The 52,685-nt window shown below is 69.9% G+C and carries 66 protein-coding genes and 1 pseudogene (1 of these 67 running past the window's edge); 10 read left to right on the top strand and 57 right to left on the bottom strand.

Going from position 1 to position 52,685, the window contains the following annotated elements; translation table 11 throughout:
* Nucleotides 1–906, top strand: partial view of a nucleotide sugar dehydrogenase gene (locus CCS38_RS23825; protein WP_223735333.1) — the 3' portion only. Its footprint begins 342 nt before the window's first position; the window shows 906 of its 1,248 coding nt (coding positions 343–1,248); its start codon lies off the left edge, out of view; it ends in the stop codon at nt 904–906.
* A gap of 53 nt (nt 907–959) precedes the next feature.
* Here CCS38_RS23825 and CCS38_RS23820 read toward each other — a convergent pair whose 3' ends face one another.
* The 4 genes from CCS38_RS23820 to CCS38_RS23805 all read right to left on the bottom strand — a co-directional run bounded on the left by CCS38_RS23820 (nt 960) and on the right by CCS38_RS23805 (nt 5,406).
* Nucleotides 960–2,069 carry a GuaB3 family IMP dehydrogenase-related protein gene (locus CCS38_RS23820; protein WP_030262970.1) on the bottom strand — a complete coding sequence of 370 codons (1,110 nt, stop codon included), beginning with the start codon at nt 2,067–2,069 and terminating at the stop codon, nt 960–962.
* A gap of 114 nt (nt 2,070–2,183) precedes the next feature.
* Entirely contained in the window at nt 2,184–3,683 is a 1,500-nt protein-coding gene (guaB, locus tag CCS38_RS23815) for an IMP dehydrogenase (RefSeq protein ID WP_223735332.1), read from the bottom strand.
* Between the two features lie 163 nt (nt 3,684–3,846).
* A complete protein-coding gene (locus tag CCS38_RS23810) occupies nt 3,847–4,422 on the bottom strand; it encodes a sigma-70 family RNA polymerase sigma factor (RefSeq protein WP_030262963.1) in 576 nt (191 codons plus the stop codon).
* 372 nt (nt 4,423–4,794) lie between these two features.
* Complete coding sequence (locus CCS38_RS23805; protein WP_003948568.1) at nt 4,795–5,406, bottom strand: response regulator transcription factor; 612 nt, start codon at nt 5,404–5,406, stop codon at nt 4,795–4,797.
* Nucleotides 5,407–5,794: 388 nt separating this feature from the next.
* Between CCS38_RS23805 and CCS38_RS23800 the strand changes: the two genes are divergently transcribed.
* Nucleotides 5,795–6,124 carry a WhiB family transcriptional regulator gene (locus CCS38_RS23800; protein WP_223735331.1) on the top strand — a complete coding sequence of 110 codons (330 nt, stop codon included), beginning with the start codon at nt 5,795–5,797 and terminating at the stop codon, nt 6,122–6,124.
* 107 nt (nt 6,125–6,231) lie between these two features.
* Here the strand turns inward: CCS38_RS23800 and CCS38_RS23795 are convergent, their stop codons facing one another.
* On the bottom strand, nt 6,232–7,143 hold the full coding sequence (locus CCS38_RS23795; protein WP_223735330.1) for a LysR family transcriptional regulator: 912 nt from the start codon (nt 7,141–7,143) through the stop codon (nt 6,232–6,234).
* A gap of 196 nt (nt 7,144–7,339) precedes the next feature.
* Here CCS38_RS23795 and CCS38_RS23790 point away from each other — a divergent pair, with 196 nt between their 5' ends.
* Nucleotides 7,340–8,113 carry an SDR family NAD(P)-dependent oxidoreductase gene (locus CCS38_RS23790; protein ID WP_223735329.1) on the top strand — a complete coding sequence of 258 codons (774 nt, stop codon included), beginning with the start codon at nt 7,340–7,342 and terminating at the stop codon, nt 8,111–8,113.
* A gap of 136 nt (nt 8,114–8,249) precedes the next feature.
* Here CCS38_RS23790 and groL read toward each other — a convergent pair whose 3' ends face one another.
* Complete coding sequence (gene groL / locus CCS38_RS23785) at nt 8,250–9,878, bottom strand: chaperonin GroEL (protein ID WP_223735328.1); 1,629 nt, start codon at nt 9,876–9,878, stop codon at nt 8,250–8,252.
* A gap of 130 nt (nt 9,879–10,008) precedes the next feature.
* Nucleotides 10,009–10,317: a co-chaperone GroES gene (gene groES / locus CCS38_RS23780; RefSeq protein ID WP_019329594.1), complete on the bottom strand. Its 309-nt coding sequence runs from the start codon at nt 10,315–10,317 to the stop codon at nt 10,009–10,011.
* Nucleotides 10,318–10,591: 274 nt separating this feature from the next.
* On the opposite strand from groES, the gene CCS38_RS23775 reads away from it, so the two are divergent.
* Complete coding sequence (locus tag CCS38_RS23775; RefSeq protein ID WP_372457138.1) at nt 10,592–11,791, top strand: THUMP-like domain-containing protein; 1,200 nt, start codon at nt 10,592–10,594, stop codon at nt 11,789–11,791.
* Here CCS38_RS23775 and tsaD read toward each other — a convergent pair whose 3' ends face one another.
* The 3 genes from tsaD to tsaB form a co-directional block, all read right to left on the bottom strand.
* Nucleotides 11,792–12,925: a tRNA (adenosine(37)-N6)-threonylcarbamoyltransferase complex transferase subunit TsaD gene (tsaD, locus tag CCS38_RS23770; RefSeq protein WP_223735326.1), complete on the bottom strand. Its 1,134-nt coding sequence runs from the start codon at nt 12,923–12,925 to the stop codon at nt 11,792–11,794.
* Nucleotides 12,918–13,388, bottom strand: a complete 471-nt coding sequence (gene rimI, locus CCS38_RS23765; RefSeq protein ID WP_037799185.1) for a ribosomal protein S18-alanine N-acetyltransferase — start codon at nt 13,386–13,388, stop codon at nt 12,918–12,920. Before rimI ends, tsaD begins: the two co-directional genes overlap by 8 nt.
* Before the next feature lie 74 nt (nt 13,389–13,462).
* Nucleotides 13,463–14,152, bottom strand: coding sequence for a tRNA (adenosine(37)-N6)-threonylcarbamoyltransferase complex dimerization subunit type 1 TsaB (tsaB, locus tag CCS38_RS23760; protein WP_223735325.1), 690 nt, complete (start codon nt 14,150–14,152; stop codon nt 13,463–13,465).
* A gap of 119 nt (nt 14,153–14,271) precedes the next feature.
* On the opposite strand from tsaB, the gene CCS38_RS23755 reads away from it, so the two are divergent.
* Entirely contained in the window at nt 14,272–14,862 is a 591-nt protein-coding gene (locus CCS38_RS23755) for a hypothetical protein (RefSeq protein ID WP_223735324.1), read from the top strand.
* A 195-nt stretch (nt 14,863–15,057) separates the two neighbouring features.
* Here the strand turns inward: CCS38_RS23755 and CCS38_RS23750 are convergent, their stop codons facing one another.
* The 5 genes from CCS38_RS23750 to CCS38_RS23730 form a co-directional block, all read right to left on the bottom strand.
* The gene (locus CCS38_RS23750; protein ID WP_223735323.1) at nt 15,058–15,300 is read right to left on the bottom strand and encodes a hypothetical protein; all 243 of its coding nucleotides are present in this window, start codon (nt 15,298–15,300) and stop codon (nt 15,058–15,060) included.
* A gap of 178 nt (nt 15,301–15,478) precedes the next feature.
* On the bottom strand, nt 15,479–15,997 hold the full coding sequence (gene tsaE, locus CCS38_RS23745) for a tRNA (adenosine(37)-N6)-threonylcarbamoyltransferase complex ATPase subunit type 1 TsaE (RefSeq protein ID WP_223735322.1): 519 nt from the start codon (nt 15,995–15,997) through the stop codon (nt 15,479–15,481).
* Nucleotides 15,998–16,053: 56 nt separating this feature from the next.
* Nucleotides 16,054–17,295 carry an alpha/beta fold hydrolase gene (locus CCS38_RS23740; RefSeq protein ID WP_223735321.1) on the bottom strand — a complete coding sequence of 414 codons (1,242 nt, stop codon included), beginning with the start codon at nt 17,293–17,295 and terminating at the stop codon, nt 16,054–16,056.
* Nucleotides 17,292–18,470 carry an alanine racemase gene (gene alr, locus CCS38_RS23735; protein ID WP_223735320.1) on the bottom strand — a complete coding sequence of 393 codons (1,179 nt, stop codon included), beginning with the start codon at nt 18,468–18,470 and terminating at the stop codon, nt 17,292–17,294. The genes CCS38_RS23740 and alr overlap by 4 nt, the downstream gene beginning before the upstream one ends.
* A gap of 57 nt (nt 18,471–18,527) precedes the next feature.
* Nucleotides 18,528–19,505 carry a L,D-transpeptidase family protein gene (locus CCS38_RS23730; RefSeq protein ID WP_223735319.1) on the bottom strand — a complete coding sequence of 326 codons (978 nt, stop codon included), beginning with the start codon at nt 19,503–19,505 and terminating at the stop codon, nt 18,528–18,530.
* A 179-nt stretch (nt 19,506–19,684) separates the two neighbouring features.
* Between CCS38_RS23730 and CCS38_RS23725 the strand changes: the two genes are divergently transcribed.
* Nucleotides 19,685–21,106: an NAD(P)H-hydrate dehydratase gene (locus CCS38_RS23725; RefSeq protein WP_223735318.1), complete on the top strand. Its 1,422-nt coding sequence runs from the start codon at nt 19,685–19,687 to the stop codon at nt 21,104–21,106.
* A gap of 124 nt (nt 21,107–21,230) precedes the next feature.
* Here CCS38_RS23725 and CCS38_RS23720 read toward each other — a convergent pair whose 3' ends face one another.
* The 3 genes from CCS38_RS23720 to CCS38_RS23710 are packed head-to-tail and all read right to left on the bottom strand — an operon-like array spanning nt 21,231 to nt 23,710.
* Nucleotides 21,231–21,599 (bottom strand): holo-ACP synthase, encoded by a 369-nt coding sequence (locus CCS38_RS23720; protein WP_030262910.1) that lies wholly within the window; start codon nt 21,597–21,599, stop codon nt 21,231–21,233.
* The gene (glmS, locus tag CCS38_RS23715) at nt 21,596–23,443 is read right to left on the bottom strand and encodes a glutamine--fructose-6-phosphate transaminase (isomerizing) (protein ID WP_223735317.1); all 1,848 of its coding nucleotides are present in this window, start codon (nt 23,441–23,443) and stop codon (nt 21,596–21,598) included. The genes CCS38_RS23720 and glmS overlap by 4 nt, the downstream gene beginning before the upstream one ends.
* Nucleotides 23,444–23,491: 48 nt before the next feature.
* Entirely contained in the window at nt 23,492–23,710 is a 219-nt protein-coding gene (locus CCS38_RS23710; protein ID WP_223735338.1) for a hypothetical protein, read from the bottom strand.
* A 228-nt stretch (nt 23,711–23,938) separates the two neighbouring features.
* On the opposite strand from CCS38_RS23710, the gene coaA reads away from it, so the two are divergent.
* On the top strand, nt 23,939–24,928 hold the full coding sequence (gene coaA, locus CCS38_RS23705) for a type I pantothenate kinase (protein WP_030262900.1): 990 nt from the start codon (nt 23,939–23,941) through the stop codon (nt 24,926–24,928).
* A 23-nt stretch (nt 24,929–24,951) separates the two neighbouring features.
* Nucleotides 24,952–25,902, top strand: coding sequence for a DUF389 domain-containing protein (locus CCS38_RS23700; protein ID WP_223735316.1), 951 nt, complete (start codon nt 24,952–24,954; stop codon nt 25,900–25,902).
* A 3-nt stretch (nt 25,903–25,905) separates the two neighbouring features.
* Here CCS38_RS23700 and glmM read toward each other — a convergent pair whose 3' ends face one another.
* From glmM to CCS38_RS23675, 5 genes are all read right to left on the bottom strand, one after another.
* Nucleotides 25,906–27,264, bottom strand: a complete 1,359-nt coding sequence (gene glmM, locus CCS38_RS23695) for a phosphoglucosamine mutase (protein WP_223735315.1) — start codon at nt 27,262–27,264, stop codon at nt 25,906–25,908.
* A gap of 172 nt (nt 27,265–27,436) precedes the next feature.
* The gene (gene rpsI, locus CCS38_RS23690; protein WP_030262889.1) at nt 27,437–27,940 is read right to left on the bottom strand and encodes a 30S ribosomal protein S9; all 504 of its coding nucleotides are present in this window, start codon (nt 27,938–27,940) and stop codon (nt 27,437–27,439) included.
* Nucleotides 27,941–27,983: 43 nt separating this feature from the next.
* On the bottom strand, nt 27,984–28,427 hold the full coding sequence (rplM, locus tag CCS38_RS23685; RefSeq protein ID WP_030262884.1) for a 50S ribosomal protein L13: 444 nt from the start codon (nt 28,425–28,427) through the stop codon (nt 27,984–27,986).
* A gap of 202 nt (nt 28,428–28,629) precedes the next feature.
* On the bottom strand, nt 28,630–29,853 hold the full coding sequence (locus tag CCS38_RS23680) for a glycosyltransferase family 87 protein (RefSeq protein WP_223735314.1): 1,224 nt from the start codon (nt 29,851–29,853) through the stop codon (nt 28,630–28,632).
* A 24-nt stretch (nt 29,854–29,877) separates the two neighbouring features.
* Nucleotides 29,878–31,497 carry an ABC-F family ATP-binding cassette domain-containing protein gene (locus CCS38_RS23675; RefSeq protein WP_223735313.1) on the bottom strand — a complete coding sequence of 540 codons (1,620 nt, stop codon included), beginning with the start codon at nt 31,495–31,497 and terminating at the stop codon, nt 29,878–29,880.
* Between the two features lie 102 nt (nt 31,498–31,599).
* On the opposite strand from CCS38_RS23675, the gene CCS38_RS23670 reads away from it, so the two are divergent.
* Nucleotides 31,600–32,433, top strand: a complete 834-nt coding sequence (locus tag CCS38_RS23670) for a hypothetical protein (protein WP_223735312.1) — start codon at nt 31,600–31,602, stop codon at nt 32,431–32,433.
* Nucleotides 32,434–32,505: 72 nt separating this feature from the next.
* Here the strand turns inward: CCS38_RS23670 and truA are convergent, their stop codons facing one another.
* From truA to CCS38_RS23500, 34 genes are all read right to left on the bottom strand, one after another.
* Nucleotides 32,506–33,366 (bottom strand): tRNA pseudouridine(38-40) synthase TruA, encoded by an 861-nt coding sequence (gene truA, locus CCS38_RS23665; protein ID WP_223735311.1) that lies wholly within the window; start codon nt 33,364–33,366, stop codon nt 32,506–32,508.
* A 74-nt stretch (nt 33,367–33,440) separates the two neighbouring features.
* Nucleotides 33,441–33,908, bottom strand: coding sequence for a 50S ribosomal protein L17 (gene rplQ / locus CCS38_RS23660; protein WP_030262863.1), 468 nt, complete (start codon nt 33,906–33,908; stop codon nt 33,441–33,443).
* Nucleotides 33,909–34,069: 161 nt separating this feature from the next.
* On the bottom strand, nt 34,070–35,092 hold the full coding sequence (locus tag CCS38_RS23655; protein ID WP_003956430.1) for a DNA-directed RNA polymerase subunit alpha: 1,023 nt from the start codon (nt 35,090–35,092) through the stop codon (nt 34,070–34,072).
* A gap of 110 nt (nt 35,093–35,202) precedes the next feature.
* A complete protein-coding gene (rpsD, locus tag CCS38_RS23650; RefSeq protein ID WP_030262860.1) occupies nt 35,203–35,829 on the bottom strand; it encodes a 30S ribosomal protein S4 in 627 nt (208 codons plus the stop codon).
* A gap of 26 nt (nt 35,830–35,855) precedes the next feature.
* A complete protein-coding gene (rpsK, locus tag CCS38_RS23645) occupies nt 35,856–36,260 on the bottom strand; it encodes a 30S ribosomal protein S11 (protein WP_004571845.1) in 405 nt (134 codons plus the stop codon).
* A 63-nt stretch (nt 36,261–36,323) separates the two neighbouring features.
* A complete protein-coding gene (rpsM, locus tag CCS38_RS23640; RefSeq protein WP_030262856.1) occupies nt 36,324–36,704 on the bottom strand; it encodes a 30S ribosomal protein S13 in 381 nt (126 codons plus the stop codon).
* A 199-nt stretch (nt 36,705–36,903) separates the two neighbouring features.
* Nucleotides 36,904–37,017, bottom strand: coding sequence for a 50S ribosomal protein L36 (rpmJ, locus tag CCS38_RS23635; protein WP_003956441.1), 114 nt, complete (start codon nt 37,015–37,017; stop codon nt 36,904–36,906).
* Between the two features lie 57 nt (nt 37,018–37,074).
* Complete coding sequence (gene infA, locus CCS38_RS23630) at nt 37,075–37,296, bottom strand: translation initiation factor IF-1 (RefSeq protein ID WP_030262853.1); 222 nt, start codon at nt 37,294–37,296, stop codon at nt 37,075–37,077.
* A 162-nt stretch (nt 37,297–37,458) separates the two neighbouring features.
* The gene (gene map / locus CCS38_RS23625) at nt 37,459–38,295 is read right to left on the bottom strand and encodes a type I methionyl aminopeptidase (RefSeq protein WP_223735310.1); all 837 of its coding nucleotides are present in this window, start codon (nt 38,293–38,295) and stop codon (nt 37,459–37,461) included.
* A gap of 158 nt (nt 38,296–38,453) precedes the next feature.
* Nucleotides 38,454–39,110, bottom strand: a complete 657-nt coding sequence (locus tag CCS38_RS23620) for an adenylate kinase (RefSeq protein ID WP_223735309.1) — start codon at nt 39,108–39,110, stop codon at nt 38,454–38,456.
* The gene (gene secY, locus CCS38_RS23615) at nt 39,110–40,423 is read right to left on the bottom strand and encodes a preprotein translocase subunit SecY (RefSeq protein WP_223735308.1); all 1,314 of its coding nucleotides are present in this window, start codon (nt 40,421–40,423) and stop codon (nt 39,110–39,112) included. Before secY ends, CCS38_RS23620 begins: the two co-directional genes overlap by 1 nt.
* A 283-nt stretch (nt 40,424–40,706) precedes the next feature.
* Nucleotides 40,707–41,162 (bottom strand): 50S ribosomal protein L15, encoded by a 456-nt coding sequence (gene rplO / locus CCS38_RS23610; protein ID WP_030262840.1) that lies wholly within the window; start codon nt 41,160–41,162, stop codon nt 40,707–40,709.
* 1 nt (nt 41,163) lies between these two features.
* Complete coding sequence (rpmD, locus tag CCS38_RS23605) at nt 41,164–41,346, bottom strand: 50S ribosomal protein L30 (RefSeq protein ID WP_031050958.1); 183 nt, start codon at nt 41,344–41,346, stop codon at nt 41,164–41,166.
* Entirely contained in the window at nt 41,343–41,948 is a 606-nt protein-coding gene (gene rpsE / locus CCS38_RS23600; RefSeq protein ID WP_030262835.1) for a 30S ribosomal protein S5, read from the bottom strand. Before rpsE ends, rpmD begins: the two co-directional genes overlap by 4 nt.
* A 46-nt stretch (nt 41,949–41,994) precedes the next feature.
* Nucleotides 41,995–42,378, bottom strand: coding sequence for a 50S ribosomal protein L18 (gene rplR / locus CCS38_RS23595; protein ID WP_030262832.1), 384 nt, complete (start codon nt 42,376–42,378; stop codon nt 41,995–41,997).
* A 3-nt stretch (nt 42,379–42,381) separates the two neighbouring features.
* Nucleotides 42,382–42,921 (bottom strand): 50S ribosomal protein L6, encoded by a 540-nt coding sequence (gene rplF / locus CCS38_RS23590; RefSeq protein ID WP_223735307.1) that lies wholly within the window; start codon nt 42,919–42,921, stop codon nt 42,382–42,384.
* A gap of 22 nt (nt 42,922–42,943) precedes the next feature.
* The gene (gene rpsH / locus CCS38_RS23585; RefSeq protein WP_030262826.1) at nt 42,944–43,342 is read right to left on the bottom strand and encodes a 30S ribosomal protein S8; all 399 of its coding nucleotides are present in this window, start codon (nt 43,340–43,342) and stop codon (nt 42,944–42,946) included.
* A gap of 242 nt (nt 43,343–43,584) precedes the next feature.
* On the bottom strand, nt 43,585–43,770 hold the full coding sequence (locus tag CCS38_RS23580) for a type Z 30S ribosomal protein S14 (RefSeq protein WP_003956452.1): 186 nt from the start codon (nt 43,768–43,770) through the stop codon (nt 43,585–43,587).
* Nucleotides 43,771–43,775: 5 nt separating this feature from the next.
* The gene (gene rplE, locus CCS38_RS23575; protein WP_030262823.1) at nt 43,776–44,336 is read right to left on the bottom strand and encodes a 50S ribosomal protein L5; all 561 of its coding nucleotides are present in this window, start codon (nt 44,334–44,336) and stop codon (nt 43,776–43,778) included.
* Nucleotides 44,336–44,659, bottom strand: a complete 324-nt coding sequence (gene rplX / locus CCS38_RS23570; RefSeq protein ID WP_019888758.1) for a 50S ribosomal protein L24 — start codon at nt 44,657–44,659, stop codon at nt 44,336–44,338. The genes rplE and rplX overlap by 1 nt, the downstream gene beginning before the upstream one ends.
* A 3-nt stretch (nt 44,660–44,662) precedes the next feature.
* The gene (gene rplN / locus CCS38_RS23565) at nt 44,663–45,031 is read right to left on the bottom strand and encodes a 50S ribosomal protein L14 (RefSeq protein ID WP_003974257.1); all 369 of its coding nucleotides are present in this window, start codon (nt 45,029–45,031) and stop codon (nt 44,663–44,665) included.
* Between the two features lie 127 nt (nt 45,032–45,158).
* Nucleotides 45,159–45,440, bottom strand: coding sequence for a 30S ribosomal protein S17 (gene rpsQ, locus CCS38_RS23560; RefSeq protein WP_030262818.1), 282 nt, complete (start codon nt 45,438–45,440; stop codon nt 45,159–45,161).
* Complete coding sequence (gene rpmC, locus CCS38_RS23555; RefSeq protein ID WP_004950453.1) at nt 45,440–45,664, bottom strand: 50S ribosomal protein L29; 225 nt, start codon at nt 45,662–45,664, stop codon at nt 45,440–45,442. Before rpmC ends, rpsQ begins: the two co-directional genes overlap by 1 nt.
* Nucleotides 45,664–46,083 carry a 50S ribosomal protein L16 gene (rplP, locus tag CCS38_RS23550; protein ID WP_004571829.1) on the bottom strand — a complete coding sequence of 140 codons (420 nt, stop codon included), beginning with the start codon at nt 46,081–46,083 and terminating at the stop codon, nt 45,664–45,666. The genes rpmC and rplP overlap by 1 nt, the downstream gene beginning before the upstream one ends.
* A gap of 5 nt (nt 46,084–46,088) precedes the next feature.
* Nucleotides 46,089–46,910, bottom strand: coding sequence for a 30S ribosomal protein S3 (gene rpsC / locus CCS38_RS23545; protein ID WP_223735306.1), 822 nt, complete (start codon nt 46,908–46,910; stop codon nt 46,089–46,091).
* On the bottom strand, nt 46,910–47,257 hold the full coding sequence (rplV, locus tag CCS38_RS23540) for a 50S ribosomal protein L22 (RefSeq protein ID WP_037772835.1): 348 nt from the start codon (nt 47,255–47,257) through the stop codon (nt 46,910–46,912). Before rplV ends, rpsC begins: the two co-directional genes overlap by 1 nt.
* Before the next feature lie 44 nt (nt 47,258–47,301).
* Nucleotides 47,302–47,583, bottom strand: a complete 282-nt coding sequence (gene rpsS, locus CCS38_RS23535) for a 30S ribosomal protein S19 (protein WP_030262810.1) — start codon at nt 47,581–47,583, stop codon at nt 47,302–47,304.
* 12 nt (nt 47,584–47,595) lie between these two features.
* Nucleotides 47,596–48,432 (bottom strand): 50S ribosomal protein L2, encoded by an 837-nt coding sequence (gene rplB, locus CCS38_RS23530; RefSeq protein WP_030262808.1) that lies wholly within the window; start codon nt 48,430–48,432, stop codon nt 47,596–47,598.
* 40 nt (nt 48,433–48,472) lie between these two features.
* A complete protein-coding gene (rplW, locus tag CCS38_RS23525) occupies nt 48,473–48,796 on the bottom strand; it encodes a 50S ribosomal protein L23 (RefSeq protein WP_030262807.1) in 324 nt (107 codons plus the stop codon).
* Nucleotides 48,796–49,446: a 50S ribosomal protein L4 gene (gene rplD, locus CCS38_RS23520; RefSeq protein ID WP_030262805.1), complete on the bottom strand. Its 651-nt coding sequence runs from the start codon at nt 49,444–49,446 to the stop codon at nt 48,796–48,798. Before rplD ends, rplW begins: the two co-directional genes overlap by 1 nt.
* Nucleotides 49,447–49,454: 8 nt before the next feature.
* Nucleotides 49,455–50,099 (bottom strand): 50S ribosomal protein L3, encoded by a 645-nt coding sequence (rplC, locus tag CCS38_RS23515; protein WP_223735305.1) that lies wholly within the window; start codon nt 50,097–50,099, stop codon nt 49,455–49,457.
* 16 nt (nt 50,100–50,115) lie between these two features.
* Entirely contained in the window at nt 50,116–50,424 is a 309-nt protein-coding gene (gene rpsJ / locus CCS38_RS23510; protein ID WP_014054162.1) for a 30S ribosomal protein S10, read from the bottom strand.
* A gap of 478 nt (nt 50,425–50,902) precedes the next feature.
* Complete coding sequence (gene panD / locus CCS38_RS23505; protein ID WP_223735304.1) at nt 50,903–51,328, bottom strand: aspartate 1-decarboxylase; 426 nt, start codon at nt 51,326–51,328, stop codon at nt 50,903–50,905.
* Between the two features lie 104 nt (nt 51,329–51,432).
* Nucleotides 51,433–52,029, bottom strand: a complete 597-nt coding sequence (locus CCS38_RS23500; RefSeq protein WP_223735303.1) for a Uma2 family endonuclease — start codon at nt 52,027–52,029, stop codon at nt 51,433–51,435.
* Between the two features lie 125 nt (nt 52,030–52,154).
* On the opposite strand from CCS38_RS23500, the pseudogene CCS38_RS23495 reads away from it, so the two are divergent.
* Nucleotides 52,155–52,685: pseudogene (locus tag CCS38_RS23495) on the top strand (hypothetical protein); the annotation flags it as partial.

The raw sequence follows: 52,685 nt of genomic DNA, 5'->3' as shown, positions 1-52,685 counted from the left end.
TCCACGGGGTACCCCGGTACCACCGAGGAATTCCTCCGTCCGCTCCTGGAAGCGGGTTCGGGGCTCACCGCGGGACGCGACTTCCACCTCGCCTGCTCCCCCGCCCGGTACGACCCCGGCAACCGCCGCTACGGCCACGCCAACACCCCGAAGGTCATCGGCGGCCTCACCCCCGCCTGCACCGAAGCGGCCGCCGCCTTCTACGGCCGGCTCACCGACAAGGTCGTCCGCGCCCGCGGCCCCAAGGAGGCGGAGACCTCCGGACTTCTGGAGACCAACTACCGGCACGTCAATATCGCCCTGATGAACGAGATGGCCGTCCTCTGCCACGACATCGGCGTGGACCTCTGGGACGTCATCCGCTGCTCCGAGACCAAGCCCTTCGGCTTCCAGGCGTTCCGCCCCGGCCCCGGCGTCGGCGGCCACGCCGCCCCCATCGACCCCAACTGCCTCGCCCACAAGGGCCGCTCCCCCGGCTACCCGCTCCGCATGGTCGAACTCGCCCAGGAGGTCAACGGCCGGATGCCCCGGTACGTCATCCAGCGCTGCGCCACCCTCCTGAACGAGCACGGCAAATCGGCGCGCGGCGCGCGCGTGCTGCTGCTGGGGGTGACGTACAAGCCGGACATCGGCGACGAGGAGGGCTCACCGGCCCGCGAGATCGCCTCCCGCCTCCTGGAGCTGGGCGCCCATCTGACGTACCACGACCCGTACGTCTCCCAGTGGCAGGTACTGGGCCGCCCGGTCCCGCGCGCGGACTCGCTGTACGAGGCCGCCTCTGCCGCGGACCTCACGCTGCTGCTCCAGCACCACCGCACGTACGACCTCCAGGGCCTGGCCGTGAAGGCCCAGCTGCTGCTGGACACGCGCGGCGCGACCCCGACGGGCGCGGCCCACCGCCTGTAACGCGAAGGGGCCCCGCCGCGCCGGCAGGGCCCCTTGCACACGAAGTACCGGGACTACGCGCGGACGGTCACCTCGACCCGCTGGAACTCCTTCAGGTCGGAGTAGCCGGTCGTGGCCATCGCCCGGCGCAGCGCGCCGAAGAAGTTCATCGAGCCGTCCGTGGTGTGCGACGGGCCGTGCAGCACCTCCTCGGTCGTGCCGACCGTGCCGAGGTCCATGCGCTTGCCACGCGGCACGTCCTCGTGGACGGCCTCCATGCCCCAGTGGTGGCCGCGGCCGGGCGCGTCGGTGGCGCGGGCCAGCGGGGAGCCCATCATCACGGCGTCGGCACCGCAGGCGATGGCCTTGGGCAGGTCACCGGACCAGCCCACGCCGCCGTCGGCGATGACGTGCACGTACCGGCCGCCGGACTCGTCCATGTAGTCACGGCGCGCGGCCGCGACGTCCGCGACGGCGGTGGCCATCGGGACCTGGATGCCCAGGACGTTACGGGTGGTGTGCGCGGCGCCGCCGCCGAAGCCCACCAGCACACCGGCCGCGCCGGTGCGCATCAGGTGCAGGGCCGCGGTGTAGGTCGCGCAGCCGCCGACGATGACCGGGACGTCGAGCTCGTAGATGAACTGCTTGAGGTTCAGCGGCTCGGCGGCGGAGGAGACGTGCTCGGCGGAGACGGTGGTGCCGCGGATCACGAAGATGTCCACGCCCGCGTCCACGACGGCCTTGGAGAACTGGGCGGTGCGCTGCGGGGAGAGCGCGGCGGCGGTGACCACGCCGGAGTCGCGCACCTCCTTGATGCGCTGGCCGATCAGCTCTTCCTTGATCGGGGCCGCGTAGATCTCCTGCAGGCGGCGGGTCGCGGTGGCCTCGTCCAGCTCGGCGATCTCCGCGAGCAGCGGCTCCGGGTCCTCGTACCGGGTCCACAGGCCCTCGAGGTTGAGCACGCCCAGGCCGCCCAGCTCACCGATGCGGATGGCGGTCTGCGGCGAGACGACGGAGTCCATCGGGGCGGCCAGGAACGGCAGCTCGAAACGGTAGGCGTCGATCTGCCAGGCGATCGAGACCTCCTTCGGGTCGCGGGTCCGCCGACTCGGTACGACGGCGATGTCGTCGAAGGCGTACGCCCGGCGGCCGCGCTTGCCGCGCCCGATTTCGATCTCAGTCACTATGTGGCCTTTCGCTTACTTCGCGGCTTCGTCTGCCGATTCCAGTATCCCCGACGTGCCGGAGCCCGCGGACGGGTGTCCGCGGGCTCTCCCAGCGCTTCGTATCGCCGCTGGTCAGCGGGCGTTGTAGTTCGGCGCCTCGACCGTCATCTGGATGTCGTGCGGGTGGCTCTCCTTCAGGCCCGCCGAGGTGATCCGGACGAACCGGCCCTTCTCCTGGAGCTCCGGGACGGTCCGGCCGCCGACGTAGAACATCGACTGGCGCAGGCCGCCGGCGAGCTGGTGGACGACCGAGGAGAGCGGGCCGCGGTACGGGACCTGGCCCTCGATGCCCTCGGGCACCAGCTTCTCGTCGGAGGCGACGCCCTCCTGGAAGTACCGGTCCTTGGAGAAGGACTTGCGGTCGCCGCGGGTCTGCATCGCGCCGAGCGAACCCATGCCGCGGTACGACTTGAACTGCTTGCCGTTGATGAACATCAGCTCGCCCGGGGACTCCTCGCAGCCGGCGAGGAGGGAGCCGAGCATGACCGTGTCGGCGCCCGCGACCAGCGCCTTCGCGATGTCACCGGAGTACTGGAGGCCACCGTCGCCGATGACCGGGACGCCCGCCGCCTTGGCCGCGAGCGACGCCTCGTAGATCGCGGTGACCTGCGGGACGCCGATGCCGGCGACGACGCGGGTGGTGCAGATGGAGCCGGGGCCGACGCCGACCTTGATGCCGTCCACGCCGGCGTCGATGAGCGCCTGGGCGCCGTCGCGGGTGGCGACGTTGCCGCCGACGACGTCGACGGAGGAGTTCGACTTGATCTTGGCGACCATCTCGCCGACCAGCCGGGAGTGGCCGTGCGCGGTGTCCACGACGATGAAGTCCACACCGGACTCGATCAGCGCCTGGGCCCGCTCGTACGCGTCGCCCGCGACGCCCACGGCCGCGCCGACCAGCAGCCGGCCCTCGGAGTCCTTGGCCGCGTTCGGGTACTGCTCGGCCTTCACGAAGTCCTTGACCGTGATCAGGCCCTTGAGGACGCCCGAGTCGTCGACCAGCGGCAGCTTCTCGATCTTGTGGCGGCGCAGCAGCTCCATGGCGTCCACGCCGGAGATCCCGACCTTGCCCGTGACCAGCGGCATCGGCGTCATGACGTCACGCACCTGGCGGCCGCGGTCGGTCTCGAAGGCCATGTCGCGGTTGGTGACGATGCCGAGCAGCTTGCCCGCCGCGTCGGTCACCGGGACACCGCTGATACGGAAGCGCGCGCACAGCTCATCGGCCTCGGCCAGGGTCGCGTCCGGGTTGACCGTGATCGGGTCCGTGACCATGCCGGACTCGGAGCGCTTGACGAGGTCGACCTGGTTGGCCTGGTCCTCGATGGAGAGATTGCGGTGCAGCACGCCGACGCCGCCCTGACGGGCCATGGCGATGGCCATCCGGGCCTCGGTGACCTTGTCCATCGCCGCGGACAGCAGCGGGACGTTCACCCGGACGTTCTTCGAGATGTACGAGGAGGTGTCGATCTGGTCGGGCGCCATGTCCGAGGCGCCCGGCAGGAGGAGCACATCGTCGTAGGTCAGCCCGAGTGTCGCGAATTTTCCGGGGACTCCGTCGACGTTGGTCATGACACCTTCCCAATGGCCTTGATCAGTGCGGATGTCCATGCTAACGGGAATGGCCGGTGTCCCATTCCACGAGCAAGATCACCCGCGTTCTTTGTGCGTTCACACGGACGGAGCAGGGCGTGCGGCGGCCCGCCCCGCTCCGCTGTACGAGAGGAGGCGGCGGCTACTGCTCGGCGAGCGCCCGCAGCCGGCTGAGCGCGCGGTGCTGTGCGACCCGCACGGCCCCCGGCGACATCCCCAGCATCTGCCCGGTCTCCTCCGCCGTCAGCCCGACCGCGACCCGCAGCAGCACCAGCTCCCGTTGGTTCTCCGGCAGGCTGGCCAGCAGCTTCTTGGCCCACTCCGCGTCACTGCTGAGCAGCGCCCGCTCCTCGGGCCCGAGCGAATCGTCCGGCTGCTCCGGCATCTCGTCCGAGGGCACGGCCGTGCTGCCGGGGCCGCGCATGGCGGCCCGCTGCAGGTCGGCGACTTTGTGCCCGGCGATGGCGAAGACGAACGCCTCGAACGGCTTGCCGGTGTCCCGGTACCGCGGCAGCGCGCAGAGCACCGCCACGCAGACCTCCTGCGCGAGGTCCTCGACGAAGTGGCGAGCGTCACCCGGCAACCGCGACAGCCGCGTACGGCAGTAGCGCAGTGCAAGCGGGTGCACGTGCGCGAGGAGGTCGTGCGTGGCCTGCCGGTCCCCCTCGACGGCACGTGCGACGAGCCCGCCGATCTCCTGGGTCCCGTCCTCGCGCATCGGTCCATGGTGCCTTGGTGCCGCGCGGTTCGCGGCATCGCCCCCGTAGTTGTGCACCGAAGTGTTATGCGTCGGTGTGCCAGCACTCACGTCCCACGCCTCCCCCTTTCGGGTGTTGCCCATGCCGGACCCGAGACGTCGCCCATGGCGTTCTTCGGCACCGTGGGGCACCGGGCAGGGCATGTCCGTCATGAGGTCTCTTCTGGCCGAGTGAGAAGCCCCGGCCCTTGGAGCCGGGGAGGAGTCACACCTCAAGCATGCGGCATCGCGTGAGGTTTCGGCGCCGGACGTCGGCACAACGGGGCCGTGGCACGCGCCACCCCGACGGGAGGGCGCACGCCGCGGCCCCGCTGTGCCCTCGCGGCCAACTGCTCAGCGGACCAGGCCCCAGCGGAAGCCGAGCGCCACCGCGTGTGCGCGGTCGGAGGCGCCGAGCTTCTTGAAGAGACGCCGGGCGTGCGTCTTGACCGTGTCCTCGGATAGGAAGAGCTCGCGCCCGATCTCGGCGTTGGAGCGGCCGTGGCTCATGCCCTCCAGCACCTGGATCTCCCGCGCGGTGAGCGTCGGCGCGGCGCCCATCTCGGCGGACCGCAGCCGGCGCGGGGCGAGGCGCCAGGTCGGGTCGGCGAGCGCCTGGGTGACCGTCGCGCGCAGCTCGGCGCGCGAGGCGTCCTTGTGCAGATAGCCGCGGGCGCCGGCGGCGACGGCGAGCGCCACCCCGTCGAGATCCTCGGCGACGGTGAGCATGATGATCCGGGCGCCCGGGTCGGCGGACAGCAGCCGGCGCACGGTCTCGACGCCGCCGAGGCCGGGCATCCGTACGTCCATCAGAATCAGGTCCGAGCGATCGGCACCCCAGCGGCGGAGGACTTCCTCGCCGTTGGCCGCGGTCGTCACGCGCTCGACGCCGGGGACGGTCGCAACCGCCCGACGGAGCGCCTCTCGGGCAAGCGGGGAGTCGTCGCAGACGAGGACGGAAGTCATGGCCGTCCTCCGCAGCTGATGCGCGTCACGTTGTGCCTCCAGGCTGGTACGTATCGTCACCTGTGCGATTGACGGCCTCGGACACCTGCCCGGGGAGTCCCTCTGTCAACCGCTTCCGCACTCTCAACGACGGTCACCCGAAAGAGTTACGGGCTGAGGAGCCGTTTTCGACACTCTATGTGAGGGGCCGGACACGCAGCAGCAAGACCCGCGCCCCCTGCCGCTCCACTTCCTCTCGCGAGGGCGCTATGCCCTGTTTGGTGGCTTTTCTTCCGTTTGCTAGTTATCTGGGGCAAGATTCGAGATGAGTCATATTTACATCTGCTTAGACGGTAGATGTACGGTCTTGAACAGGAGCCCGTACCGCCACGCTTCGAGGGGACTAGCAATGGCAGATTTCTCCCGCCTTCCGGGCCCGAACGCGGACCTCTGGGACTGGCAGCTGCTCGCCGCCTGCCGCGGCGTGGACAGTTCGCTCTTCTTTCACCCCGAGGGCGAACGCGGCGCGGCCCGCAGCGCGCGCGAGACGTCCGCGAAAGAGGTCTGCATGCGCTGCCCTGTACGCGCCGAATGCGCGGCCCACGCCCTTGCCGTCCGTGAGCCGTACGGCGTGTGGGGAGGACTGACCGAGGACGAACGGGAAGAGCTGATGGGCCGGGCCCGGCACCGTCTGGTACCGGCCGGCGGCTCGAATCCCGCGACACTGACCAGAGGTTGAATGCCGTACACCCGAACAGGCGTAACGTTTCTGCGCCGCTACGGCAGCGGGCCGTGGCGCGGCGTCCGGTACGGCCGGTACCGCCGGGAGAGCGGTGCCGGTGAGGTTCAGCGGCGGCCCGCGGCCGCCAGCTGATCGAGCATGGCCGCCACCGCCGGTACCTGTGCCAGGTCCGGCAGCGTGAGCGCCACGATCTCGCGCTGCACCACCGGCTCCAGCCGGATCGTGCGCGCCCCCTTGGGCCGTACCGAGGCGAGCGCCAGCTCCGGGAGCGCGGCGACGCCCAGACCCGCGCCCACCAGCCCGATCACCGCCGGGTAGTCATCGGTGGCGAAGTCGATGCGCGGCGTGAAACCGGCGCGCTCGCACACCGTGACCAGGTGGCGGCGACAGCGCGGGCAGCCCGCGATCCACGGCTCCTCCGCCAGCTCGGCGAAGCCCGCCTTCGCTTCGTCGGCGAGCCGGTGCTCCTCGGGCACCAGCCCCACCAGCCGGTCGCTCAGTACGGGGCGTACGACCAGGTCGTCCCACTCGGACTCGGCGGCCGGGTCGGCGCCCGGCACCTCCGGGTACCGGAAGGCCAGCGCGATCTCGCAGTCGCCGCCGCGCAGCATCTCGATGGAGCGCGGCGGCTCCGCCTCGTCCAGCGAGACCGCCGTACCGGGGTGCGCGGCCCGCATCGCGGCCAGCGCGGTCGGCACCAGCGTGGAGCTGCCCGAGGGGAAGGACACCAGCCGGACCCGTCCGGCGCGCAGTCCGGCGATCGCCGCGACCTCCTCCTCGGCGGCGGTCAGCCCGGCGAGGATGCCGGCGGCGTGCCGCACGAGGGCCTGACCTGCCTCGGTGAGCCGCATCTCGCGGCCGGCACGGATGATCAGCGGCGTGCCCGCCGACTGTTCGAGCGCCTTCATCTGCTGGGAGACGGCGGGCTGGGTGCAGCCGAGCTCGCGGGCGGCGGCGGAGAACGAACCGGTCCGCGCGACGGCGCGCAGCACGCGGAGATGACGGGCCTCGATCATGTCTTAAGCATAAGCACCACTTGGGGCGAGCTCGGATAATTCACTCGCTGCTTTGCCGCGCCACGCGCCGTCACCGTCCGCCTCACCGCCCGCCTCACCGCCTCCGTACGACGGTCCCGACCGCGGAACATTCGGCGCGAACCCCACCATGAGTGGGCCGGATGTGAGCGGTTCCCCGTGCCGATAGCGTTCTCTTATGACGACTGCATTGGTCACGGGAGCTACAGCGGGGATCGGGGCGGCGTTCGCGCGCCGGCTGGCGGCCGACGGACACAACCTGGTGCTGGTGGCCCGTAACGAGGAAAAGCTGCGCGAACACGCGGCCGAGCTGCACGACCGGCACGGCATCGAGGCCGGTGTGCTGGTCGCCGATCTGGCGACGGAGGAGGGCATCGCGGCCGTCGAGGAACGGCTCTCGGACAGCAGGAACCCGGTGGACCTGCTGGTCAACAACGCGGGCTTCGGCAACAAGGGCGAGTTCCTCGAAGTACCCATGGCCGACGAGCTGACCATGCTGAAGGTGCACTGCGAGGCGGTGCTGCGGCTGACCTCGGCGGCGGTCAAGGGGATGCGCGAGCGGCGGCGCGGCGGCGTGGTCAACGTCGCCTCGGTCGCGGCCTTCGTGCCGCGCGGCACGTACGGCGCGAGCAAGGCGTGGGTCGTGCAGTTCACCCAGGGCGCGGCGCGTGACCTGGCGGGGAGCGGGGTGCGGCTGATGGCCCTGTGCCCGGGATTCGTCCGTACCGAGTTCCACGAGCGGGCCGGGATGGGCACGGACAACATCCCCGGCTGGATGTGGCTGGACGCGGACAACCTGGTGGACGCCGCGATGAAGGACCTGGCCCGCGGCCGCTCCCTCTCCATCCCCGACCCGCGCTACAAGGCCCTGATGGGCGTCGTGAAGCTCGCCCCGCGCAACCTCCTGGGCGGCGTCACGTCCCGGACGGGACGGAAGTACGGGCCGCAGTAGCCCGCGCGCGATCGAAAAGCGACGGGCCCGGTATCTCCTGAGAGACACCGGGCCCATTCGTACCGCAACCACCGCTTGAGTTACCCCCGCGGCGCGCAACCAGGTCCGCGAGAGCGGCGGCGGTTTAGCCGCAAAATCAGTGCGCGTGGCCGTGGCCGTGGCCGTGGCCGGCCTCGGCCTCTTCCTCGGCCGGCTTCTCGACGACCAGGGTTTCGGTCGTGAGGAGCAGGGAGGCGATGGAGGCGGCGTTCTCCAGGGCGGAGCGGGTGACCTTGACCGGGTCGATGACGCCGGCCTTCACCAGGTCGCCGTACTCGCCGGTCGCGGCGTTGAAGCCCTGGCCCTTGTCGAGCTCGGCGACCTTGGAGGTGATGACGTAGCCCTCGAGACCGGCGTTCTCGGCGATCCAGCGCAGCGGCTCGACCGCGGCGCGGCGGACGACGGCGACACCGGTGGCCTCGTCGCCCTCCTTGCCGAGGTTGCCCTCGAGCACCTTGACGGCGTGGACCAGAGCGGAGCCACCACCGGAGACGATGCCCTCCTCGACCGCGGCGCGGGTCGCGGAGATGGCGTCCTCCAGACGGTGCTTCTTCTCCTTGAGCTCGACCTCGGTGGCCGCACCCACGCGGATGACGCAGACGCCACCGGCGAGCTTGGCGAGGCGCTCCTGGAGCTTCTCGCGGTCCCAGTCCGAGTCGGTGGACTCGATCTCGGCCTTGATCTGGTTGACGCGGCCCTGCACGTCCTCGGAGTTGCCGCCACCGTCGACGATGGTGGTGTCGTCCTTGGTGACGGTCACGCGGCGGGCGGTGCCCAGCACGTCCAGACCGGCCTGGTCGAGCTTGAGGCCGACCTCCTCGGCGATGACGGTCGCACCGGTGAGGGTGGCCATGTCGCCGAGCATCGCCTTGCGGCGGTCACCGAAGCCGGGGGCCTTCACGGCGACGGCGTTGAAGGTGCCGCGGATCTTGTTCACGACCAGGGTCGACAGGGCCTCGCCCTCGACGTCCTCGGCGATGATCAGCAGCGGCTTGGAGCCACCGGCCTGGATGACCTTCTCCAGCAGCGGCAGCAGGTCCTGGATCGAGCCGATCTTGCCCTGGTGGATCAGGATGTACGGGTCCTCGAGGACGGCCTCCATCCGCTCCTGGTCGGTGACCATGTACGGGGAGAGGTAGCCCTTGTCGAAGGCCATGCCCTCGGTGAAGTCGAGCTCCAGGCCGAAGGTGTTGGACTCCTCGACGGTGATGACACCGTCCTTGCCGACCTTGTCCATCGCCTCGGCGATGAGCTCACCGACCTGCTTGTCCTGGGCGGACAGGCCGGCCACGGCGGCGATGTCCTCCTTGGAGTCGATCGGGCTGGCGATCGCGAGGAGGTCGTCGGACACGGCCTTGACGGCGGCGTCGATGCCCTTCTTCAGGGCGGCCGGGGAGGCGCCGGCGGCGACGTTGCGCAGGCCCTCGCGGACCAGCGCCTGGGCCAGGACGGTGGCGGTGGTGGTGCCGTCACCAGCGATGTCGTTGGTCTTGGTCGCCACCTCCTTCACCAGCTGGGCGCCGAGGTTCTCGTACGGGTCGTCGACCTCGACCTCGCGCGCGATGGTGACACCGTCGTTGGTGATGGTCGGGGCGCCGAACTTCTTGTCGATGACGACGTTGCGGCCCTTGGGGCCGATCGTCACCTTGACCGTGTCGGCAAGCTTGTTGACGCCGCGCTCGAGGGCGCGACGGGCGTCCTCGTCGAACTTCAGAATCTTCGCCATGAGTTACGTGTCCTTAGTCGTACTCTCAACGAAATGCGCCCCTGCCCCGGGTGGTGAGACGCGGGAACCAGGGGCGCAGATCAGAACAGCTGGGGTGAAGCGTCGGCCTGGGAAATCCCAGGTCCCCGGCTTACTTCTCGACGATCGCGAGAACGTCGCGGGCCGAGAGGACGAGGTACTCCTCGCCGTTGTACTTCACCTCGGTGCCGCCGTACTTGCTGTAGAGCACGACGTCGCCGACGGAAACGTCGAGCGGAAGACGGTTACCGTCCTCGAAGCGGCCCGGGCCCACGGCCAGGACAACGCCCTCCTGGGGCTTCTCCTTGGCGGTGTCCGGAATGACCAGGCCCGAAGCCGTGGTCTGCTCGGCGTCGAGCGGCTGGACCACAATGCGGTCCTCGAGCGGCTTGATGGCAACCTTGGAGCTGGCGGTCGTCACGATCCGACCTCCCCCTTCGGAGATCTCACGGGGTTAACTGTCTGAGGTGGCGACCAGGTGGATCCGTCGTCGCGGGTGCCGGACCTGCCCGTCGCGCGTAGCTTTCGCTCGCTCCCCGGGCATGCGCCCGGTCGGCTCGCTGGTTGGCACTCTCCAACGGGGAGTGCCAGCGCCGAGACTATGACGCGGTTAGCACTCGGTCAAGCGGAGTGCCAACGTGGCTTCGAAAGAGATCCGTGACCTGTCGGTCAGCAGTTCCGTGACCTGCCCCAGAATGGGCCGGGTGAACCCTCTCGACTCCTTCTCCGCGCTGCTCACCGACGAGGGCCGGGCGCTGCTGGCCGGTCTGCGCGACCACGACCCCGCCCAGGAACTCGCCACCGCCACCCGGCTGCGCCGCGAGCACCCGGCCGAGCTGGTCTCCGCGGCCCTCGGGCAGGCCCGGCTGCGGCAGCGGGCGGTCGCGAAGTTCGGCGCCGAGGACGCGTACCGGATGTTCTTCACCCCGAACGGCGTCGAGCAGTCCACCCGCCGCACCGTCGCCGTCCACCGCGCCGCCCGCCTCGCGGAACTGGGCGTACGCAGCGTCGCCGACCTGTGCTGCGGCATCGGCGGCGACGCGATCGCGTACGCCCGGGCGGGCATCCGCGTCCTGGCGGTGGACCGCGACCCGCTGACCGCGGAGGTGGCCCGCGCGAACGCCGAGGCGCTGGGGCTCGCGGACCTCATCGAGGTGCGCTGCGAGGACGTCACGGAGACAGACACTGCCGCGTACGACGCGGTGTTCGTGGACCCGGCGCGGCGGGGTGGCCGCGGCCGCATTTTCGACCCCGAGGCGTACTCCCCGCCGCTCTCCTGGGCGGTCGAGGCGGCCCGCAAGGCCCCGCGCGCCGCACTGAAGATCGCGCCCGGCATCCCGCACGAGGCGATCCCCGAGGACGCCGCCGCGGAGTGGATCTCGGACGGCGGCGACGTGAAGGAGGCCGTGCTCTGGTTCGGCACGGAGCCCGGCGCGATGCGGGCGACCCTGCTGCCCTCGGGCGCCTCGCTCAGCACCACGGCCCCGCTCCCCGACCCGTCCGTGCGCCCGGTGGGCCGCTACCTCTACGAGCCGGACGGCGCCGTCATCCGCGCGCACCTGGTCGCGGAGGTCGCGGCCGAGCTCGGCGGCGGCCTGATCGACGAGACCATCGCGTACATCACCGCCGACGAGCTGCGCCCCACCCCGTACGCCGCCGCCTACGAGATCACCGACGAGCTGCCCTTCAACCTGAAGAAGCTCAAGGCACTCCTTCGGGAACGCGAGATCGGCGTGCTGACGGTCAAGAAGCGCGGCTCCGCCGTCGAACCGGAGGAGATCCGCCGCAAGGTGAAGCTCCGCGGCCCGAACTCCGCCACGGTCCTCCTCACCCGCGTCGCGGGCGCCCCGACGATGCTGGTCGGGGCGCCGGCGTCGCCGCCCGTCGGCGACTGATCACGAGTACAGGTTGTCCTTGCTGACCTCGTGCACGTGATCGTGACCGTGGTGGTGGGAGTGCGGGACGCCGTGCCGGTGCTCGTGGCCCGGGGCCGGGACGTGCGGCTCGGTGACCGGGAGGGAGGAGTCGGCGGACAGCTCCCAGGCGGAGTGCGGGCGGTTCCGGGCGACCATCTCGGCGCCCAGGGCCGCGACCATCGCGCCGTTGTCCGTGCACAGCTTCGGGCGCGGCACGCGCAGCGTGATGCCCGCGTCCTCGCAGCGCCGCTCGGCCATCGCGCGCAGCCGGGAGTTGGCCGCGACGCCGCCGCCGATCATCAGGTGGTCCACGCCGTGGTCCTTGCAGGCCCGGACGGCCTTCCGCGTCAGCACGTCCACGACGGCCTCCTGGAAGGACGCGGAGACGTCCGCCACCGGCACCTCCTCGCCCGCTGCCCGCTTGGCCTCGATCCAGCGGGCCACGGCGGTCTTCAGGCCGGAGAAGGAGAAGTCGTACTTCGGGTCGCGGGAGCCGGTCAGGCCGCGCGGGAACGCGATCGCGTCCGGGTCGCCCTCGCGGGCCATCCGGTCGATGACCGGGCCGCCGGGGAAGCCGAGGTTCAGCACCCGGGCGACCTTGTCGAACGCCTCGCCCGCCGCGTCGTCGATCGTCGAGCCCAGCGGCCGCACGTCGGAGGTGATGTCCGGCGCGAGCAGCAGCGAGGAGTGGCCGCCGGAGACCAGCAGGGCCATCGTCGGCTCGGGCAGCGCGCCGTGTTCGAGCTGGTCGACGCAGATGTGCGAGGCGAGGTGGTTGACGCCGTACAGCGGCTTGCCGAGGGCGTACGCGTACGCCTTGGCCGCCGAGGTGCCGACGAGGAGGGCGCCGGCGAGGCCGGGACCGGCCGTGACCGCGATGCCGTCCAGGTCGGAGGCGGCGACGCCGGCCTCCTTCAGGGCGCGCTGGATCGTGGGGACCATGGCCTCCAGGTGGGCGCGGGAGGCGACCTCGGGGACGACGCCGCCGAAGCGGGCGTGTTCGTCGACGCTGGAGGCGATCGCGTCGGCCAGGAGGGTGTGGCCGCGGACGATGCCGACACCGGTTTCGTCGCAGGAGGTCTCGATGCCGAGGACGAGCGGTTCGTCAGCCATTGATCGGTGTTCCTTGTACGAGGGATTCGGTGGTGTAGCGCATGACCAGGGCGTCGACGTTGCCCGGCTGGTAGTAGCCGCGGCGGAAGCCGATGGGCTCGAAGCCGAAGCGTTCGTAGAGCCGCTGGGCCCGGTGGTTGTCGACGCGTACTTCGAGGAGCACTTCGTGGCACTCGAAGGTGTGGGCGGCGGTGAGCAGGTCGGTCAGCAGCCGGCCGCCGAGCCCGGAGCCCCACTGGTCGCGCGCGGTGGCGATGGTCTGGACGTCGCCGGTGCCGTCCACGGCGGCGAGGCCGCCGTAGCCGACGAGCCGGCCGTCCCGCTCGGCGACGGTGTAGTGCCGGTTGGCGCCGGGCCCGCGGGCGTGTGCCAGCTCGGACCAGAACATGCCCCGGGACCAGGCGTCCTCGGGGAACAGCTCTTCCTCCAGCGCCAGCACCGGCTCGATGTCCCACCAGCGCATCTCGCGCAGCGTGGCGGCCGGCGCGCCCGGGAGCGTGGTCCCGGGCCGGCCGGCGGGCTGGTCGGCGTGGGCGGTCACTTGGGAGTGACCACCTTGTAGTTGGCGGGCACCTGGGCGTCGGGGCGGCGCAGGTACAGCGGCCGCGGCGGCAGCAGCGTCTCGCCGCGGGCCAGCTTCTCGGCGGCGAGCGTGCCGAGGGCGGCCGCCGACTGGTACTCGGGCCCGTCCGTGCGTACGCCGTCGAACGTGTCGGCGTACAGGATCGCGCCCGCGCCCACGGCCGGCACCCCGGCGACCTGCTCGGCGATGTCGGCCGGGCGGTCGACGGCGGGCTCGGTCTCCCGTGTACGGAAGTCCGCGTAGCGGGCCCAGTAGACCTCCTTGCGGCGCGCGTCCGTGGCGACCACGAACGGCTCCTCGATTCCGGAGGCGTACGCGAGGCCGTCCAGCGTGCACAGGCCGTGCACGGGCACGTCCAGGGCAGCGCCGAAGGTGGCGGCGGTGACCAGGCCGACGCGCAGTCCCGTGTACGGACCGGGGCCGACGCCGACGACGATGTCCGTGACCGCGTCGAGCTTCACGCCGGCCTGAGCCAGCACCCGGTCGACGGCGGGCAGCAGCAGTTCGCCGTGGCGGCGCGCGTCCACCTCGCGCGCCTCGGCGAGCACGCGGGGAACGGCCGGACCGCCGTCGGGGACGGGGTCGCAGCTGAGCAGGGCGGCGGAAACGGCGGGGGTCGCGGTGTCAAGGGCAAGCAGCAGCACGCCCTCAAGACTACGGCGCGGCGGACACCGCCCTGCCGGGTACCGCGCTCGCCGGTACGCTGCGTGCGGGGACTTCGGACTTCTGACGCGTACGGACCGTACGGAAAGGTGGCACGGCGGTGGCCGCTAGGAGCAGCTCGATCGTGACGGCTCTCACTGTGGCCGCGCTGGCCGCGGTCGGCTTCCTGGCCTTCCAGGCATCGGCGGACGCCACCGGCGAGCTGGTGCCGGTCCGCTCGGCCAAGGGCGGCCCCGTGGCCTCGCCCGCGCCGTCGGGGCACCCCGCGCCCAAGGAGTCGGCGAAGGAGAAGGAGCGGCGCAGGACCGCGGTGCCGGCGCACTCCGGGACGGGCCAGCGGGTGGTGTACGCGCTGGACGCCCGGCGGGTGTGGCTGGTCGGCCCGAAGAACCAGGTCCTGCGGACGTACGAGGTCGTGCCGAGCGCGGTCAGCCCGGCGCCGGGGGCCTACACGGTGACCACGCGCTCCGCGAGCGTGACCGGTTCCGACGGCATTCCGATCGAGAATGTCGTGCGGTTCGCGACGGTCGACAACGTCGTGGTCGGCTTCAGCGCGGCGGTCGACGGCTCGATGCCGCAGCCGGGCACGCAGCAGAAGCAGAAGACGGGCGGCATCCGCGAGAAGCGGGCCGACGGCGCGGCGATGTGGAAGTTCGCGACGATCGGCAAGAAGGTCGTCGTCGTTCCGTAGCGCGCACGCGGGCCGCCCGCACCCGTACGGCGCAGCGCACGGACGCGGAATTAGGAATCACTCGTACGGGCTACGGGGTGTCGCGGCGGCCGGTGGACGGCTCCTGAGGCGCGTGGGAGCGGGCTCCGGAGCGCGTGGGAGCGGGCCTCTGGGGCGCGCCCGCCCTTGCGGTTTCCCTGTGCTGCCCGTGCTGCCCTACGCCGCGTCGCGGCCGCTGTTCGGCAGGTGGGTGTCCTCGGTCACGGGCTCGGTGCGGGCCTCCGTGGCGGCCGGCACCTCGGGGGCCGGGGCTTCCGGGGGCGTGGAGACCGCGTTGGCGGCCGCACAGGACGCCAGGAGCTCGTTCATCGTCGGCCCGGGGCCGTCCTCGCGCCGGAACGGAGACGGTTCGCTGTCGTCGCGGCGGGCCGCCGCGGCGAGGGACTGGTGGGCCGACATGGATGCCTCCCGGGAATCCTGGGGCGAGCGGGCATGGTTAGGTAGACCTAACCGGCTCTCTTCTTCCATGTGACCACGCCCGGTACCGCCGACGCAACATCTTCCCGACGGCTTGTCGGAAACTACGGATGCCGCGGACCGGGCAGGTCCTGCCCGGTCGCCCCCGGCGCCTCTCCCGTCAGACCTCCTGCAGCAGGCTCAGGTCGCAGCCCGCCCAGCGCTCGCCCACTCCGGTGACGGTGACCTCGCGGACGTCGTCCTCGGCGTCGCCCGCGGCCGCCTCCGCGCCCACGGTGCGCGCGATGACCACGTGCAGCCGGTCCTCGGACAGCTCCTCGACCTTGCCCTCGCCCCACTCCACGACCACCACCGACTCCGGCAGCGAGACGTCGAGGTCGAGGTCCTCCATCTCGTCCAGGCCGCCGCCGAGCCGGTACGCGTCCACGTGCACCAGCGGCGGGCCGACGTGCAGCGAGGGGTGCACCCGGGCGATGACGAAGGTCGGCGAGGTGACGGCGCCCCGTACGCCCAGGCCCTCGCCCAGGCCACGGGTCAGCGTCGTCTTCCCGGCGCCGAGCTCGCCGCTCAGCAGCACCAGGTCACCCGGGCGCAGCAGGCCGGCGAGCCGGCGGCCCAGCTCCTGCATCCGGTCCGGAGTCTTGACGGTTACCTGCGTGATGGCGTCGGTGGTGCTCATGCCGCCGATGGTACGAGCCCTCGCACCCCACGCGCGCCACCGTGGGCCGCTCGCCCTCAAGCCCGGGCCGGCCGCCAGCTCCGGGCCTCCATGGCCGCGCGTTCCACCAGGGTCGTCAGGTGGTCGTTGACCAGTTCCGGGTGTTCCAGCATGACCAGGTGGCCGCCGTCCGGTACGCAGATCAATTCCGCGGCCGGGAGGAGTTCGCCGATCGTGCGGCTGTGCTCGGGCGGCGTGATCAGGTCGCGGTCGCCGGCCAGTACGAGGGCCGGTACGCCGTCGTAGGCCGCCAGCGCGACCGTCTTGTCGTGCACCGCGAACGCCGGGAAGAACTCCGCGACGACGTCGATGGGCGTCGATTCGATGAGGCGTTCGGCGAAGCGGGCGACGCCGGGGTCCACGTCCTTCGGCGCGCCGAAGGAGTACCGCTTCACCAGGCCCGCGAAGAGGTCGGCGGTGGCCCGGCGGCCCTTCTCGACCAGCTCGCTCTGCGCGCCCAGCGCCTTCAGCACGCCGGGCGCGAAGCGGTGGAACGCCTTCACGCCCAGCGACGGCAGCCCGAAGGCGACCTCGCTCAGCCGCCCGGCCGACGTGCCGATCAGGCCGACGCCCACCACACGCTCGGCGACGAACTCCGGGAACTGGTCGGCGAGCGCCATCACCGTCATGCCGCCCATGGAGTGCCCGACCAGCACGATCGGCCCCTCCGGGACCGCGGCGTCCAGTACCGCCCTCAGGTCCCGGCCCAGCATGTCGATGGTGACCGGATCGGTGCCCTCGATCTGCGCGTGGCCGCGGGCCGAGCGGCCGTGGCTGCGCTGGTCCCAGTGGACGCTGCGGACCCTGCCGCGCAGCGCGGCCCGCTGGAAGTGCCAGGCGTCCTGGGTGAGGCAGTAGCCGTGGCAGAAGACGACGGTGGGGGCCGCGGAGCGTCGCCCCAGGGCCCCCAGCAGGCGCTTGCGGCGGGCCCCCGGGGTCTCGCCGTCCGGCCGGTCGTCGGCCTCGTCGATCTCGTAGTACAGCGCGGTGCCGTCGTCCGCGTACGCCGTGCCCGGTGTGCCGCGCAGCGACCCGTACGGGCCCGCCGAGTCCAGCGCCATCCGTGCCTTGCGGCGCATGCCCCGGCCGACCGTCAGCCGCTCCAGCGCCACCCCGGTGGCCGCGCCCGCGGCGACCACGCCGATCGCGGCGCCCGCGATGCCCGCGTGCCGTCCCGCCCGGGCCCAGCTGCTCACGGTCTCCGCCGCTCCGGCGGCGGCCCCGGCCATGTCCGGTACCCCCCGTGTGCCTTCACTCATGTCCCGTCCCCCGTTCTGTCGTGCTCAGGGACATTTCCGTGCTCATCGACATAGACGCGCGGCACCCGGCTTCCGATCCGCGTGACGATCTCGTACGCGATGGTTCCCGTGGCCTGCGCCCAGTCCTCGGCCGTCGGCTCGCCGCGGTCGCCCGGTCCGAAGAGCACCGCCTCGTCCCCCACCGTGGCTGATTCCCCGCCCAGGTCGACCACGAACTGGTCCATCGCGACCCGTCCGGCGATCGTCCGCCACTTGCCGGCGACCAGCACCGGGCCGACGCCGGAGGCGTGCCGCGGGACGCCGTCGGCGTAGCCCAGCGGGACCAGCGCGAGGGTGGTGTCGCCGGGCGTCGTGTAGTGGTGCCCGTACGAGACGCCGTGGCCGCCCGGTACGTGCTTGACCGACGCCAGCGAGGCGGAGAGCGTCATGACCGGCCGCAGCCCGAAGTCGGCGGGCGTGCCGACCTCGGGGCTCGGCGAGATGCCGTAGATGCCGATACCGGCGCGTACCAGGTCGAAGTGCGCGTCGGGGAGGGTGAGCAGGCCCGGGGTGTTGCAGATGTGCCGGACCTCGGGCGCGAGGCCCGCCGCCTCCGCCGTCGCGAGCGCGTCGCGGAAGACGGCGAGCTGGGCGGCGATCGAGGGGTGGCCGGGCTCGTCGGCGCACGCGAAGTGCGACCAGACGCCGGTGACCTTGATCAGGCCGTCCCGCTCGGCGTCCCGGGCGGCCGCGGTGAGCTCGGCCCATTCGGCCGGCTGGCAGCCGTTGCGCCCCAGCCCCGTGTCGATCTTGAGCTGGACCCGGGCGGTGCGGCCGGTGGCGTGCGCGGCGTGGGAGACCTCGTGCAGCGCCCACAGGCCGCTCACGGACACGTCGATGTCCAGCATGACGGCCTTCCGCCAGGGGCCGCCCGGCGTCCACAGCCACGCCATGAGGCGGCCGGTGTCGCCCGCCTCGCGCAGCTGGAACGCCTCCTCGGGGAGCGCGGTGCCCAGCCACTCGGCGCCCGCCTCGCGGGCCGCCGCCGCGCACTGCAGCGCGCCGTGGCCGTAGCCGTCGGACTTCACCACGGCCATCAGCTGCGCACCTGAAGCACGCACCTTGAGGGCGCGCACATTCGACCTCAGGGCGGTGAGGTCGATGGCGGCCCGGGCGCGCGTTGCTCTCTCAGTCATCGCCTTCAGTGTCTCAGGCGCCGCTCCGGCGCAGCCGTCGACCGCCTTATGAGGGCGTCACGTGCCCGGTTTCTTGCCCCATACGAAGACGCTGTCGTTTGTCCTGAGCATGCCCCACAGCTTCTCCGCGTGCCGCTTGCGCAGGTTCACGCAGCCGTACGAGCCGGGCGGGCTGTAGATGTTGGCGGTGATGCCGTGGAATGCCTGGCCGCCGTCGAAGAACTGACTGAACGGCATGGGTGAGTGGTAGATCGTGGAGAAGTGGTCGCGGTTCTTCCAGTAGACGTGGTGGGTGCCGGTGCGGGTCGGGTAGCCCTTGCGGCCGGTGCGGACGGGGGCCGGGCCGAAGATGACCTCGTCGTGGTTCTGTACCCACATGATCTGGCGGGCCAGGTCGACGCAGGCCACGCGCGGCGCCCAGTGCTCGCCCTTCTTGCGCATCCGCGGCACGGGGCAGCGCTTGTCGGCGTTCGGGTTCGCCTTCGCCTCGGCGAGCCGGACGACGCCCCCGGTCACCGGGCCGGTGAAGCCGTTGGCCGGGATGATGCCGTGCTTCTCCTGGAAGGCGCGGATGACCTTGCAGTCCGCCGGTGACTGCTTGCCGTCCACCGTGAGCTTCAGATAGCGCTCCACCTGCCGCTGGTAGGGGCCGGTGGAGGTGGAGCACGCCTGCGGCGCCATGGGGGCCGCCGCAGGGGCCACCGCGCCGCCCGGGGCGCGCTGGAGCACCTCGGCGGGCGGTACGTACTCCACCAGGGCGTCACCCCCCGGGTCCGGCAAACGGCCGGGCGGTGGTTCCTCCTCGGCGCGCGCCGTCATGTCCGGTGCCTGTGCCTGGTCGGGCGTGTCCTTCGGCGCCCCGCCGCCGGGCGAGTCGGCGATGCCCGGTACCAGGTCGGACTCGGCGACCGGTGCGGGGCGTTGCGGGCTCGGCGGTGCCGGTCCGTCGACGGCGGTCCCGGGAACGGCGGCGAGCGTCAGCAGCGTGGCGGTGCCGGTGGCCGCGGCCAGCAGGCCCGCGAGAGTGCGGTTCATAAGTTCATCTGTCCCGCGCGGGCGGCGGCGGGCCACCGGGGCGCGGCCAGGTTCGCCCTGGTGGGTCGGATTCTTCGGCCGGGCGGGCGGTGCCCGTGGCGCGCGGCGACGATGGCGGCCGGGCGGTGCCGTGCGGTGCGGCCGGGCGGTGCCGCGCCCCAGCGGGTGAGACTGGGGGCATGAGGACTGCTTACAGCGTGGAGAAGGTGCGGGCGGCGGAGCGGGACCTGATGGCGCGGCTGCCGGCCGGGGCCCTGATGCAGCGGGCCGCGGCGGGCCTGGCGGTGGCCTGTGCGGATCTCCTGGGGCGGGTGTACGGGTCCCGGGTGGTGCTGCTGGTGGGCAGCGGCGACAACGGCGGCGACGCCCTGTACGCGGGCGCCCGGCTGGCCCGCCGGGGCGTCGGGGTGCGCGCGGTGCTGCTGTCCCCTGAGCGGGCCCACCAGGGCGGTCTGGCGGCCCTCCGGGCGGCGGGCGGCCGGGTGTCGGCCGACCCCCGGGCCGACATCGGCCGCGCGGACCTCGTCGTGGACGGCATCGTGGGCATCGGCGGCAAGGGCGGGCTGCGCCCGGAGGCGGCGGAGCTGGCCGAGGCGGCGCGCGGCAGGACCGTGCTCGCGGTGGACCTGCCGAGCGGGGTGAACGCGGACACCGGAGAGGTGGACGGTGCGGCCGTGCGGGCGGACGCGACGGTGACGTTCGGCGCGTACAAGCCGGGGCTGCTGATCGATCCGGCGCGCGAGTACGTGGGCGCGCTGCGGCTGGTGGACATCGGCCTGGACCTGCCGGACGAGGCGGACGTGGCGGCGCTGCAGCACGCCGACGTGGCGGCGCTCCTGCCCGTCCCGGCGGCGGACAGCGACAAGTACCGGCGCGGCGTGGTCGGCGTGGTGGCGGGCTCGGCGCGCTATCCGGGCGCCGCGGTACTGGCGGTCTCGGGCGCGCTGCGCGGCGGCGCGGGCGCGGTCCGGTACGTGGGCCCCGGCGGCGACGCGGTGATCGCCGCACATCCGGAGACGCTGGTGCACGCGGGCCCGCCCTCGAAGGCGGGCCGCGTGCAGGCATGGGTGACCGGCCCGGGCCTGGGCGACAACGAGGAGGCCATGGCCGACGTCCTGGCCTCCGACGTGCCCGTACTCGTGGACGCCGACGGGCTGCGCTACCTGGACCCGGCGCGGCTGCGCGCCCGTACGGCGCCGACGCTGCTCACCCCGCACGCGGGCGAGGCCGCGGCCCTGCTGGGCGCGGCCCGCGAGGAGGTGGAGTCGGCCCGGCTGCACGCCGTACGGGAGCTGGCCTCCCGGTACGGCGCGACGGTACTGCTCAAGGGCTCCTCGACGCTGATCACCGCCCCCGAGGGGACCACCGTCCGCGTCAACCCCACCGGCACGGGCTGGCTGGCCACGGCCGGCAGCGGCGACGTCCTCTCGGGCCTGGCCGGTTCCCTGCTGGCCACCGGGCTCGCACCGCTGGAGGCAGCGTCGGCGGGCGCGTACCTGCACGGGCTGGCGGCGCGTCAGGCGGCGTCCGCGGGCACGCCGCTGACGGCCTGCGACGTGGCCGAAGCCCTGCCGGGAACGTGGCTGTCGGTGACCACCTAGGGCGCCTCGGGGCGCCCTCAGGGGCGCGGGGAACTGCGCGCCCAGCCACAGCCGACCCGCAGGCGGCCACCAGCACGCACCCCCGCGGCGTGTTCCGCCCCCGCCCCCTCAGCGGAGGGGTGACTCATCCCTCCGCGATCACCACAGCCGAAGCCACCCCCGCATCATGGCTGAGCGAGACGTGCCAGGACTGGACGCCCCGCTCCTGCGCGGCCGCCGCCACCGTGCCCCACACCCGGAGCCGGGGCTGTCCGCTCTCCTCGACGTACACCTCGGCGTCCGTCCAGTGCAGGCCGCGCGGCGCGCCCAGCGCCTTGGCCAGCGCCTCCTTCGCGGCGAACCGGGCCGCGAGGGAGGCGACGCCGCGCGGCTCGCCGCCCGGCAGGTACCGCTCACTGTCGACGAAGAGCCGGTCCAGCATCTGGGGCGTGCGCTCCAGCGCCGCGGCGAACCGGTCGATCTCGGCGACGTCGATCCCGACCCCGATGATCATTCGACGGTCACCGACTTGGCGAGGTTGCGCGGCTGGTCGACCTCGTTGCCGCGGGCCGTGGCCAGCTCGCAGGCGAAGACCTGGAGCGGCACAGTGGCCACCAGCGGCTGCAGGAGCGTCGGCGTCACGGGGATGCGGACCAGGTGGTCGGCGTACGGGACGACCGTCTCGTCGCCCTCCTCGGCGATGACGATGGTGCGGGCGCCGCGGGCCCGGATCTCCTGGATATTGGAGACGATCTTGTCGTGCAGTACGGAGCGCCCACGCGGCGACGGCACGATCACCACCACCGGCAGGTCCTCCTCGATCAGCGCGATCGGCCCGTGCTTCAGTTCGCCCGCCGCGAATCCCTCGGCGTGCATGTACGCCAGCTCCTTGAGCTTCAGCGCGCCCTCCAGGGCCACCGGGTGGCCCACGTGGCGCCCGAGGAAGAGCACGGTGTTCTTGTCCGCGAGGCCGCGGGCCAGCTCCCGTACCGGCTCCATCGTGCCCAGCACCTCGTCCACCTGGGTGCCGATCTCGGCCAGCTCCTTCACCACGGCCTGGATCTCGTCGCCCCACTTCGTGCCGCGCACCTGCCCCAGGTACAGCGCGACCAGGTAGCAGGCGACCAGCTGGGTGAGGAACGCCTTCGTGGAGGCGACGGCGACCTCGGGCCCGGCGTGCGTGTAGAGCACCGCGTCGGACTCGCGCGGGATGGTCGAGCCGTTGGTGTTGCAGATGGCGAGCACCTTCGCGCCCTGCTCGCGGGCGTGCCGCAGCGCCATCAGGGTGTCCATGGTCTCGCCGGACTGGGAGATCGCGACGACGAGCGTGCGGTGGTCCAGGATCGGGTCGCGGTAGCGGAACTCGCTCGCCAGCTCGACCTCGCACGGGATGCGCGTCCAGTGCTCGATGGCGTACTTGGCGATCAGACCGGCGTGGAAGGCCGTGCCGCACGCCACGATGACGACCTTCTGCGCCTCGCGCAGCACCACGTCCGGGATGCGCACCTCGTCGAGCGAGAGCCGCCCGTCCGCGCCGATGCGCCCCAGGAGGGTGTCCGCGACCGCCTTCGGCTGCTCGGCGATCTCCTTGAGCATGAAGTAGTCGTAGCCGCCCTTCTCGGCGGCCGAGGCGTCCCAGTCGACGTGGTACGGGCGCACCTCGGCCGGGCGGCCCTCGAAGTCGGTGACCTGGACGCCGTTCCGGCGCACCTCGACGACCTGGTCCTGGCCCAGCTCGACGGCCTCCCGGGTGTGCGCGATGAAGGCGGCCACGTCGGAGGCGAGGAACGCCTCGTCGTCACCGAGGCCGACGACCAGCGGGGAGTTCCGGCGCGCGCCGACCACCACGTCCGGCGCGTCGGCGTGCACCGCCACGAGGGTGAAGGCGCCCTCCAGCCGGCGGCAGACCTGCCGCATCGATTCGGCGAGGTCCCCGCAGGAGGAGAAGGACTCCGCCAGCAGGTGCGCGACCACCTCGGTGTCCGTCTCGGAGGCCAGCTCGTGGCCGCGGTCGGTCAGTTCGGCGCGCAGCGCGGCGAAGTTCTCGATGATGCCGTTGTGCACGACCGAGACCCGCCCGGAGTTGTCCAGGTGCGGATGGGCGTTGGCGTCGGTGGGGCCACCATGCGTGGCCCACCGGGTGTGCCCGATCCCCGTACTGCCGGCCGGCAGCGGGCGCGCCGCCAGCTCCTTGTCCAGATTGGCGAGCTTGCCGGCCTTCTTCGCCGCCGCCAGGCCGCCGTCGGCCAGCACCGCGACACCCGCCGAGTCGTAGCCGCGGTACTCCAGCCGCTTCAGTCCGGCCAGTACGACGTCAAGGGCCGACTGCCCGCCCACGTATCCCACAATTCCGCACATGAAGGCAGCCTACGGCGCGCGGAGATCGATACCCGCGTCCCATACGGGTCAATGCCCGCTCTCGATCCGGTCGATGGCCTCCTGGACCAGATCGAGGAATTCCACCTCCTCACAGCGCGGCTTGCTGCCCATCTCGTACAGGACCAGGCAATCCGTCAGCTCCTCCCCCAGGTCCTCGTCGGGGAGTTCGGCGGCCAGTTCGCTGTGGACCAGGCCGGCGTGGCCGCCGGATTCCGGGGCCGCCGCAGTCTCCGCACCGGCTCTCAGCCGGTACTGCCGTACGTAATCGAGCAGGCGTGTCACCGTGCCCACCCCCCTTTTCTCGCGACGCAGAAATTGACGCGCTCCCCCACTGCCGGACGTTATCGAGGAATACGTGATTGGTATAGACATGGGTATTCCGTCCTCCAGGAGGACGGCCGCGCAGCCGTTCGGGTTGCTCCGCAACGCCACCCCGGGATGAGCGGTGGCGGGCGGCTGCGGACAATGGGCGGCGTGCCCATGACGACAGAGCAGCCGCAGCAACGACGCCGCGCCGACGCCACGCCGTACGTCGACATGACCCGCGCGGAGTGGAGCGCCCTGCGGGAGAAGACCCCGCTCCCGCTGAGCGCCGAAGAGGTCGAGCGGCTGCGCGGCCTGGGCGACGTCATCGACCTGGACGAGGTGCGCGACGTCTACCTGCCGCTCTCCCGGCTGCTGAACCTCTACTTCGGGGCCACCAGCAACCTCCGCGGCGCGCTGAACACCTTCCTGGGCGACCAGAAGGGGCACGGCGCCCAGGAGGGCACGCCGTTCGTCATCGGCGTGGCGGGCAGCGTCGCGGTCGGCAAGTCCACCACGGCCCGCCTCCTCCAGGCCCTGCTGGCCCGCTGGCCCGACCACCCCCGCGTCGAGCTGGTGACCACCGACGGCTTCCTGCTGCCCAACGCCGAGCTGCACCGGCGCGGCCTGATGTCCCGCAAGGGCTTCCCCGAGTCCTACGACCGGCGCGCCCTGACCCGCTTCGTGGCGGACGTGAAGTCCGGCAAGGCCGAGGTCACCGCCCCGGTCTACTCGCATCTGATCTACGACATCGTGCCCGGCGAGCGGCTGACCGTGCACCGCCCCGACATCCTCATCGTCGAGGGCCTCAACGTGCTGCAGCCCGCGCTGCCCGGCAAGGACGGCCGCACCCGCCTCGGCCTCGCCGACTTCTTCGACTTCTCGGTGTACGTGGACGCCCGCACCGAGGACATCGAGCAGTGGTACCTCGGCCGGTTCCGCAAGCTGCGCGAGACCGCCTTCCAGAACCCGTTCTCGTACTTCCGCAAGTACGCCCAGGTCTCCGAGGAAGAGGCGCTGGAGTACGCCCGGATGAACTGGCGCACCATCAACAAGCCCAATCTGCAGCAGAATGTGGCCCCCACGCGCGGGCGCGCGAACCTCGTGCTGCGCAAGGGACCCGACCACAAGGTGCAGCGCCTGTCGCTGCGCAAACTCTGAGCGAGAACTTCGAGGACTCTGCTGTGCTGCATCTGCGACTCATCGTCCCGGCGGACCGTACGGACGAGGTGGTGGCGCTGCTGGAGAAGACGGTCGGCACCACCCATCTGGTGGTACTGGCCGGCGCGGCCCGCAACCCCGCCGGGGACGTGATCACCTGCGATGTGGCGCGCGAGGCCGGCGACGGACTGCTGCGCGAACTGCGCGAGCGCGGCATCGACGACTGCGGGTCGATCGCCGTCGAGCACATCGACCTCTCGCTGTCCACGCGCGCGGTGCAGGCCGCGGAGGACGCGCCGGGCGAGGGCGCGGACGCGGTCCTGTGGGAACAGCTGAGCGACGCGACGCACGAGGAGTCGACGCTCACCGTCACCTACATCGCGTTCCTGACGCTGGCGACGATGATCGCGGCGTGCGGTGTCGTACTGGACAACGCGATCCTCATCGTGGGCGCGATGGCGGTCGGCCCGGAGTTCGGGCCGCTGGCCGGGATCTGCACGGCGGTGGTGCAGCGCGCCCCGCGGCTCGCGTGGCGGTCGCTGGTGGCGCTGGTCGCCGGGTTCGCGGTGGCGATGATCCTGACCGTGGGCTTCAGCTACCTGATGGACGCGATGGACCTCTTCACCTACGACAAGTTCGAGGCGGACCGGCCCAACACGTCCTTCATCTGGCAGCCGGACCTGATGTCCTTCGTGGTGGCGCTGCTCGCCGGCATCGCGGGCACCCTGTCCCTGACCTCGGCCAAGTCCGGCGCCCTGGTCGGCGTCGCGATCTCCGTGACGACCGTCCCGGCCGCCTCGAACGCCGCCGTCGCCTTCCTTTACGGCGACTACTCGCAGACGGTGGGCTCCACCGGCCAGCTCCTGCTGAACCTGGCGGGCATCATCGTCGCGGGCACGCTGACACTGGTCGCCCAGAAGTCCCTCTGGGCGCGCCAGCGTGCGCGCGAGCGTGCCGCCGTACGCGAGAGCTGAGGCTCAGCCCAGCGCGGACTTGACGACATCGGCCAGCCGGCCGGCCACGGCCTTCGCCTGCTCCAGGTCGGCGGCCTCCACCATGACCCGGACCAGCGGCTCCGTACCGGAGGAGCGCAGCAGGACGCGGCCCGTCGCGCCCAGCTCGCGCTCCGCGTCGGTCACCGCGGCCGACAGCTCGGCGGAGGTGGCCACCCGGGACTTGTCCACGTCGGGGACGTTGATCAGGACCTGCGGCAGCCGCTCCATGACGCCCGCCAGCTCGGACAGCGAGCGGCCCGTCGCCGCGACCCGCGCCGCCAGCATCAGGCCGGTCAGTGTGCCGTCGCCGGTCGTGGCGTGGTCCAGCACGATGACGTGCCCGGACTGCTCGCCGCCCAGCGCGAAGCCCTGGGCCTTCATCTCCTCCAGGACGTACCGGTCGCCCACCGCGGTGCGCACCAGCTCGATGCCCTCGCGCTCCAGCGCCAGTTTGAAGCCCAGGTTGGACATGACCGTGGCGACCACGGTGTTCTGCCGCAGCGTGCCCGCGTCGCGCATGCCCAGCGCGAGGACGGCGAGGATCTGGTCGCCGTCGACCTCGTTGCCCGCCTCGTCCACGGCCAGGCAGCGGTCCGCGTCGCCGTCGTGCGCGACGCCCAGGTCGGCGCCGTGCTCGACGACCGCCGCGCGCAGCTTCTCCAGGTGCGTGGAGCCGCAGCCGTCGTTGATGTTCAGGCCGTCGGGGTCGGTGCCGATCGTGACGACCTCGGCGCCGGCCCGCGCGAACGCCTCCGGGGAGACCCGGGCCGCCGCGCCGTGCGCCCCGTCGATGACGATCTTCAGCCCGTCCAGGCGGTTCGGCAACACGCCGACCAGGTGCGCGACGTAGTTGTCGAAGCCCTCGGCGTAGTCCTTGACCCGGCCCACGCCCGCGCCGGTCGGCCGGTCCCACGCGTCACCGGAGGCGTGCCCGCGGTACCTGCTCTCGATCCGGTCCTCCAGCTCGTCGGCGAGCTTGTGCCCGCCGCGCGCGAAGAACTTGATGCCGTTGTCGGGCATCGGGTTGTGGCTCGCGGAGAGCATCACGCCCAGGTCCGCGCCGAGCGCGCCGGTGAGGTACGCCACCGCCGGGGTCGGCAGCACGCCCACCCGCAGCACGTCCACGCCCGCGCTGGCCAGCCCCGCCACCACGGCGGACTCCAGGAACTCCCCCGAGGCACGGGGATCGCGCCCGACCACGGCCACCGGCCGGTGATCTTCAAAAGTGCCCGCTTCCGCAAGCACATGCGCCGCAGCGACCGACAGCCCGAGCGCGAGCTCTGCCGTCAGATCCGCATTGGCGACGCCGCGCACCCCGTCCGTGCCGAAGAGTCGTCCCACTGGTGTCCTCCGAGTTCATGAGCTTGGACCAGACCGTTATGACCGTTATGTACAGGTATACGCCTATCTGGTCCCGGATAGCCGAACGCCCCGGCGGCACGGAAAGTGCCCCCGGGGCGTTCGCCAAGCTGCGCGCGAAGCGCGAAAGCTGCACACGAGGCAGCGAGCGTGATTAGCGCTTGCTGTACTGCGGCGCCTTGCGGGCCTTCTTCAGACCGGACTTCTTGCGCTCGACCGCACGGTCGTCGCGCTTCAGGAAGCCGGCCTTCTTCAGCGGGCCACGGTTGTTCTCGACGTCCGCCTCGTTCAGCGCACGGGCCACGCCCAGGCGCAGCGCGCCGGCCTGGCCGGAGATGCCGCCACCGGAGATGCGGGCGACAACGTCGTAGCGGTTGTCGAGCTCGAGCACCTTGAAGGGCTCGTTGACTTCCTGCTGGTGCACCTTGTTCGGGAAGTAGCCCTCGAGGGTGCGGCCGTTGATCTTCCACTGGCCGGTGCCGGGGATGATCCGGACGCGGGCAATGGCGTTCTTGCGACGGCCCAGGCCGGCGGCCGGCTGCGGGTCACCGAAGCGGGAGGCGAGGGACTCGGAGGTGTACTCACCCTCCAGCGGCGCCTCGGTCTCGGTGGTGTACTCCTCGACCTCGAGCGGGGTCTCGGCGGTGGTCTCAGCCACGATGCTCCTCAGATTCTCTTCGTCTTAGGGGGTGTGGCCGGACTTACTGCGCGACCTGGGTGATCTCGAACGGGACCGGCTGCTGAGCAGCGTGCGGGTGCTCGGCGCCCGCGTAGACCTTCAGCTTCGAGAGCATCTGGCGGCCCAGGGTGTTCTTCGGGAGCATGCCCTTGATGGCCTTCTCGACAGCCTTCTCGGGGTTCTTGTCGAGCAGCTCGTCGTAGCGGACGGAGCGCAGACCACCCGGGAAGCCGGAGTGGCGGTACGCCATCTTCTGCGACCGCTTGTTGCCGGACAGGTGCACCTTGTCGGCGTTGATGATGATGACGAAGTCACCGGTGTCGACGTGAGGGGCGTAAACCGGCTTGTGCTTGCCCCGGAGGAGGGAAGCTGCCTGAGTCGCCAGACGGCCCAGGACAACGTCCTGCGCGTCAATGATGTGCCACTGGCGCTGGACATCGCCGGGCTTGGGGCTGAACGTACGCACGTTTTAGCCTTCGCTTCTAAGTGATGGGACCTGTACAGGGTCACCTCGGTCGACAGACCGACACGGGCGGCTCCGGGTGACGCAACCCTTTGCCTGCCGTCGGTCATCGGCCCGGTGGACCGGCGTAAGGGCCCCTCACGTGAGATAGAGCAAGCCAATACGCATAACGAACAGGCAGAATACCGGGCCTCCCCCAGGCGGGTCAAAACGCACCCCGTACGGGGGTGCGATCCCCGCCATCGCTGTCCCGGCGGCCCGGCCGGCCGCTCCCGCGGCCCAGGCAGACGCACGCCAGCACGGCGGTCAGCGTCCACAGCATCGCCGCGTCCTTGAAGGCCCGCCGCCTGATGTCCTCCAGGTACGGCCAGTCCAGGCCGGAGACCTGGGGCACGAGGGCGATCCAGAACCACACGGTACGGGGCGCGGCGCCCGGTACGGCGACGGACGCCAGCAGCGGGCCGAGCACGACCAGCAGGTAGTGGTCGAAGGACGGGCGGGAGACGAGGAAGGCGGCGAGCAGCAGCATCGCGGCCGTCTCGACGAGCCGCAGCGGCCCCGCGTCCCCGCGCCGCCAGCGCAGATACGCACAGGCCACCCCGGCAGCGGCCGCGAGCACGGCCACGCCGAGGGCCACCGGCTCCGGCAGGCCGAGCCGGGCCAGGACCGCGCCGAGCGAGGCGTCGTACGGCCGCGCGAAGACGTCCTGCCCGCGCAGCAGGAACGGCAGCGTATGGGTGAGGAACATCCCGGGCCGCGGCATCACGAGCGCGGCGAGCAGCGATACCAGGAGGGGCACGCCGAGCGCCGCGGCCAGCGCCCGCCACCGCCGTGCGAAGACGAAGAGCAGCAGGACGGGCACGAGCATCGGCTTGACCGCCAGCGCCGACCCGATCACCGCGCCGGCCGCCACCCACCTCCCCCGGCGGGCCATCAGCAGCGCCAGCGGAAACGCCACCACCGAGGCCAGCGTCCAGTTCCCGAGCGTGACGAGGTTGCGGAACGGCTGGAAGAACGGCAGCGCGGCCACCGCGAGCGCGGCGAGCCTGCTGCCCGCCGCGACCTCGAAGATCCGCAGACTCAGCCACCAGCCCGCCAGAACGAGCCCGACACCGGCGGCCGGCACGAGCCAGGGCAGCCAACCCTGCGGCAGCAGCGCCTCGGGGACGGCCGCGAGCACCGCCCCCGGCAGATACAGGAACCGCTTGTCGGCGTAGGGCGCCCCGCCGTCCAGCAGCGCACCCGCCGCCCGCACGGCAAAGCCGTTGTCCATCCCGAGGTGCCCGCCCCGCCGGACGGTCACCCAGACCACGACGGCCATCAGCCCACCGGCCACGGCCCGCAACGGCCAGGAGGCGGGCCGCAGCAGCCACGCCGCGCACGGTGATTGCACCGCTTCGCCCGTTGCGCCCGTTACGTCCGCCGCCATGCGGCCAGGCTAGAAGCCCCGCCGCTACCGCTCCCGCTCGACACGACGCTCGTCCCACACCGGCTCGGACGTCTCCCGCACCCGCCCATCGGCCCCGAAGACCAGATAGCGGTCGAAGGACCGCGCGAACCACCGGTCGTGCGTGACCGCCAGCACCGTCCCCTCGTACGCCTCCAGCCCCGTCTGCAGCGCCTCCGCCGACTCCAGGTCGAGGTTGTCCGTCGGCTCGTCCAGCAGGAGGGCCGTGGTGCCGGACAGCTCCAGGAGCAGGATCTGGAAGCGGGCCTGCTGGCCGCCGGAGAGGCGGTCGAAGCGCTGCTCGGCCTGGCGGCTGAGTTCGTACCGGCGCAGGGCGCTCATCGCCTTGCCGCGGTCCTTGGCGTGTTCCGTCCAGAGGATGTCGAGGAGGGTGCGGCCCTCCAGTTCCGGGTGGGCGTGGGTCTGGGCGAAGTGCCCGGGTACGACGCGGGCGCCGAGCTTCCACGCGCCCGTGTGAGACACCTCCTCGCCCGCCAGCAGCCGCAGGAAGTGCGACTTGCCCGAGCCGTTGGAGCCGAGGACCGCGACCCGCTCGCCGTAGAAGACCTCCAGCGAGAAGGGCTTCATCAGGCCGGTCAGCTCAAGGTTCTCGCAGGTCACGGCGCGTACGCCGGTCCGGCCGCCGTGCAGCCGCATCGTGATGTCCTGCTCGCGCGGCGGCTCCGGCGGCGGCCCGGCCTCCTCGAACTTCTTCAGCCGCGTCTGCGCGGCGTGATAGCGCGAAGCCATCTCGTGGCTGTTCTCCGCGGCCTGGCGGAGATTGCGTACGAGCTTCTTCAGCTGCTCGTGCTTCTCGTCCCAGCGCCGCCGCAGCTCCTCGAAGCGCGCGAACCGCTCCTTGCGCGCCTCGTGGTACGTCGCGAAGCCGCCGCCGTGCACCCAGACGTCGCTGCCCGCCGGGCCCGGCTCGACGCTGACGATCTTCTCGGCGGAGCGGGCCAGCAGCTCCCGGTCGTGCGAGACGAAGAGGACCGTCTTCTTCGTCTCCCGCAGCCGCTCCTCCAGCCAGCGCTTCCCCGGCACGTCCAGGTAGTTGTCCGGCTCGTCCAGCAGCAGCACCTCGTCCGTGCCGCGCAGCAGCGACTCCAGGACCAGCCGCTTCTGCTCGCCGCCGGAGAGCGTGCGCACCTGCCGCCACTGCGCCTTCTCGTACGGGACGCCGAGCGCGGCCATCGTGCACATGTCCCAGACGGTCTCGGCCTCGTAGCCGCGCGCCTCGGCCCAGTCGCTCAGCGCCTGCGCGTACGCCATCTGCGCGGCCTCGTCGTCGACCGTCATGACCGCGTGTTCCGCTTCGTCCACGGCCTTAGCCGCCGCCCGCAGCCGCGGCTGGGACACCGACACCAGCAGGTCCCGCACCGTCCGGTCGTCCCGCACCGAACCCACGAACTGCGGCATCACCCCGAGCCCGCCGCTGACCGTCACCGCCCCGCCGTGCGGCTGGAGCTCCCCCGCGATCAGCTTCAGCAGCGTCGTCTTGCCCGCGCCGTTCGCCCCGACCAGCGCGACCGTGGCGCCTTCCCCCACGCGGAAGGACACGTCCCCCAGCAGGACCCGCCCGTCCGGCAGGTAGTACTCCAGATGTCCGGCGTCCACATGTCCCATGCGCGAATTCTCGGCCCCGCGGCGCCCGTGGGCCAAACGGGTTTCCCGGGCCGCCCGGTACGGGCCTCCGCCCTGTCACGTGTGAGCACTAGGATTCGCGCCATGAGCTTTGGGCAAGGAGGGCCGTACGGCCCCGGGGGTTCGGGTCCGTCCGCTTCGTCCACACCGGACTGGGCCGCGCTGGCGGAGCAGAGCGAGGCAAAGGGAAGACGCAAGCGGCTGCTGATGATCGGCGGCGGCGTTCTGGCCACCCTCGCGGTGGCCGGCATCGTCGCCACCGCCGTGATCACCAGCAATGGCGGCAGCAACAAACCCTCGGCGCTGCCCTCCCCCGAGAAGCTCCCCGACGGGCCGGCCGAGCCCAAGCCGACCTTCTCCGATGTCAACGTCCCCCCGCCGCCGGACCCGGTGGACTACATCACCGACCCCAAGAAGGACACCGCGCCGCTCACCACCGCCTCGCTCTTCCCCGAGAAGCAGCTGGCGGCCGGCGGGCGCACCTACCCGAAGGCCACCACCAGCGCCACCGGCAGCTGCGCGAGCGTCGCGCAGGGCGGCCTCGGCCCGGTCCTGACCAAGCACGGCTGCGAGAAGCTGCTGCGCGCCACCTTCTCCCGGGACGGCGTGGCCGTCACGGTCGGCATAGCCCGCTTCGACAGCAAGGCGGCGGCCGCCGCCGTCAAGGACGAGTACAAGCCCAACCTCGCCGCGCTGGCCGGCGGCAAGGTCGCCCCGTTCTGCCAGGCCACCGCCTGCCGGACGTCGGCGAACGCGGCCGGCCGGTACGCGTACTTCACGATCGCCGGCTACCTCAACGGCCAGGCCGTCACCGGCAGCGAGACCAAGGCGCTGCAGGCGAGCCGGGACGGCGCCGCGTACGCCTGGAACCGGATCATGCAGCACGGCCGCGATCAGGCCGACGCGGCGGCGAAGTAGCAGCAGAAGCAGCTGAAGAACTGAGTCGGCGCGGGCGGGGCGGGGGCGCGCACCGCCGCCCCGCACGCGCCCTCAGCAGCAGCCCGCGCCCGGCAACGTCCGCTTGTTGCGCGCCTCCTTGTTGCGGGCCGCGAGCAGCTCGTCGGCCGGGTAGCCGACCTCCTCCAGCGTCAGCCCGTGCGGCCGTACGACATGCACCGCCGAGTCCCGCACGCCCGCCGCGAGCACCTTGCCCGGCCACTCCACGGGCCGGTGCCCGTCCCCGACGAACAGCAGCGCGCCCACCAGCGACCGCACCATGTTGTGGCAGAACGCGTCCGCCTTTACGGTCGCCGTGATGATCCCGTCCGCGTCCCGCTCCCAGCTCAGCTCCTGGAGCGTACGAATGGTCGTCGCGCCCTCGCGCCGCTTGCAGTACGCCGCGAAGTCGTGCTCCCCCAGCAGCGGCTGCGACGCCTCGTTCATCGCCGCCACGTCCAGGTCCCAGTCGTGCCACAGCACGTGCCCGCGCAGCAGCGGGTCGACGCCGCCGGGGTGATCGGTGACCCGGTACGCGTACCGGCGCCAGATCGCCGAGAACCGGGCGTTGAACCCGGCCGGGGCCTCGGCCACCCGCCAGATCCGTACGTCCTTCGGCAGCCGCCCGGCGAGCCGCCGCCGCAGCTTGTCACCGTGCTCGGCCCACAGCTCCTGCGGCAGGTCGACATGGGCCACCTGGCCGCGCGCGTGCACGCCCGCGTCCGTCCGCCCCGCCACGGTCAGCTCGTACGTCTCCTGCGCCCGCGTCACGGTCCGCAGCGCGTCCTCGATCTCCTGCTGGACCGTCCGCCGCTCCCGCTGCTTGGCCCACCCCGAGAAGTCCTTCCCGTCGTAGGAAAGGTCCAGCCGCACCCGCACGTGTCCGGGCGCCGGCCCGTCGTTGTCCTCACTCACGCGACCATCCTCTCAAGCGGAACGGGCCCGCTCCCCCGAAGGGGAACGGGCCCGCTCGACCGGCCTCAGCAGGCTCAGGCGTCCTTGGACTCCTCAGCCGGCGCCTCGGCGGCGGCCTCGTCGGCCTCCTTGACCGCGCGCTTGGCGGCGGCCTCGGCCTCGGCGACGGTCGCCTTCTTGGCGATCTCACCCTCGACCAGCTCGATCACAGCCATCGGGGCGTTGTCGCCACGACGGTTGCCGATCTTGGTGATCCGGGTGTAGCCACCCGGACGCTCGGCGTAGCGCGGGGCGATCTCGGTGAACAGCGTGTGCACGATGCTCTTGTCCGTGATCGTGGCCAGCACCAGGCGACGGTTGTGGATGTCGCCCTTCTTCGCCTTGGTGATCAGCTTCTCCGCGACGGGGCGCAGGCGGCGGGCCTTGGCCTCGGTCGTGGTGATGCGGCCGTGCTCGAACAGCGACTTCGCGAGGTTCGCGAGCAGAAGACGCTCGTGCGCGGCGCTGCCGCCCAGACGGGCACCCTTGGCGGGACGCGGCATGGTGTTTCTCCTCTGTGTCTGCCCCAGCCGTATCAGGTACCGGGGTCAGTATCCGAGCGGGCGGTCGCCCGTCGGAGACCCCGCGCCCGGTCAGGGGCGCGGGGAACTGCGCGACCAGCCAGAGCCGGTCCGCAGCAAAAATCAGGCCGTCAGGCCCGAGCTCAGTACTGCTCGGTCTCGACGAAACCCGCGTCGGCGTCGTCGTCGGCCCCAAACGCGTCAGCCGCAGCCGTCGGGTCGAAGCCGGGAGGCGAGTCCTTCAGGGCCAGGCCCATGCCGGCCAGCTTCGCCTTGACCTCGTCGATCGACTTCGCACCGAAGTTGCGGATGTCGAGCAGGTCCGCCTCGGAGCGGGCGACGAGCTCACCCACGGAGTGGATGCCCTCGCGCTTGAGGCAGTTGTACGACCGAACGGTGAGCTCCAGCTCCTCGATCGGCAGCGCCAGGTCGGCGGCCAGGGCGGCGTCCGTGGGGGACGGGCCCATGTCGATGCCCTCGGCGTCGATGTTGAGCTCGCGGGCCAGACCGAACAGCTCGACCAGGGTCTTACCGGCCGACGCCATGGCGTCACGGGGACGCATGGCCTGCTTGGTCTCGACGTCGACGATCAGCTTGTCGAAGTCGGTGCGCTGCTCGACTCGGGTCGCCTCGACCTTGTAGGTGACCTTGAGCACGGGGCTGTAGATGGAGTCGACCGGGATACGGCCGATCTCCTGGCCCACCTGCTTGTTCTGCACCGCGGAGACGTAGCCGCGACCGCGCTCGACGGTCAGCTCCATCTCCAGCTTGCCCTTGCCGTTCAGCGTGGCGAGGACCAGGTCGGGGTTGTGCACCTCGACACCGGCCGGCGGCGCGATGTCCGCGGCGGTGACCAGGCCGGGGCCCTGCTTGCGCAGGTACATCACGACCGGCTCGTCGTGCTCCGAGGAGACGACCAGCTGCTTGATGTTCAGGATGAGGTCGGTGACGTCCTCCTTGACGCCCGGCACGGTGGTGAACTCGTGCAGGACACCGTCGATGCGGATGGACGTGACCGCCGCACCCGGGATCGAGGAGAGGAGCGTACGACGCAGAGAGTTGCCGAGGGTGTAACCGAAGCCCGGCTCCAGCGGCTCGATCACGAACCGGGAGCGGTACTCGTCGACGACCTCTTCGGTCAACGAGGGACGCTGAGCGATCAGCATGTTTTTGATCCTTCAGTCGTGGACGCCCGCTATTTGACGCCCGCTGTACTACAAGGGTACGGGCGGTACGGCCCAAAAGTGCCGTACCGCCCGCGACCGCAGAGCCCTGCTTACTTGGAGTAGAGCTCGACGATCAGCTGCTCCTGCACCTGGGTGTCGATCACCTGGCGCTCGGGCAGCGAGTGCACGAGGACCCGCAGCTTCGAGGGGATGGCCTCGAGCCACGCGGGAACGGTCTTCTCGCCGGCCTCGGCCTGAGCCACCTGGAAGGGGGTCATGTTCCGAGACTTCTCGCGGACCTCGATGATGTCGTTCACGGACACGCGAGCCGACGGGATGTCGGTCTTGCGGCCGTTCACGTTGATGTGTCCGTGACGGACCAGCTGACGAGCGTGGTCGCGGGACTTCGCGAAGCCCGCACGGTAGACCACGTTGTCCAGACGGGACTCAAGGATGCGCAGAAGGTTCTCACCGGTCTTGCCGGTCTTCTGGTTCGCCTCCTTGTAGTACCCGAGGAACTGCTTCTCCAGGACACCGTAGATACGGCTGCACTTCTGCTTCTCACGAAGCTGCAGCAGGTACTCGCTGTCCTTGGTGCGCCCGCGACCGTGCTCACCCGGGGGGTAAGGACGGATCTCGATCGGGCACTTCGCGCTCTCGCACTTGCTCCCCTTGAGGAAGAGCTTCTGCTTCTCCCGACGGCAACGCTTGCAGTCGGCCCCGGTGTAACGCGCCATATTCTTGTGTCTCCTACTTCAGCTGGTCAGACGCGGCGGCGCTTGGGCGGGCGGCAGCCGTTGTGCGGGGTCGGGGTGACGTCCTGGATCGAGCCGACCTCGAGGCCGGTGGCCTGGAGGGAGCGGATCGCGGTCTCACGGCCGGAGCCGGGACCCTTGACGAAGACGTCGACCTTGCGCATGCCGTGCTCCTGCGCGCGACGCGCGGCCGACTCGGCGGCCATCTGCGCGGCGAACGGAGTCGACTTCCGCGAACCCTTGAAGCCCACGTGACCGGCCGAAGCCCAGGAAATCACGTTGCCGGTGGGGTCGGTGATCGAAACGATCGTGTTGTTGAACGTGCTCTTGATGTGAGCGTGCCCGTGGGCGACGTTCTTCTTCTCCTTGCGGCGCACCTTCTTGGCGCCGGCCGTACGGCCCTTCGGAGGCATTCATTACTCCCGTGGAGGTGGTCGGTCCTACAGCGAAGACCGCTGATAAGCGTCCGCTGAGGACTACTTCTTGCCCGGCTTCTTCTTGCCGGCGATCGCGCGACGCGGGCCCTTGCGGGTACGAGCGTTCGTGCTGGTGCGCTGGCCGTGGACGGGCAGGCCACGACGGTGGCGCAGGCCCTGGTAGCAGCCGATCTCGACCTTGCGGCGGATGTCGGCCTGGATCTCGCGACGGAGGTCACCCTCGGTCTGGAGATTGGCGTCCACGTACTCGCGGATCTTGACCAGGTCCTCTTCGGGAAGGTCACGAACGCGGGTGTTCGGGTCGACACCGGCAGCGGCGAGGGTCTGCTTCGCCAGCGTGCGGCCGATGCCGAAGACGTAGGTGAGGGCGACCTCCACGCGCTTTTCGCGCGGGATGTCAACACCTGAAACGCGTGCCATCGAATGGCTCCTGTGTTGATTCGGGGGTCTGCCACAGAGCCGCTCCCAGCCGCCGACCGCTCTTGTGTGAAAAGCAGTGGTACGACCTGGGTCCCCGGCCCCCGCCGGAGGTGTCGTCAGCCATTACGGCCCGACGGGCTCTGCGTATGTACGTATGTGCTTGCGTCGCGCGAAGAACTGCGGAAGTGCAGGTCGTGCGTCAGCCCTGGCGCTGCTTGTGGCGCAGGTTGTCGCAGATGACCATGACCCGGCCGTGGCGGCGGATCACCTTGCACTTGTCGCAGATCTTCTTGACGCTCGGCTTGACCTTCATGGGGTGAGGTTCTCCGGGTCAGTGCCGTACGCCCCACGGGAGGGGCAGCGGCAAGATCTACTTGTAGCGGTAGACGATCCGTCCACGCGTCAGGTCGTACGGAGAGAGCTCCACCACGACCCGGTCATCCGGGAGGATACGGATGTAGTGCATCCGCATCTTGCCGCTGATGTGCGCGAGGACCTGGTGACCGTTCTGAAGCTCCACCTTGAACATCGCGTTCGGGAGGGACTCGATCACGGTGCCCTCGATCTCGATGGCACCTTGCTTCTTGGCCACGCTTCGCCCTTCGAATCGGCTACCTTGATCAGCTCTCGTACAATTCACCCGATCCCCGCGTCCGGGGACGCAGGCATACGGATGCACGAGATCCGACGCGTCAGTCTACGTCAGTGCACACGAAAAGACGAATCCACGATTATTGCCCAGCCACGTAGATCGTTACGCCAGGGGATCGGGAGCAGTCTCAATGCCGTATTCGGCGAGCTTCGCCTTGCCACCATCGGGCGCCGTCAGCACCAGGGGCCCCTGCTCGGTCAGCGCGACCGAGTGCTCCCAGTGCGAGGACCAGCCGCCGTCGTTGGACTTCACGGTCCAGTCGTCCTCGAGGACGTGGGTCTTGGCGGTGCCGAGGTTGACCATCGGCTCGATGGCGATGCAGAAGCCGGGGACCAGCTTCGGGCCGCGGCCGCGCTTGCGGTCGACGTAGTTCAGCAGGTGCGGGTCCATGTGCATCTGCGATCCGATGCCGTGGCCGCCGTAGTCCTCGACGATGCCGTACTTGCCGGTGGACGGGCGCGGCTGCCGGCGGATGTAGCCCTCGATCGCCTTGGAGATGTCCACCAGGCGGTTGCCCTTGCGGACCGCGGCGATGCCGGCCCACATCGACTCCTCGGTCACCCGGCTCAGCTCGACCAGCTCCGAGGAGTGACCGGAGCCCACGAAGGCCGTGTACGCCGCGTCACCGTGCCAGCCGTCGACGATCGCGCCGCAGTCGATGGAGATGATGTCACCGTCCTGCAGGACGGTGTCCGCGGAGGGGATGCCGTGCACGACCACGTCGTTCACGGAGGTGCAGATCGTCGCGGGGAAGCCGCCGTACCCGAGGAAGTTCGACTTGGCGCCGTGCTCGGCCAGCACCTTGCGCGCGGCGTCGTCCAGGTCCTTGGTGGTGGCACCGGGCACCGCCGCCTCGCGCGTTGCGGCGTGGATCGCGGCGACGACCAGCCCCGCCTCGCGCATCTTCGCGATCTGCTCGGGGGTCTTGATCTCCAGCATGCTCTTCCTTTGCGGCTGAACCGCCGCCGCTCTCGCGGAGTCGGCTGGTCTCCGTCGTGGTTACTCAATCAATGGTTGCCGTTACCACGGTACCCGGACGCAACGCGGCCGTGGCCCCCAGTCGGGGGCCACGGCCGTATCGGAGCGTGTGTGCGCTGTTACGCCGCCTCGCGGTCCAACGCCGCCATCGCGCGCGCGGTGACGTCCTGGACCTTGCCCATCGCCGAGATGGTGGTCACGAGGCCCTGCGCGCGGTAGTAGTCGATGATCGGCTCGGTCTGCGTGTGATAGACCTCGAGCCGGTTGCGGACGGTGTCCTCACGGTCGTCGTCGCGCTGGTACAGCTCGCCGCCGCAGACGTCGCAGACGCCCTCCTGCTTCGGCGGGTTGTAGGCCACGTGGAAGACGTGGCCCGAGTCCTTGCGGCAGATGCGGCGGCCGGCGATGCGCTTGACCACCTCGTCCTCGGGGACCTCCAGGTCCAGGACCGCGTCCAGCTTCACGCTGTCGTCCTTGAGGGCCTCGTCCAGCGCCTCCGCCTGCGAGACGTTCCGCGGGAAGCCGTCCAGCAGGAAGCCGTTCGCGGCGTCGGGCTGGTTCATCCGGTCGCGCGCCATCCCGATGGTGACCTCGTCGGGCACCAGGTTCCCCGCGTCCATGTACGACTTGGCCTCAAGCCCGAGGGGCGTGCCCTGGCTGATGTTGGCTCGGAACAGGTCGCCCGTGGAGATGTGCGGGATCGCGAGGTTCTCGGCGAGGTACGCAGCCTGCGTACCCTTGCCTGCCCCAGGAGGACCGACGAGGACGATTCGCATCAGCGGAGGAACCCTTCGTAGTTACGCTGCTGAAGCTGGCTCTCGATCTGCTTCACGGTCTCCAGACCCACACCCACGATGATCAGGATGCTCGTCCCGCCGAACGGGAAGTTCTGGTCCGCGTTGAAGAGCACCAGAGCCACGGTGGGCACCAGCGCGATGAGACCCAGATACAGCGAGCCCGGCCACGTGATCCGGTTGAGCACGTAGCTGAGGTACTCGGCCGTCGGGCGACCAGCCCGGATACCCGGGATGAAGCCACCATACTTCTTCATGTTGTCGGCAACTTCTTCGGGGTTGAAGGAGATGGCGACGTAGAAGAACGCGAAGAAGACGATCAGCAGGAAGTACGTAACGATGTAAACCGGCCCATCTCCGCTCTGGAAGTGTGTCTGAAGCCACGTGGCCCAGCCTGCCTTCGAGCCGCTGAACTGCGCGATGAGCGCAGGGATGTAGAGCAGCGACGACGCGAAAATGACAGGAATCACACCTGCCTGATTCACCTTGAGCGGGATATAGGTGGACGTTCCGCCGTACGAACGACGCCCGATCATCCGCTTGGCGTACTGCACGGGGATACGGCGCTGAGCCTGTTCGACGAAGACCACCAACGCGATCATCACGAGTCCGATGGCGATCACGGAGCCGAATTCGATCCAGCCGTCGGCGAGCTTGCCGGACACCTTGATCTGCCACAGCGCGGCCGGGAAGCCGGAGGCGATCGAGATGAACATCAGGATCGACATGCCGTTGCCGATGCCGCGGTCCGTGATGAGCTCACCCAGCCACATGACCACGCCGGTGCCGGCGGTCATGCAGATGACCATCGTGATGGTCGTGAAGATGGCGGGGTCAGGAATGATTTCGTTGCGCAGGGTGCAGGTGCTGAACAGCGAACCACTGCGGGCCGTGGCCACCAGGCCGGTGCCCTGCAGGATCGCGAGCGCCACGGTGAGGTACCGGGTGTACTGCGTGATCTTCGCCTGCCCGGACTGCCCCTCCTTCTTCAGGGCTTCCAGCCGTGGGATCACCACGGTGAGCAGCTGAAGGATGATGCTCGCCGTGATGTACGGCATGATCCCGAGCGCGAAGAGTGTGATCTTGAGCAGCGCACCGCCGCTGAACATGTTCACCAGGCCGAAAAGACCACTACCGGAGCCGGCCTGCTTCATGCAGGTTTCGACGTTGGAGTAGTTCACTCCAGGAACCGGTACGTGCGCCCCGAGCCGATAGACCAGCACGATGCCCAGCGTGAACAGCAGCTTCTTGCGCAGGTCGGGCGTCTTGAACGCTCGGGCGAACGCGGTGAGCACGGTGCCTCCTGCGCCCCCCGCCTCGTGGGCGAGAGGTGACGGTCTTGAGGATCTACGAATACTGAGCGGCCGAAAACCGCGCGGCCCCCGGCCGCGCGGCGTATTCTCCGCGGTCCGCCACATCAGTCACCTGATGCGGCAGCCCCCGGCGAAAGTACAGCAATAGTGCACGCCACCTTACCGGCGACCATGCCCCCCTTGGAACGACCAACCGGGGATGCCCCAATTCGTGGGCATCCCCGGTCAGTTGATTCACTCGCGTCGGAGCGGCGTCAGAGAGGTGTCAGAGCAGCTCGGTGACGCTGCCGCCGGCGGCGGCGATCTTCTCCTTGGCGGAGCCGGAAACGGCGTCAACCGTCACCGTCAGCGCCACGGAGATCTCGCCCTGGCCCAGGACCTTGACGAGCTCGTTGTTGCGCACCGCGCCCTTGGCGACCAGGTCGGCCACCGTGACCTCGCCACCCTCGGGGTACAGCGCGGCCAGCTTCTCCAGGTTCACCACCTGGAACTGCTTGTGGGCGGGGTTCTTGAAGCCCTTCAGCTTCGGGAGACGCATGTGGAGGGGCATCTGCCCGCCCTCGAAGCGCTCCGGAACCTGGTAACGGGCCTTCGTGCCCTTGGTACCACGACCAGCGGTCTTACCCTTGGACGCCTCACCACGACCCACACGGGTCTTGGCGGTCTTGGCGCCCGGGGCAGGACGGAGGTTGTGGACCTTCAGCGGGTTGTTCTCCGCCATGTCAGTCGACCTCCTCGACCGTCACCAGGTGACGCACGGTGTGCACCATGCCGACGACCTCGGGACGGGCCTCCCGGACGACGCTGTCGTTCAGGCGCTTGAGGCCGAGCGAACGCAGCGTGTCACGGTGGTTCTGCTTGCTACCGATGTAGGACTTCGTCTGGGTGATCTTGATGCGCATCACGCATTCACCCCGGCACGCGCCCGCAGCAGAGCGGCGGGAGCAACGTCCTCCAGCGGCAGGCCACGACGGGCCGCGATCTCCTCGGGGCGCTGAAGGCCCTGAAGCGCGGTCACCGTGGCGTGCACGATGTTGATCGGGTTCGACGAACCGAGCGACTTGCTCAGCACGTCGTGAATGCCGGCGCACTCGAGCACGGCGCGCACCGGGCCACCGGCGATCACACCGGTACCGGGGGAAGCAGGCTTGAGCAGGACGACGCCCGCGGCCTTCTCGCCCTGGATGGGGTGCGGGATGGTGCCGGCGATACGGGGGACCTTGAAGAAGTGCTTCTTGGCCTCCTCAACACCCTTGGCGATGGCGGCCGGCACCTCCTTGGCCTTGCCGTAACCGACACCCACGGTGCCGTCACCGTCGCCCACCACGACCAGCGCGGTGAAGCTGAAGCGACGACCACCCTTCACAACCTTGGCGACACGGTTGATGGCGACAACACGCTCGACGTAGGCGGTCTTTTCGGCAGCTGCGCCGCCGTCCCGCCGGTCCTTACGGTCCCGCCGCTCGCCGCCACCGGCGCCGCCACCGCGGCGCTGGGGTCCAGCCATTGGAATTACCTCTCTCTGTTACGTCCGCTAGCTACGGAACCGGGGCTCAGAACTTCAGCCCGGCTTCGCGGGCGGCGTCGGCCAGAGCGGCAATCCGCCCGGCGTACTGCTTGCCACCACGGTCGAACACGACGGCCTCGACACCGGCAGCCTTGGCACGCTCGGCGACCAGCGCGCCGACCTGCTTCGCCTGCGCGCTCTTGTCGCCCTCGCCACCGCGGATCGACGCGTCCAGCGTCGACGCAGAGGCCAGAGTGTGGCCCTTGATGTCGTCGATGACCTGGGCGGTGATGCCACGGTTGGACCGCGTCACGACCAGACGAGGACGCTCCGGGGTACCCGAAATCCGCTTACGGATGCGGATGTGGCGACGCTTCGCAGCGGCGCGCTTGTAGGCGTCGCCCTTAGCGATCTTCACACCGTATGCCATGGCTTACTTACCAGCCTTTCCGACCTTGCGGCGGATGACCTCGCCGGCGTACTTGACGCCCTTGGCCTTGTACGGGTCGGGCTTACGCAGCTTGCGGATGTTCGCGGCGACCTCGCCGACCTTCTGCTTGTCGATGCCCTCGACGCTGAGCTTGGTCGGGGACTCGACCTTGAACGAGATGCCCTCGGGGGCCTCGATCAGGATCGGGTGGCTGTAGCCCAGCGAGAACTCCAGGTTGGAGCCCTTCGCCTGGACGCGGTAACCCACACCGCTGATCTCGAGCGCCTTGCTGTAGCCCTGGGTCACGCCGGTGATCATGTTCGCCACCAGCGTGCGGGACAGGCCGTGCAGGGCCTTGTTCTGACGCTCGTCGTTCGGGCGGGTGACGGCGATGTTGCCGTCCTCACCCTTGGCGACCTCGATGGGCGCGGCGACCGTGTGCTGAAGGGAACCCTTGGGGCCCTTCACGGAGACCGTCCGGCCATCGATGGTGACGTCCACACCAGCGGGAACCTGGATGGGCAGCTTGCCAATACGCGACATTAGCTATTCCTCCGTTCCCTGGTTACCAGACGTAGGCGAGAACTTCTCCGCCTACACCCTTCTTGCTGGCCTGCTGACCGGTCAGGAGACCGTGGGACGTGGAGATGATCGCCACGCCCAGGCCGCCGAGGACCTTCGGCAGGTTGGTGGACTTTGCGTAGACCCGCAGGCCCGGCTTCGAAATCCGCTTGATGCCGGCGATCGAGCGCTCGCGGTTCGGGCCGAACTTCAGCTCGAGGACGAGGTTCTTGCCGACCTCGGCGTCCTCGACCTTCCAGCCGGTGATGTAACCCTCCTGCTGGAGGATTTCCGCGATGTGCGACTTGATCTTGCTGTGCGGCATCGACACGGTGTCGTGGTATGCCGAGTTCGCGTTACGCAGACGAGTCAGCATGTCTGCGATGGGGTCAGTCATGGTCATGAATTGGCCTTCGGCCTCTCTCGCCGGGGTTTCCTATATGCGCCATCCCTCTCCCCACTCATGGGCGGGACGGGTGCGGCACGGGGACCTACGGCGTAGTAAGCGACTTTGAGCGGGCACGGTGGCCCGCGGTCGGTCTCGGGCGGCGGGGCGCCCAACCCTTCCACTCTAGGTGATGAAGGGCGGGGCACCACGCCATCCGAATGCTTACCGAGAGCCTCCGGTAACCACCAAGTAGGTGGTTACCAGGAGCTCTTGGTCACGCCCGGCAGCTCGCCACGGTGAGCCATCTCACGAAGGCACACGCGGCAGAGGCCGAACTTGCGGTAGACGGAGTGCGGACGACCGCAGCGCTGGCAGCGGGTGTACGCGCGCACGCCGAACTTGGGCTTGCGAGCAGCCTTCGCGATGAGAGCCTTCTTCGCCATCTCGCTCACGCCTCCTTGAACGGGAAGCCGAGGTGACGGAGGAGGGCGCGGCCCTCGTCGTCGTTGGTCGCCGTGGTGACCACGGTGATGTCCATACCCCGGGTACGGTCGATCTTGTCCTGGTCGATCTCGTGGAACATGACCTGCTCCGTGAGACCGAAGGTGTAGTTGCCCCGGCCGTCGAACTGCTTCGGCGACAGACCACGGAAGTCGCGGATGCGCGGCAGCGCGAGCGACAGCAGGCGGTCCAGGAACTCCCACATGCGGTCACCGCGGAGGGTGACGTGGGCACCGATCGGCTGGCCCTCACGCAGCTTGAACTGCGCGATGGACTTACGGGCCTTGGTCACGGCCGGCTTCTGGCCGGTGATCGTGGTGAGGTCGCGGATGGCGCCCTCGATCAGCTTGGAGTCGCGGGCGGCGTCGCCCACACCCATGTTGACCACGATCTTGGTCAGGCCGGGGATCTGCATGACGTTCTCGTACGAGAACTCGTCCTTCAGCTTCCCGGCGATCTCTTCGCGGTAGCGCTGCTTGAGGCGCGGTGCGTTGGTGGTGGCAGTCATCAGATGTCCTCACCGGTCCGCTTGGCAACGCGGATCTTGTTGCCCTCGTCGTCGAAGCGGTACCCGACGCGGGTGACGACCTTGTTGCCGTCCTTCTCCACCACGAGCTGAACGTTGCTCACGTGGATCGGGGCCTCGGTCGTCACGATGCCGCCGGTCTGCGAACCACGAGCGGTCTGGCCGGCCTTGGTGTGCTTCTTGACCCGGTTGACACCCTCGACCAGGACACGGTCCTCGCGGGGGAAGGCCGCGATGACCTTGCCCTGCTTGCCCTTGTCCTTACCGGTGATGACCTGGACCAGGTCGCCCTTCTTGATCTTCATCGGTTACAGCACCTCCGGCGCGAGCGAGATGATCTTCATGAACTTCTTCTCGCGCAGCTCACGGCCCACGGGGCCGAAGATACGGGTGCCGCGGGGGTCGCCATCGTTCTTGAGGATGACGGCCGCGTTCTCGTCGAAGCGGATGTACGAACCGTCGGGACGGCGGCGCTCCTTCACGGTGCGCACGATGACCGCCTTGACGACGTCACCCTTCTTCACGTTGCCACCGGGGATCGCATCCTTCACGGTGGCGACGATGACGTCACCGATGCCCGCGTAGCGTCGGCCCGAGCCACCGAGAACACGGATGGTGAGAATTTCCTTCGCACCCGTGTTATCGGCGACGCGAAGCCGAGACTCCTGCTGGATCACGTCTATCTCCTGATCGTCTGCCGGTTCCCGGCAGGGGTTTCACGTGAAACCCCTGCCGAGCCTGGCGGAACTTTTCCGAGGGAATCCCCCTCGGGGGGATGTGCTTGCCGCAATTCCCGGTAGGGAATTACTTGGCCTTCTCGAGGATCTCGACGACGCGCCAGCGCTTCGTCGCGGAGGTCGGCCGGGTCTCCATGAGGAGGACACGGTCGCCCACGCCCGCGGCGTTCTGCTCGTCGTGCGCCTTGAGCTTGTTCGTACGACGGATGACCTTGCCGTACAGCGCGTGCTTGACGCGGTCCTCGACGGCGACGACGACGGTCTTGTCCATCTTGTCGCTGACGACCAGGCCCTCGCGGGTCTTGCGGAAGCCGCGCTCGTTCTTCTCAGTCACATTCGTCTCGCTCATCAGGCGCTCTCCACCGTCTCGATGCCGAGCTCGCGCTCACGCATCAGGGTGTAGATCCGGGCGATGTCCTTGCGGACGGCCTTCAGCCGGCCGTGGTTTTCGAGCTGTCCGGTCGCCGCCTGGAAGCGGAGGTTGAACAGCTCCTCCTTGGCCTCACGAAGCTTGGCAACGAGGTCCTCGTTGTTCAGCTCGCGCAGCTCGGTCGCCTTGGTACCGGCCGCCATCACGACTCACCTGCCTCGCGCCGCACGATGCGGCACTTCATCGGAAGCTTGTGGGCGGCGCGGGTCAGCGCCTCCTTGGCAACCTTTTCGTTCGGGAAGGACAGCTCGAACATCACCCGGCCGGGCTTGACGTTCGCGACCCACCACTCCGGAGAACCCTTACCGGAACCCATGCGGGTCTCGGCAGGCTTCTTCGTCAGCGGACGGTCGGGGTAGATGTTGATCCACACCTTGCCGCCACGCTTGATGTGACGAGTCATGGCGATACGAGCGGACTCGATCTGCCGGTTCGTCACGTAAGCCGGGGTGACGGCCTGGATGCCGTACTCACCGAAGGCCAGCTCGGTGCCACCCTTGGCCATGCCGTTGCGCTTCGGGTGGTGCTGCTTGCGGTGCTTGACCCTGCGAGGGATCAGCATGTCGGTCAGGCCTCCTGTCCGGTGCTCTCAGCCGGAGCAGCGGCAGCGGCCTCGGCCTTGGGGGCCTCGGCAGCGGCGCTCTGCTGCTGCGGCTTGCGGCCGCGGCCGCCACGCTCGCCACCACGGCGCGGGCGGTCGTTGCCACCGCGGGCCGGGCGGTTACCCGCACGGGCAGCGGCGTTCTCGGCGCGAACCTCGGCGATGTTCTTGACGTCGCCCTTGTAGATCCAGACCTTCACGCCGATGCGGCCGAAGGTCGTCTTGGCCTCGAAGAAGCCGTAGTCGACGTTCGCACGGAGCGTGTGCAGGGGCACGCGGCCCTCGCGGTAGAACTCCGAGCGGGACATCTCGGCGCCGCCGAGACGACCGCCGCACTGGATCTTGATGCCCTTGGCGCCGGCCTTCATCGTCGACTGCATGCTCTTACGCATGGCGCGACGGAAGGAGACGCGCGAGGACAGCTGCTCCGCGACGGCCTGCGCGACCAGCTGAGCGTCAGTCTCGGGGTTCTTGACCTCGAGAATGTTCAGCTGGACCTGCTTGCCGGTGAGCTTCTCCAGCTCACCGCGGATGCGGTCGGCCTCGGCGCCACGGCGGCCGATGACGATGCCCGGACGGGCGGTGTGGATGTCAACGCGGACGCGCTCACGGGTGCGCTCGATCTCCACCTTCGAGATACCGGCGCGCTCCATGCCCTTCGTCATCATGCGACGAATGGCGACGTCTTCCTTGACGTAGTCCTTGTACAGCTTGTCGGCGTACCAGCGCGACTTGAAGTCGGTGGTGATGCCGAGCCGGAACCCGTGCGGGTTTACCTTCTGGCCCATTACCGGGTTCCTTCCTTGCTGCTGACGACCACAGTGATGTGGCTGGTCCGCTTGCGGATCCGGTAGGCACGGCCCTGAGCACGCGGACGGAACCGCTTCAGGGTCGGGCCTTCGTCGACGTACGCCTCGCTGATGAACAGCTGAGAGGCGTCCGTGTGGTCGTAGTTGTGCGCGGCGTTGGCAATGGCGCTGTCCAGCACCTTGCCCACCGGCACGCTCGCGGCCTGCGGGGCGAAACGCAGGACCGCCTGAGCCTCCGTGGCGTCCATGCCACGGACAAGGTCCACCACGCGGCGGGCCTTCATGGGCGTGACACGCACGTAGCGCGCCTGGGCCCTGGCTTCCATGGTTGTCCCTTCGGTGTCAGTCATAGTCTTCGCTCTTCCGCCGATCAGCGACGACGCGACTTGCGGTCGTCCTTCTCGTGGCCGCGGAAGGTGCGGGTCGGCGCAAACTCGCCGAGCTTGTGGCCGACCATCGACTCGGTGACGAACACCGGGACGTGGGTCTTGCCGTTGTGCACCGCCAGCGTGTGGCCAAGCATGGCCGGCACGATCATGGAGCGACGGGACCAGGTCTTGATGACGTTCTTGGTGCCGGCTTCGTTCTGGACATCCACCTTCTTGATCAGGTGGTCGTCGACGAAGGGCCCCTTCTTGAGACTGCGCGGCATCTAAACCCGCTCCTAGCGCTTCTTGTTCGTCTTGCGGCGGCGGACGATGTACTTGTTCGAAGCCTTCTTAGGCGAACGCGTACGACCCTCCTTCTGACCCCACGGCGAGACCGGGTGGCGACCACCGGAGGTCTTGCCCTCACCACCACCGTGCGGGTGGTCGACGGGGTTCATCACGACACCACGCACGGTCGGGCGGACGCCCTTCCAGCGCATGCGGCCGGCCTTGCCCCAGTTGATGTTCGACTGCTCGGCGTTGCCGACCTCGCCGACAGTGGCGCGGCAGCGGACGTCGACCAGGCGGATCTCACCCGACGGCATACGAAGGTGGGCCATGGTGCCCTCCTTCGCCAGCAGCTGCACGGAGGCACCCGCGGAACGGGCGAACTTCGCGCCGCCGCCGGGCCGCAGCTCGATGGCGTGGATGGTCGTACCGACCGGGATGTTGCGCAGCGCCAGGTTGTTGCCGGGCTTGATGTCGGCGCCGGGGCCGTTCTCAATCCGGTCACCCTGCGACAGGCCGCGGGGGGCGATGATGTAGCGCTTCTCGCCGTCCGCGTAGTGCAGGAGCGCGATGCGCGCGGTGCGGTTCGGGTCGTACTCGATGTGCGCGACCTTGGCCGGCACGCCGTCCTTGTCGTGACGACGGAAGTCGATCACGCGGTAGGCGCGCTTGTGGCCACCACCCTGGTGGCGAACGGTCACACGACCGGCGTTGTTACGGCCGCCCTTGCTGTGCAGCGGGCGAACCAGCGACTTCTCCGGCGTGGACCGCGTGATCTCGACAAAGTCGGCGACGCTGGAGCCACGACGGCCCGGGGTCGTCGGCTTGTACTTGCGGATACCCATTTCTCAGTCCTCGTCCGATTCCGGACGATCCAGACCGCCGTTAGGCGGTCGGACCGCCGAAGATGTCGATGCGGTCGCCCTCGGCGAGGGTCACGATGGCGCGCTTGGTGTCAGCGCGCTTGCCGAAACCGGTGCGGGTGCGCTTGCGCTTGCCCTGCCGGTTGATCGTGTTCACCCCGGTGACCTTGACCGAGAAGACCGCCTCGACGGCCTGCTTGATCTGGGTCTTGTTGGCACGCGGGTCGACGATGAACGTGTACTTGTTCTCGTCCAGCAGCGCGTAGCTCTTCTCGGACACGACGGGCTTCTTCAGCACGTCACGGTGGTCCGTGAAGGTCTTGCTGGTGACGACGGCCTCACTCATCAGGCGTCGCTCCCTTCGGTCTCAACGGCCTTGGGGCCAGACACGAAGGACTCGAAAGCGGTCTGGGTGAAGACCACGTCGTCCGAGACGAGCACGTCGTACGTGTTCAGCTGGCCCGGCTCCAGGATGTGAACCTGGGGCAGGTTGCGGGCGGACAGCCACGCGGCCTCGTCGCTGCGCTCGGCGACCAGGAGCACGTTCTTGCGCTCGCTGATCTTGCCGAGAAGAGCCTTGGCGGCCTTCGTGGAGGTCGCACCCTCGACCACGCCGGAAACGACGTGGATGCGCGAGTTGCGGGCCCGGTCGGTGAGGGCACCGCGCAGGGCGGCGGCCTTCATCTTCTTCGGGGTCCGCTGCGAGTAGTCACGCGGCACGGGGCCGTGGACGATGCCACCGCCGGCGAACTGCGGCGCACGGGTCGAACCCTGACGCGCGCGGCCGGTGCCCTTCTGGCGGTACGGCTTCTTGCCACCGCCGCGGACCTCGCCACGGGTCTTGGTCTTGTGCGTGCCCTGACGGGCAGCGGCCAGCTGTGCGACGACGACCTGGTGGATCAGCGGAACGCTGACCTTCGCGTCGAAGATCTCCGCGGGGAGCTCGACGGTCCCGGCCTTGTCGCCTGCCGGCGAAAGGATGTCAATGGTGCTCATCGGTTACCTCAGGCCCCCTTGGCCGCGGTACGGACCAGGACGAGGCCGCCGTTCGGACCGGGGACGGCGCCCTTGATGAGCAGCAGTCCCTTCTCCGCGTCAACGGCGTGGACGGTCAGGTTCTGGGTGGTGACCCGCTCGTTGCCCATACGGCCGGACATGCGCATGCCCTTGAAGACACGGCCCGGGGTGGCGCAGCCACCGATGGAGCCCGGCTTGCGGTGTACGCGGTGCGCACCGTGCGAAGCCTTGCCGCCGTGGAAGCCGTGACGCTTCATGACACCGGCGGTGCCCTTGCCCTTGGTCTTGCCGGTCACGTCCACCTTGATGCCGGAGTCGAAGACCTCGGCATTGATCTCCTGGCCGAGGGTGTACTCGCCGGCATCGGCGGTACGGACCTCGACGAGGTGACGGCGGGGGGTGACATCGGCCTTGGCGAAGTGGCCCTTGAGGGGCTTGTTCACCTTGCGCGGGTCGATCTCGCCGAAGGCGATCTGGACGGAGTCGTATCCGTCCTGGTCTGCGGTGCGCACCTGGGTAACGACACAGGGGCCGGCCTTGACCACGGTGACCGGAACAACGCGGTTGTTCTCGTCCCACACCTGGGTCATGCCGAGCTTCTCGCCCAGGAGGCCCTTGATCTGCTTAGCCATTCTCAGATCACCCGCCTCAGAGCTTGATCTCGATGTCGACACCGGCCGGAAGGTCGAGTCGCATCAGGGAGTCAACGGTCTTCGGCGTCGGGTCGAGAATGTCGATCAGGCGCTTGTGCGTCCGCATCTCGAAGTGCTCGCGCGCGTCCTTGTACTTGTGCGGCGACTTGATGACGCAGTACACGTTCTTTTCAGTGGGCAGCGGCACCGGGCCCGCGACCGACGCACCAGTGCGAGTCACCGTCTCGACGATCTTCTTCGCCGAGCTGTCGATGACCTCGTGGTCGTAGGCCTTGAGCCGGATGCGGATCTTCTGTCCCGCCATGGCTACTGTGTAGTCCTTTGTCTCGTAACGCTCTGGGACCCGGTGCGCTTGTGCCTTTCCGAGACACGGCCCACATCCGCCACGCTCTCGCTCTTCGCCGACCCACGCGGTCGGGCGTGTCGCATCCCTTCCCGCATATCTCCGCAGGGGAGATCCTTCGAGAAGGAGAACGTGGGGTCATGGACACCCACCGGGCGCCTGGCTGAGGCACCCCGCTGACGCTTCCCGGAAGATTCCCGTACTTCCGCCCCTGATGAGAGGCGACGAATACCTAGGACTCGCTTCCAGTCCTCCCGGCGGGAGGCGCGCAGCATCGGCACTCAACCGAGCAACTTGGCTAGTGTGCCATATGGGGCACACGGCTGGCCAACCGAAGGGGAGAGAGTACCCCACGCCACACCGTGCGAATCCCCGGGCCCGCCGTCAGCCGATCTTCAACTGGCCGCCGGCCGTCGATCAGCCGGTCCTCAGCCGGTCCTCAGCCGGCCGGAACGACCGCCTGCGGACTCCGCTCCTGCGCGCTCCCGGGCACCGGAGCCGAGGCGTCACTCCCCAGCTCCACGATCCGGTTCGCGCCGTCCACATGCACCACACTCGGCTTCATCGCCCGCGCCTCGGCGTCCTCGACCTGCGCGTAACTGATGAGAATCACCAGGTCACCGGGGTGCACAAGATGCGCGGCCGCGCCGTTGATCCCGATGACTCCGGACCCCCGCTCCCCCTCGATGACATACGTCTCCAGCCGGGCCCCGTTGGTGATGTCGACGATATGCACCAGCTCGCCCGGCAGCAGATCGGCGGCGTCCATCAACTCCGCGTCAACGGTCACGGACCCCACGTAATGCAGATCGGCCTGGGTCACGGTGGCCCGATGGATCTTCGACTTGAACATGGTGCGCAGCATGGCGTCACTCCCACGAAGAAAGGTCGCGTCCTCCGACGAGGTGCGCGCCGACGCGGTCATGCTAAGCGCCGCCACCGGGGCGGCAAAAGGTGAGGAGGGTCTCGCTAAAGGTGGTCGACCTCGGTGAGGTCGATGTCGATCGTGAAGGGAACGGTCAGCTTCAGCCGCTCATGGTGGATCCCCGTCAGTGCGTACGCCTTCGTGACCGGGTCCAGCTCATTCGTGTGCACCGCCGGGTGGTCCTTCTCCCCCGCCATCTCGACCAGCCAGAAATGCGGGATGCCGGCCGCGGCGTACTTGCCCGGCTTGGTCTCGCGGTCCCGGGACTCCGAGTCGGGCGAGACCACCTCCACGGCGAGCACGACGTCGGACGGCTCGTAGCGCGTCTGCCGCAGGCTCCGTACGGCCTCGGCACGCAGCACAAGGAGATCGGGCTCCGGCGCGTTCCGGGTGTTCAGTACGACGACCATTTGGCGCCGCACCCGGAAGCGCTCCGGAGCGGCCCGCCGCAGCCCGGCTTCCAACAGGCACACCGTGATCGAATGAAAAGCCCGCTGCGGACTCACGAAGACCAGACTGCCGTCGATCAACTCGGTGTGCGGCGGGAGGTCGGGCAGAGTGAACAGGTCGTCCACGGTGTAGCCGTCCGGCGGCGGCACCGGCCAGGGGAGCTGCGGTGGGGCGGTCACGTTTTCTCCCATGGGCGAGAGCGTGACCCATGTACCGAAGGTTGTGCCCCGACCCGACCGAACACCGCTCGAAGGAGTGGGAACACCTGTACGGCATTGACGCCGCGCGCCCACACCTCTCTGACATGATCCCCACCATGGGGCGGGAAAAGGGGATATTCAGGGGGACATTCATCGCGGGGCATCTCCTGGCCGTGGCCGTTGTCGGCGCGTGCGTCGCGATGCTTCTCGGGGGCACGCTGCTGGTGGCCGCCTGGAACAGCGGCCTCGGCGTACTGGGCGTCGCCGCGCTGGCCGTGGAGGCGTTACTGGGCACGGCCGCCCTCGCCGTCGTGGGCCGCCGCGGCCGCCGGCTCCTCCCCTGGGCGAGCGGCTCCCCGCGCGGCCATCTTCTCTGGGCAGCGGCCGTCCTCCTCCTCGGTACGGCCGGCGCGGCGGCGGTCCTGTACCTGCTCATGACGCCGTACGGCATGGCGGGCACCACGACGTGGCAGCTGCTGCTCCTCACCGGCCCGCCCTACGCCATCGCCGCGGCCCTCCTCGTACCCCGCCTCGCCCTCCGCATCGCGGCACTGGCCGCCGCGGCGCTCGTGGGGCTCACCGCCGCCCTGCTGTCGTACGCCGACACCACCGCCACCGAGGCGGCGCTCGCGCACCCCGCCCCTCCC

Origin of the sequence: Streptomyces purpurogeneiscleroticus, from assembly GCF_020024005.1 — a bacterium.
In the GTDB taxonomy this organism is placed as follows: Bacteria; Actinomycetota; Actinomycetes; order Streptomycetales; family Streptomycetaceae; genus Streptomyces; species Streptomyces purpurogeneiscleroticus.
This window is presented reverse-complemented; position numbering and strand designations above follow the sequence as displayed.

Excerpts from the sequence above, each read along its gene's own strand:
- guaB (WP_223735332.1), bottom strand. The coding sequence starts at position 3,683 with ATGACCAACGTCGACGGAGTCCCCGGAAAATTCGCGACACTCGGGCTG.
- CCS38_RS23810 (WP_030262963.1), bottom strand. The coding sequence starts at position 4,422 with ATGCGCGAGGACGGGACCCAGGAGATCGGCGGGCTCGTCGCACGTGCC.
- CCS38_RS23805 (WP_003948568.1), bottom strand. The coding sequence starts at position 5,406 with ATGACTTCCGTCCTCGTCTGCGACGACTCCCCGCTTGCCCGAGAGGCG.
- CCS38_RS23800 (WP_223735331.1), top strand. The coding sequence starts at position 5,795 with ATGGCAGATTTCTCCCGCCTTCCGGGCCCGAACGCGGACCTCTGGGAC.
- CCS38_RS23795 (WP_223735330.1), bottom strand. The coding sequence starts at position 7,143 with ATGATCGAGGCCCGTCATCTCCGCGTGCTGCGCGCCGTCGCGCGGACC.
- CCS38_RS23790 (WP_223735329.1), top strand. The coding sequence starts at position 7,340 with ATGACGACTGCATTGGTCACGGGAGCTACAGCGGGGATCGGGGCGGCG.
- groL (WP_223735328.1), bottom strand. The coding sequence starts at position 9,878 with ATGGCGAAGATTCTGAAGTTCGACGAGGACGCCCGTCGCGCCCTCGAG.
- CCS38_RS23775 (WP_372457138.1), top strand. The coding sequence starts at position 10,592 with ATGGGCCGGGTGAACCCTCTCGACTCCTTCTCCGCGCTGCTCACCGAC.
- tsaD (WP_223735326.1), bottom strand. The coding sequence starts at position 12,925 with ATGGCTGACGAACCGCTCGTCCTCGGCATCGAGACCTCCTGCGACGAA.
- rimI (WP_037799185.1), bottom strand. The coding sequence starts at position 13,388 with ATGCGCTGGTGGGACATCGAGCCGGTGCTGGCGCTGGAGGAAGAGCTG.
- CCS38_RS23750 (WP_223735323.1), bottom strand. The coding sequence starts at position 15,300 with ATGTCGGCCCACCAGTCCCTCGCCGCGGCGGCCCGCCGCGACGACAGC.
- tsaE (WP_223735322.1), bottom strand. The coding sequence starts at position 15,997 with ATGAGCACCACCGACGCCATCACGCAGGTAACCGTCAAGACTCCGGAC.
- CCS38_RS23740 (WP_223735321.1), bottom strand. The coding sequence starts at position 17,295 with ATGAGTGAAGGCACACGGGGGGTACCGGACATGGCCGGGGCCGCCGCC.
- alr (WP_223735320.1), bottom strand. The coding sequence starts at position 18,470 with ATGACTGAGAGAGCAACGCGCGCCCGGGCCGCCATCGACCTCACCGCC.
- CCS38_RS23730 (WP_223735319.1), bottom strand. The coding sequence starts at position 19,505 with ATGAACCGCACTCTCGCGGGCCTGCTGGCCGCGGCCACCGGCACCGCC.
- CCS38_RS23725 (WP_223735318.1), top strand. The coding sequence starts at position 19,685 with ATGAGGACTGCTTACAGCGTGGAGAAGGTGCGGGCGGCGGAGCGGGAC.
- CCS38_RS23720 (WP_030262910.1), bottom strand. The coding sequence starts at position 21,599 with ATGATCATCGGGGTCGGGATCGACGTCGCCGAGATCGACCGGTTCGCC.
- glmS (WP_223735317.1), bottom strand. The coding sequence starts at position 23,443 with ATGTGCGGAATTGTGGGATACGTGGGCGGGCAGTCGGCCCTTGACGTC.
- CCS38_RS23680 (WP_223735314.1), bottom strand. The coding sequence starts at position 29,853 with ATGGCGGCGGACGTAACGGGCGCAACGGGCGAAGCGGTGCAATCACCG.
- CCS38_RS23675 (WP_223735313.1), bottom strand. The coding sequence starts at position 31,497 with ATGGGACATGTGGACGCCGGACATCTGGAGTACTACCTGCCGGACGGG.
- CCS38_RS23670 (WP_223735312.1), top strand. The coding sequence starts at position 31,600 with ATGAGCTTTGGGCAAGGAGGGCCGTACGGCCCCGGGGGTTCGGGTCCG.
- rplQ (WP_030262863.1), bottom strand. The coding sequence starts at position 33,908 with ATGCCGCGTCCCGCCAAGGGTGCCCGTCTGGGCGGCAGCGCCGCGCAC.
- CCS38_RS23655 (WP_003956430.1), bottom strand. The coding sequence starts at position 35,092 with ATGCTGATCGCTCAGCGTCCCTCGTTGACCGAAGAGGTCGTCGACGAG.
- rpsD (WP_030262860.1), bottom strand. The coding sequence starts at position 35,829 with ATGGCGCGTTACACCGGGGCCGACTGCAAGCGTTGCCGTCGGGAGAAG.
- rpsK (WP_004571845.1), bottom strand. The coding sequence starts at position 36,260 with ATGCCTCCGAAGGGCCGTACGGCCGGCGCCAAGAAGGTGCGCCGCAAG.
- rpsM (WP_030262856.1), bottom strand. The coding sequence starts at position 36,704 with ATGGCACGCGTTTCAGGTGTTGACATCCCGCGCGAAAAGCGCGTGGAG.
- rpmJ (WP_003956441.1), bottom strand. The coding sequence starts at position 37,017 with ATGAAGGTCAAGCCGAGCGTCAAGAAGATCTGCGACAAGTGCAAGGTG.
- map (WP_223735310.1), bottom strand. The coding sequence starts at position 38,295 with ATGCTGGAGATCAAGACCCCCGAGCAGATCGCGAAGATGCGCGAGGCG.
- CCS38_RS23620 (WP_223735309.1), bottom strand. The coding sequence starts at position 39,110 with ATGCGAATCGTCCTCGTCGGTCCTCCTGGGGCAGGCAAGGGTACGCAG.
- rplO (WP_030262840.1), bottom strand. The coding sequence starts at position 41,162 with ATGGCGGAGAACAACCCGCTGAAGGTCCACAACCTCCGTCCTGCCCCG.
- rpsE (WP_030262835.1), bottom strand. The coding sequence starts at position 41,948 with ATGGCTGGACCCCAGCGCCGCGGTGGCGGCGCCGGTGGCGGCGAGCGG.
- rplR (WP_030262832.1), bottom strand. The coding sequence starts at position 42,378 with ATGGCATACGGTGTGAAGATCGCTAAGGGCGACGCCTACAAGCGCGCC.
- rplF (WP_223735307.1), bottom strand. The coding sequence starts at position 42,921 with ATGTCGCGTATTGGCAAGCTGCCCATCCAGGTTCCCGCTGGTGTGGAC.
- rpsH (WP_030262826.1), bottom strand. The coding sequence starts at position 43,342 with ATGACCATGACTGACCCCATCGCAGACATGCTGACTCGTCTGCGTAAC.
- CCS38_RS23580 (WP_003956452.1), bottom strand. The coding sequence starts at position 43,770 with ATGGCGAAGAAGGCTCTCATCGCGAAGGCTGCTCGCAAGCCCAAGTTC.
- rplE (WP_030262823.1), bottom strand. The coding sequence starts at position 44,336 with ATGACTGCCACCACCAACGCACCGCGCCTCAAGCAGCGCTACCGCGAA.
- rplX (WP_019888758.1), bottom strand. The coding sequence starts at position 44,659 with ATGAAGATCAAGAAGGGCGACCTGGTCCAGGTCATCACCGGTAAGGAC.
- rpsQ (WP_030262818.1), bottom strand. The coding sequence starts at position 45,440 with ATGAGCGAGACGAATGTGACTGAGAAGAACGAGCGCGGCTTCCGCAAG.
- rpmC (WP_004950453.1), bottom strand. The coding sequence starts at position 45,664 with ATGGCGGCCGGTACCAAGGCGACCGAGCTGCGCGAGCTGAACAACGAG.
- rplP (WP_004571829.1), bottom strand. The coding sequence starts at position 46,083 with ATGCTGATCCCTCGCAGGGTCAAGCACCGCAAGCAGCACCACCCGAAG.
- rpsC (WP_223735306.1), bottom strand. The coding sequence starts at position 46,910 with ATGGGCCAGAAGGTAAACCCGCACGGGTTCCGGCTCGGCATCACCACC.
- rplV (WP_037772835.1), bottom strand. The coding sequence starts at position 47,257 with ATGGAAGCCAGGGCCCAGGCGCGCTACGTGCGTGTCACGCCCATGAAG.
- rpsS (WP_030262810.1), bottom strand. The coding sequence starts at position 47,583 with ATGCCGCGCAGTCTCAAGAAGGGGCCCTTCGTCGACGACCACCTGATC.
- rplB (WP_030262808.1), bottom strand. The coding sequence starts at position 48,432 with ATGGGTATCCGCAAGTACAAGCCGACGACCCCGGGCCGTCGTGGCTCC.
- rplW (WP_030262807.1), bottom strand. The coding sequence starts at position 48,796 with ATGAGTGAGGCCGTCGTCACCAGCAAGACCTTCACGGACCACCGTGAC.
- rplD (WP_030262805.1), bottom strand. The coding sequence starts at position 49,446 with ATGAGCACCATTGACATCCTTTCGCCGGCAGGCGACAAGGCCGGGACC.
- rplC (WP_223735305.1), bottom strand. The coding sequence starts at position 50,099 with ATGGCTAAGCAGATCAAGGGCCTCCTGGGCGAGAAGCTCGGCATGACC.
- rpsJ (WP_014054162.1), bottom strand. The coding sequence starts at position 50,424 with ATGGCGGGACAGAAGATCCGCATCCGGCTCAAGGCCTACGACCACGAG.
- panD (WP_223735304.1), bottom strand. The coding sequence starts at position 51,328 with ATGCTGCGCACCATGTTCAAGTCGAAGATCCATCGGGCCACCGTGACC.
- CCS38_RS23500 (WP_223735303.1), bottom strand. The coding sequence starts at position 52,029 with ATGGGAGAAAACGTGACCGCCCCACCGCAGCTCCCCTGGCCGGTGCCG.